68 protein-coding genes, 1 rRNA gene and 1 other RNA gene (1 of these 70 cut by a window edge) are annotated in these 55,360 nt (G+C 45.0%); 8 read left to right on the plus strand and 62 right to left on the minus strand.

Going from position 1 to position 55,360, the window contains the following annotated elements; all coding sequences use genetic code 11:
- The 10 genes from AC27IJ_RS19195 to tadA form a co-directional block, all read right to left on the minus strand.
- Window positions 1-93, minus strand: a 16S ribosomal RNA gene (locus AC27IJ_RS19195); the annotation flags it as partial.
- Window positions 94-625: 532 nt separating this feature from the next.
- The gene (locus tag AC27IJ_RS19200) at window positions 626-1,360 is read right to left on the minus strand and encodes a CvpA family protein (protein ID WP_312445632.1); all 735 of its coding nucleotides are present in this window, start codon (window positions 1,358-1,360) and stop codon (window positions 626-628) included.
- 76 nt (window positions 1,361-1,436) lie between these two features.
- Complete coding sequence (locus AC27IJ_RS19205; RefSeq protein WP_312445631.1) at window positions 1,437-2,270, minus strand: Cof-type HAD-IIB family hydrolase; 834 nt, start codon at window positions 2,268-2,270, stop codon at window positions 1,437-1,439.
- A 15-nt stretch (window positions 2,271-2,285) separates the two neighbouring features.
- Window positions 2,286-4,601 (minus strand): tetratricopeptide repeat protein, encoded by a 2,316-nt coding sequence (locus AC27IJ_RS19210; protein ID WP_487150308.1) that lies wholly within the window; start codon window positions 4,599-4,601, stop codon window positions 2,286-2,288.
- A gap of 110 nt (window positions 4,602-4,711) precedes the next feature.
- A complete protein-coding gene (recR, locus tag AC27IJ_RS19215; protein WP_487150310.1) occupies window positions 4,712-5,308 on the minus strand; it encodes a recombination mediator RecR in 597 nt (198 codons plus the stop codon).
- Window positions 5,309-5,394: 86 nt separating this feature from the next.
- A complete protein-coding gene (locus tag AC27IJ_RS19220; protein ID WP_312445626.1) occupies window positions 5,395-5,748 on the minus strand; it encodes a YbaB/EbfC family nucleoid-associated protein in 354 nt (117 codons plus the stop codon).
- A 32-nt stretch (window positions 5,749-5,780) separates the two neighbouring features.
- A complete protein-coding gene (gene dnaX / locus AC27IJ_RS19225) occupies window positions 5,781-7,376 on the minus strand; it encodes a DNA polymerase III subunit gamma/tau (protein ID WP_487150312.1) in 1,596 nt (531 codons plus the stop codon).
- 13 nt (window positions 7,377-7,389) lie between these two features.
- On the minus strand, window positions 7,390-8,469 hold the full coding sequence (locus tag AC27IJ_RS19230) for a 6-phosphofructokinase (protein WP_312445623.1): 1,080 nt from the start codon (window positions 8,467-8,469) through the stop codon (window positions 7,390-7,392).
- A 216-nt stretch (window positions 8,470-8,685) separates the two neighbouring features.
- Window positions 8,686-8,947, minus strand: an RNA gene (gene ffs / locus AC27IJ_RS19235) — signal recognition particle sRNA large type.
- A gap of 60 nt (window positions 8,948-9,007) precedes the next feature.
- A complete protein-coding gene (gene tadA, locus AC27IJ_RS19240; RefSeq protein WP_313257576.1) occupies window positions 9,008-9,502 on the minus strand; it encodes a tRNA adenosine(34) deaminase TadA in 495 nt (164 codons plus the stop codon).
- A gap of 219 nt (window positions 9,503-9,721) precedes the next feature.
- On the opposite strand from tadA, the gene AC27IJ_RS19245 reads away from it, so the two are divergent.
- On the plus strand, window positions 9,722-10,417 hold the full coding sequence (locus tag AC27IJ_RS19245) for an anaerobic ribonucleoside-triphosphate reductase activating protein (RefSeq protein WP_312445619.1): 696 nt from the start codon (window positions 9,722-9,724) through the stop codon (window positions 10,415-10,417).
- 27 nt (window positions 10,418-10,444) lie between these two features.
- Here AC27IJ_RS19245 and AC27IJ_RS19250 read toward each other — a convergent pair whose 3' ends face one another.
- Window positions 10,445-12,112 carry a DUF6128 domain-containing protein gene (locus tag AC27IJ_RS19250; RefSeq protein ID WP_487150315.1) on the minus strand — a complete coding sequence of 556 codons (1,668 nt, stop codon included), beginning with the start codon at window positions 12,110-12,112 and terminating at the stop codon, window positions 10,445-10,447.
- Between the two features lie 117 nt (window positions 12,113-12,229).
- Between AC27IJ_RS19250 and nagB the strand changes: the two genes are divergently transcribed.
- From nagB to AC27IJ_RS19270, 4 genes are all read left to right on the plus strand, one after another.
- Window positions 12,230-12,964, plus strand: a complete 735-nt coding sequence (gene nagB / locus AC27IJ_RS19255; protein WP_312445618.1) for a glucosamine-6-phosphate deaminase — start codon at window positions 12,230-12,232, stop codon at window positions 12,962-12,964.
- A gap of 265 nt (window positions 12,965-13,229) precedes the next feature.
- Window positions 13,230-13,634, plus strand: a complete 405-nt coding sequence (locus AC27IJ_RS19260; RefSeq protein WP_312445616.1) for a bacteriohemerythrin — start codon at window positions 13,230-13,232, stop codon at window positions 13,632-13,634.
- A gap of 92 nt (window positions 13,635-13,726) precedes the next feature.
- Entirely contained in the window at window positions 13,727-14,146 is a 420-nt protein-coding gene (locus tag AC27IJ_RS19265; protein WP_487150318.1) for an HIT family protein, read from the plus strand.
- Between the two features lie 35 nt (window positions 14,147-14,181).
- Window positions 14,182-14,733, plus strand: coding sequence for a TIGR01440 family protein (locus tag AC27IJ_RS19270; RefSeq protein ID WP_312445612.1), 552 nt, complete (start codon window positions 14,182-14,184; stop codon window positions 14,731-14,733).
- Window positions 14,734-14,896: 163 nt separating this feature from the next.
- Here AC27IJ_RS19270 and AC27IJ_RS19275 read toward each other — a convergent pair whose 3' ends face one another.
- Together AC27IJ_RS19275 and AC27IJ_RS19280 are read right to left on the minus strand one after the other, a co-directional pair.
- Window positions 14,897-16,570: a peptide ABC transporter substrate-binding protein gene (locus AC27IJ_RS19275; RefSeq protein WP_487150320.1), complete on the minus strand. Its 1,674-nt coding sequence runs from the start codon at window positions 16,568-16,570 to the stop codon at window positions 14,897-14,899.
- 205 nt (window positions 16,571-16,775) lie between these two features.
- A complete protein-coding gene (locus AC27IJ_RS19280) occupies window positions 16,776-18,503 on the minus strand; it encodes an oleate hydratase (RefSeq protein ID WP_312445608.1) in 1,728 nt (575 codons plus the stop codon).
- Window positions 18,504-18,716: 213 nt separating this feature from the next.
- On the opposite strand from AC27IJ_RS19280, the gene AC27IJ_RS19285 reads away from it, so the two are divergent.
- Window positions 18,717-18,950, plus strand: a complete 234-nt coding sequence (locus AC27IJ_RS19285) for a hypothetical protein (protein WP_312445606.1) — start codon at window positions 18,717-18,719, stop codon at window positions 18,948-18,950.
- Here the strand turns inward: AC27IJ_RS19285 and dhaS are convergent.
- Together dhaS and rsmA are read right to left on the minus strand one after the other, a co-directional pair.
- Window positions 18,947-19,510, minus strand: coding sequence for a dihydroxyacetone kinase transcriptional activator DhaS (gene dhaS / locus AC27IJ_RS19290; RefSeq protein WP_312445605.1), 564 nt, complete (start codon window positions 19,508-19,510; stop codon window positions 18,947-18,949). The two genes, AC27IJ_RS19285 and dhaS, sit on opposite strands and share 4 nt — an antisense overlap.
- 13 nt (window positions 19,511-19,523) lie before the next feature.
- Window positions 19,524-20,399 (minus strand): 16S rRNA (adenine(1518)-N(6)/adenine(1519)-N(6))-dimethyltransferase RsmA, encoded by an 876-nt coding sequence (gene rsmA / locus AC27IJ_RS19295; protein WP_487150323.1) that lies wholly within the window; start codon window positions 20,397-20,399, stop codon window positions 19,524-19,526.
- Between the two features lie 176 nt (window positions 20,400-20,575).
- Between rsmA and AC27IJ_RS19300 the strand changes: the two genes are divergently transcribed.
- Window positions 20,576-20,758 carry a hypothetical protein gene (locus tag AC27IJ_RS19300; RefSeq protein ID WP_487150325.1) on the plus strand — a complete coding sequence of 61 codons (183 nt, stop codon included), beginning with the start codon at window positions 20,576-20,578 and terminating at the stop codon, window positions 20,756-20,758.
- Window positions 20,759-20,766: 8 nt separating this feature from the next.
- The gene (locus AC27IJ_RS19305) at window positions 20,767-21,078 is read left to right on the plus strand and encodes a hypothetical protein (RefSeq protein ID WP_487150327.1); all 312 of its coding nucleotides are present in this window, start codon (window positions 20,767-20,769) and stop codon (window positions 21,076-21,078) included.
- Window positions 21,079-21,158: 80 nt separating this feature from the next.
- On the opposite strand, the gene AC27IJ_RS19310 is transcribed toward AC27IJ_RS19305, so the two are convergent.
- The 47 genes from AC27IJ_RS19310 to AC27IJ_RS19540 all read right to left on the minus strand — a co-directional run.
- Window positions 21,159-22,112, minus strand: a complete 954-nt coding sequence (locus AC27IJ_RS19310) for a hypothetical protein (RefSeq protein WP_487150329.1) — start codon at window positions 22,110-22,112, stop codon at window positions 21,159-21,161.
- Between the two features lie 139 nt (window positions 22,113-22,251).
- Entirely contained in the window at window positions 22,252-23,028 is a 777-nt protein-coding gene (locus AC27IJ_RS19315; protein ID WP_487150331.1) for an N-acetylmuramoyl-L-alanine amidase, read from the minus strand.
- Between the two features lie 85 nt (window positions 23,029-23,113).
- Window positions 23,114-23,533, minus strand: a complete 420-nt coding sequence (locus AC27IJ_RS19320) for a phage holin family protein (RefSeq protein WP_487150333.1) — start codon at window positions 23,531-23,533, stop codon at window positions 23,114-23,116.
- Between the two features lie 7 nt (window positions 23,534-23,540).
- Window positions 23,541-23,681 (minus strand): XkdX family protein, encoded by a 141-nt coding sequence (locus tag AC27IJ_RS19325; RefSeq protein WP_487150335.1) that lies wholly within the window; start codon window positions 23,679-23,681, stop codon window positions 23,541-23,543.
- A gap of 4 nt (window positions 23,682-23,685) precedes the next feature.
- Window positions 23,686-24,141, minus strand: coding sequence for a hypothetical protein (locus tag AC27IJ_RS19330; protein ID WP_487150337.1), 456 nt, complete (start codon window positions 24,139-24,141; stop codon window positions 23,686-23,688).
- Between the two features lie 12 nt (window positions 24,142-24,153).
- Window positions 24,154-25,743, minus strand: coding sequence for a DUF1565 domain-containing protein (locus tag AC27IJ_RS19335; RefSeq protein WP_487150339.1), 1,590 nt, complete (start codon window positions 25,741-25,743; stop codon window positions 24,154-24,156).
- A gap of 9 nt (window positions 25,744-25,752) precedes the next feature.
- Window positions 25,753-26,274: a putative phage tail protein gene (locus AC27IJ_RS19340; protein WP_487150342.1), complete on the minus strand. Its 522-nt coding sequence runs from the start codon at window positions 26,272-26,274 to the stop codon at window positions 25,753-25,755.
- Window positions 26,267-27,412: a baseplate J/gp47 family protein gene (locus tag AC27IJ_RS19345; protein WP_487150343.1), complete on the minus strand. Its 1,146-nt coding sequence runs from the start codon at window positions 27,410-27,412 to the stop codon at window positions 26,267-26,269. Before AC27IJ_RS19345 ends, AC27IJ_RS19340 begins: the two co-directional genes overlap by 8 nt.
- Window positions 27,409-27,813 carry a DUF2634 domain-containing protein gene (locus AC27IJ_RS19350; RefSeq protein WP_487150345.1) on the minus strand — a complete coding sequence of 135 codons (405 nt, stop codon included), beginning with the start codon at window positions 27,811-27,813 and terminating at the stop codon, window positions 27,409-27,411. The genes AC27IJ_RS19345 and AC27IJ_RS19350 overlap by 4 nt, the downstream gene beginning before the upstream one ends.
- 8 nt (window positions 27,814-27,821) lie before the next feature.
- Window positions 27,822-28,115 (minus strand): DUF2577 family protein, encoded by a 294-nt coding sequence (locus AC27IJ_RS19355; RefSeq protein ID WP_487150347.1) that lies wholly within the window; start codon window positions 28,113-28,115, stop codon window positions 27,822-27,824.
- Window positions 28,116-28,126: 11 nt separating this feature from the next.
- A complete protein-coding gene (locus tag AC27IJ_RS19360; protein ID WP_487150348.1) occupies window positions 28,127-29,104 on the minus strand; it encodes an XkdQ/YqbQ family protein in 978 nt (325 codons plus the stop codon).
- Window positions 29,101-29,826 (minus strand): hypothetical protein, encoded by a 726-nt coding sequence (locus AC27IJ_RS19365; RefSeq protein ID WP_487150350.1) that lies wholly within the window; start codon window positions 29,824-29,826, stop codon window positions 29,101-29,103. The genes AC27IJ_RS19360 and AC27IJ_RS19365 overlap by 4 nt, the downstream gene beginning before the upstream one ends.
- A gap of 8 nt (window positions 29,827-29,834) precedes the next feature.
- Complete coding sequence (locus AC27IJ_RS19370) at window positions 29,835-31,928, minus strand: tape measure protein (RefSeq protein ID WP_487150352.1); 2,094 nt, start codon at window positions 31,926-31,928, stop codon at window positions 29,835-29,837.
- A gap of 159 nt (window positions 31,929-32,087) precedes the next feature.
- Window positions 32,088-32,504, minus strand: a complete 417-nt coding sequence (locus AC27IJ_RS19375) for a phage tail assembly chaperone (RefSeq protein WP_487150354.1) — start codon at window positions 32,502-32,504, stop codon at window positions 32,088-32,090.
- A gap of 9 nt (window positions 32,505-32,513) precedes the next feature.
- Window positions 32,514-32,984, minus strand: a complete 471-nt coding sequence (locus tag AC27IJ_RS19380) for a phage tail tube protein (protein ID WP_487150356.1) — start codon at window positions 32,982-32,984, stop codon at window positions 32,514-32,516.
- Window positions 32,985-32,998: 14 nt separating this feature from the next.
- Window positions 32,999-34,336, minus strand: coding sequence for a phage tail sheath family protein (locus AC27IJ_RS19385; protein WP_487150358.1), 1,338 nt, complete (start codon window positions 34,334-34,336; stop codon window positions 32,999-33,001).
- Complete coding sequence (locus AC27IJ_RS19390) at window positions 34,337-34,504, minus strand: hypothetical protein (protein ID WP_487150360.1); 168 nt, start codon at window positions 34,502-34,504, stop codon at window positions 34,337-34,339.
- A complete protein-coding gene (locus AC27IJ_RS19395; protein WP_487150362.1) occupies window positions 34,494-34,940 on the minus strand; it encodes a phage tail terminator family protein in 447 nt (148 codons plus the stop codon). Before AC27IJ_RS19395 ends, AC27IJ_RS19390 begins: the two co-directional genes overlap by 11 nt.
- Window positions 34,937-35,434 carry an HK97 gp10 family phage protein gene (locus tag AC27IJ_RS19400; RefSeq protein ID WP_487150364.1) on the minus strand — a complete coding sequence of 166 codons (498 nt, stop codon included), beginning with the start codon at window positions 35,432-35,434 and terminating at the stop codon, window positions 34,937-34,939. The genes AC27IJ_RS19395 and AC27IJ_RS19400 overlap by 4 nt, the downstream gene beginning before the upstream one ends.
- 13 nt (window positions 35,435-35,447) lie before the next feature.
- Window positions 35,448-35,846, minus strand: coding sequence for a hypothetical protein (locus tag AC27IJ_RS19405; RefSeq protein ID WP_487150366.1), 399 nt, complete (start codon window positions 35,844-35,846; stop codon window positions 35,448-35,450).
- Window positions 35,836-36,348 carry a DUF4054 domain-containing protein gene (locus AC27IJ_RS19410; protein ID WP_487150368.1) on the minus strand — a complete coding sequence of 171 codons (513 nt, stop codon included), beginning with the start codon at window positions 36,346-36,348 and terminating at the stop codon, window positions 35,836-35,838. Before AC27IJ_RS19410 ends, AC27IJ_RS19405 begins: the two co-directional genes overlap by 11 nt.
- Window positions 36,349-36,360: 12 nt before the next feature.
- Window positions 36,361-36,594, minus strand: a complete 234-nt coding sequence (locus AC27IJ_RS19415) for a hypothetical protein (protein WP_487150370.1) — start codon at window positions 36,592-36,594, stop codon at window positions 36,361-36,363.
- A gap of 11 nt (window positions 36,595-36,605) precedes the next feature.
- A complete protein-coding gene (locus tag AC27IJ_RS19420; RefSeq protein WP_487150372.1) occupies window positions 36,606-37,646 on the minus strand; it encodes a DUF2184 domain-containing protein in 1,041 nt (346 codons plus the stop codon).
- A gap of 15 nt (window positions 37,647-37,661) precedes the next feature.
- Window positions 37,662-38,171: a structural cement protein Gp24 gene (locus AC27IJ_RS19425; protein WP_487150374.1), complete on the minus strand. Its 510-nt coding sequence runs from the start codon at window positions 38,169-38,171 to the stop codon at window positions 37,662-37,664.
- Window positions 38,171-39,364 (minus strand): DUF2213 domain-containing protein, encoded by a 1,194-nt coding sequence (locus AC27IJ_RS19430; RefSeq protein ID WP_487150376.1) that lies wholly within the window; start codon window positions 39,362-39,364, stop codon window positions 38,171-38,173. The genes AC27IJ_RS19425 and AC27IJ_RS19430 overlap by 1 nt, the downstream gene beginning before the upstream one ends.
- Before the next feature lie 76 nt (window positions 39,365-39,440).
- Complete coding sequence (locus AC27IJ_RS19435) at window positions 39,441-39,689, minus strand: hypothetical protein (RefSeq protein WP_487150378.1); 249 nt, start codon at window positions 39,687-39,689, stop codon at window positions 39,441-39,443.
- Complete coding sequence (locus tag AC27IJ_RS19440) at window positions 39,686-41,365, minus strand: phage minor capsid protein (protein ID WP_487150380.1); 1,680 nt, start codon at window positions 41,363-41,365, stop codon at window positions 39,686-39,688. Before AC27IJ_RS19440 ends, AC27IJ_RS19435 begins: the two co-directional genes overlap by 4 nt.
- Window positions 41,365-42,801, minus strand: a complete 1,437-nt coding sequence (locus tag AC27IJ_RS19445) for a phage portal protein (RefSeq protein ID WP_487150382.1) — start codon at window positions 42,799-42,801, stop codon at window positions 41,365-41,367. The genes AC27IJ_RS19440 and AC27IJ_RS19445 overlap by 1 nt, the downstream gene beginning before the upstream one ends.
- Window positions 42,802-42,943: 142 nt before the next feature.
- A complete protein-coding gene (locus AC27IJ_RS19450) occupies window positions 42,944-44,302 on the minus strand; it encodes a PBSX family phage terminase large subunit (protein ID WP_487150384.1) in 1,359 nt (452 codons plus the stop codon).
- The gene (locus AC27IJ_RS19455) at window positions 44,274-44,762 is read right to left on the minus strand and encodes a hypothetical protein (RefSeq protein ID WP_487150386.1); all 489 of its coding nucleotides are present in this window, start codon (window positions 44,760-44,762) and stop codon (window positions 44,274-44,276) included. Before AC27IJ_RS19455 ends, AC27IJ_RS19450 begins: the two co-directional genes overlap by 29 nt.
- 47 nt (window positions 44,763-44,809) lie before the next feature.
- Window positions 44,810-45,046, minus strand: a complete 237-nt coding sequence (locus AC27IJ_RS19460; protein ID WP_487150388.1) for a hypothetical protein — start codon at window positions 45,044-45,046, stop codon at window positions 44,810-44,812.
- 326 nt (window positions 45,047-45,372) lie between these two features.
- A complete protein-coding gene (locus tag AC27IJ_RS19465; protein ID WP_487150390.1) occupies window positions 45,373-45,963 on the minus strand; it encodes a phage tail protein in 591 nt (196 codons plus the stop codon).
- Window positions 45,964-46,060: 97 nt separating this feature from the next.
- Window positions 46,061-46,468, minus strand: coding sequence for a hypothetical protein (locus AC27IJ_RS19470; protein ID WP_487150392.1), 408 nt, complete (start codon window positions 46,466-46,468; stop codon window positions 46,061-46,063).
- Window positions 46,469-46,768: 300 nt separating this feature from the next.
- A complete protein-coding gene (locus AC27IJ_RS19475) occupies window positions 46,769-47,266 on the minus strand; it encodes a helix-turn-helix domain-containing protein (protein ID WP_487150394.1) in 498 nt (165 codons plus the stop codon).
- 4 nt (window positions 47,267-47,270) lie between these two features.
- Window positions 47,271-47,738 carry a hypothetical protein gene (locus AC27IJ_RS19480; protein WP_487150396.1) on the minus strand — a complete coding sequence of 156 codons (468 nt, stop codon included), beginning with the start codon at window positions 47,736-47,738 and terminating at the stop codon, window positions 47,271-47,273.
- On the minus strand, window positions 47,728-47,931 hold the full coding sequence (locus tag AC27IJ_RS19485) for a hypothetical protein (RefSeq protein ID WP_487150397.1): 204 nt from the start codon (window positions 47,929-47,931) through the stop codon (window positions 47,728-47,730). Before AC27IJ_RS19485 ends, AC27IJ_RS19480 begins: the two co-directional genes overlap by 11 nt.
- 23 nt (window positions 47,932-47,954) lie before the next feature.
- Complete coding sequence (locus tag AC27IJ_RS19490) at window positions 47,955-48,200, minus strand: hypothetical protein (RefSeq protein ID WP_487150399.1); 246 nt, start codon at window positions 48,198-48,200, stop codon at window positions 47,955-47,957.
- 42 nt (window positions 48,201-48,242) lie between these two features.
- On the minus strand, window positions 48,243-48,608 hold the full coding sequence (locus AC27IJ_RS19495) for a hypothetical protein (RefSeq protein WP_487150401.1): 366 nt from the start codon (window positions 48,606-48,608) through the stop codon (window positions 48,243-48,245).
- A gap of 299 nt (window positions 48,609-48,907) precedes the next feature.
- Window positions 48,908-49,255, minus strand: a complete 348-nt coding sequence (locus AC27IJ_RS19500; RefSeq protein ID WP_313152805.1) for a beta barrel domain-containing protein — start codon at window positions 49,253-49,255, stop codon at window positions 48,908-48,910.
- 27 nt (window positions 49,256-49,282) lie between these two features.
- Entirely contained in the window at window positions 49,283-50,128 is an 846-nt protein-coding gene (locus tag AC27IJ_RS19505) for a DNA adenine methylase (RefSeq protein ID WP_487150403.1), read from the minus strand.
- A gap of 4 nt (window positions 50,129-50,132) precedes the next feature.
- Window positions 50,133-50,345 (minus strand): hypothetical protein, encoded by a 213-nt coding sequence (locus tag AC27IJ_RS19510; protein WP_487150405.1) that lies wholly within the window; start codon window positions 50,343-50,345, stop codon window positions 50,133-50,135.
- A 10-nt stretch (window positions 50,346-50,355) separates the two neighbouring features.
- Window positions 50,356-50,565 carry a hypothetical protein gene (locus AC27IJ_RS19515; protein WP_487150407.1) on the minus strand — a complete coding sequence of 70 codons (210 nt, stop codon included), beginning with the start codon at window positions 50,563-50,565 and terminating at the stop codon, window positions 50,356-50,358.
- On the minus strand, window positions 50,562-50,771 hold the full coding sequence (locus AC27IJ_RS19520) for a hypothetical protein (RefSeq protein ID WP_487150409.1): 210 nt from the start codon (window positions 50,769-50,771) through the stop codon (window positions 50,562-50,564). The genes AC27IJ_RS19515 and AC27IJ_RS19520 overlap by 4 nt, the downstream gene beginning before the upstream one ends.
- The gene (locus AC27IJ_RS19525) at window positions 50,768-51,166 is read right to left on the minus strand and encodes a RusA family crossover junction endodeoxyribonuclease (protein WP_487150607.1); all 399 of its coding nucleotides are present in this window, start codon (window positions 51,164-51,166) and stop codon (window positions 50,768-50,770) included. Before AC27IJ_RS19525 ends, AC27IJ_RS19520 begins: the two co-directional genes overlap by 4 nt.
- On the minus strand, window positions 51,156-51,377 hold the full coding sequence (locus AC27IJ_RS19530; RefSeq protein ID WP_487150411.1) for a YozE family protein: 222 nt from the start codon (window positions 51,375-51,377) through the stop codon (window positions 51,156-51,158). Before AC27IJ_RS19530 ends, AC27IJ_RS19525 begins: the two co-directional genes overlap by 11 nt.
- Window positions 51,378-51,665: 288 nt before the next feature.
- Complete coding sequence (locus AC27IJ_RS19535; protein WP_487150413.1) at window positions 51,666-53,903, minus strand: AAA family ATPase; 2,238 nt, start codon at window positions 53,901-53,903, stop codon at window positions 51,666-51,668.
- Between the two features lie 13 nt (window positions 53,904-53,916).
- A protein-coding gene (locus AC27IJ_RS19540) for a DEAD/DEAH box helicase (RefSeq protein WP_487150415.1) crosses the window boundary here: on the minus strand, window positions 53,917-55,360 show its 3' portion. 140 nt of this gene lie beyond the right edge of the window; 1,444 of the gene's 1,584 nt are visible here — the last part of the coding sequence; the start codon falls outside the window, past its right edge; the stop codon is at window positions 53,917-53,919.

The raw sequence follows: 55,360 nt of genomic DNA on the forward strand, positions 1-55,360 counted from the left end.
TCCGAAAACTTCATTTGAATCGCTTCGCTCGACTTGCATGTGTTAAGCACGCCGCCAGCGTTCATCCTGAGCCAGGATCGAACTCTCAAATTAAATGGTGTTCAATCCGGGGTCAAAATCAACTAACTAGCTAATTTATTTCCCGTTTTACTTGTTGTTTGGTTCGTATACAATTGCTTGTATTCGTTCTGAAATTTTCTCATTCAAAGCCATCAAACATGACTTGTTTTATTAGAATTTTCAGGGTTTTACATACTGTTCAATCTTCTGTTTTCAAAGTGCTTTTTGCGTTGCTGTCTTCTGCATCGGCAACTCACTAATCATATCATGTGGCTGCTTTTTTGTCAACAACTTTTTTATTATTTTTCAATCTGTTTTAATTGATTGCCCTTGCGGTCTCTCTCGCGCTGGGTCTTTAATATAACATGTCCGTATGAGATTGTCAAGGTAATTTGTACCATTTGTTCGAACAATTTTTTCAGTGTTTCTGTTCCTACTATATATAAGCATTCGTCCTCATTTTTTCTATATTTTGTGGTTGAAAAGCAAATCTGCAAGCAAAGGCAGTTGTTCCTTTGCTTGCAGATTTGTTTTAATTGAATATATGATAGATACAACTCCCGTCTTATAGGAAGCTGCGCAGTACCCCTAGAACCATTAGATTCAGGAAGTTATGGGTGTATATAAAAGACAGCCATTTACTCGCTTCGATCTGCCGGGACAGCATTAGGCCCCACTCGGTTCCAGAGAACGCAGTGACAAGCAGACAGGCAATCCACAGGAATACAAGTCCTTCCAAGCCTCCCAGCAGGGCGCCTGCTATTTTGTTGATTCCTGATATGATAGGCAGCCTGGCAATAATATCCAGCCATCTCATGACCAGCCTTGAGAACAGATAGATGGCGGCAAACAGCAGGACGAATCCTGCGGAATTAAGGATTACATCTGCCAGATAGCTTCCAACATAGTCTGAAAACGCCTGAACTCCCAGCATCTGATACACTTCACTGTTGTTATTTTCAACGAGTGCGTTCTTGATGTTTTGGGGCAGCTTAAGATTTTCAATAATCATACGCTGGGCAGAGGGAGCTTCCAAAGCTTCCCCGGAAGGATTTTCTTCCTGTTCCAAACCTATGGATTTTTTCATATTCTCTGAAATAGTCTGCTGAAGACCTGTATTTTCCTTTAAATACCCCGTTACCGAAGGTAAAGCGACCCGGACAATGGTCAAGGATAGAACCACCGCCAGCATTGATACGACCAACCTGATGAATCCTCTGTGATGGCCATAAAGGACCATACCCAAAAGATAAACCCCGGCTGCTACAGATAACCAGTTTTCCATATATAGCTTCGTCATAATTTATCTCCTAATGAATCAACTGGATATGAAAGCATATCCAGTTGATTCATAAAGGTTGAAGGAAATCTTTCTTTCAACCTTTTGCTCCGAATACCAAACGGTTAATAGCGGATGCCACTCCATTTTCATCATTAGTATCCGTTATATAATCAGCAGCCGCATGGAGCTCTTTGCTTCCATTTTTCATAGCCACTCCAATTCCTGCCTTTTGGATCATGGAAAAATCATTTTCTCCATCTCCAATTGCCATGGTCTGCTTTCCGCTGAGCCCTAAATGGGAGGCGAGCCTTAAGATCGCCTCTCCCTTTGTCGCTCCGAGCGCATTGATCTCTAAATTGTTAGGTATGGAGGAGGTGACCAGAATATCCCCTCTCTTCTCCAATTCAGCTCTTAGTCTGGCACGTTCTTCCATATCCGGGAAAAACAGGTTGATCTTCTCCACAGGCTTGTGGTTCTTCTCCACAAACTCTATGATATTGGGATGGACATCCCTGGTCAGGCGGACCATTTCCTGTAATTCGGCCGGTAGACAGTATTCTGATAAGTGTTCATAAAAGCGGGGTTCCGTTATCCCGCGCCTGTCTATGTAGGGATCGTACATAACATGATAGGAATCCACGAGGCGCAAAAGCTCCAGTGCTTGTTCCCGGGATAGCATCCGGGTATCAATGACCGTTCTTTCTTCCATGTCCTCGATGACCGCCCCATTGGTGGTAATTGCATAACGGATTCCTGAAATGCCTTTTACTTCTTCTGGTATTCCATGTACTGTCCGGCCGGTGCACGGAACAATCCATATTCCTTTTTGAACACATTGGATGAGTGCCTTACGATTGACATCAGAAAGTTTCTTTTTACTGTCTAACAGGGTTCCATCCAAATCAATTGCAATGAGTTTAATATCCACGTTTAATACTCCAATTTAATAAATGAAATGTTCTTCTTTTAAAACAAGAAGGCCGTCTTTATCATATTTCGTGGAAAACAAACCTTTAATCCGTTTTCCAAGGGAAGGCTTTTCTGCACGGTCAGCCGCTTCTTCTATCAGACTTTCTGCATTGGCCCTGTTGAGAGGTCGTCCATCTTCTTCCATGATCTCAATTCTTTCATACAGTGCCAGCATGCTTTTTCCGGTAATGCTGCAGTCAATCTCGTTGGCATAACGACAGGCATATTGGGCGAATTCGTCAATATCCATCTCTTCTCCCTGAAAGCCAGGACCTTCCTCGTCCCGGACAGACGGGCGGAATTCTTCACCCTCTTCACCCTCTTCATAGAAATCACTGTCTCCATATACACCATCTTCATAGACACTGTCCTTATAGGTGCCGTCTTCCTTATAATCGCCCTCCTGCCAGGAATCATATTCATAATTATATTCCTGATTACCATAATCTCTGTGGGGCTCTTCTTTTAATTCTTCCTCTTTAAATGCAGGGGCCAAGGGTTTATAAACAGGCTCCTTAACAACTCTAACCGGTCTTTCCTCCCGTACCGTTTCTCTCACAGAGAAAACCGGGGCTTCTTCTCCGCTTCCGATGCACTCAAATTTGCTTGCCAGTGCAGGATGCTCCCGGTGAAGGGTCTCCATTTGTTTTGGATTATCAATAAGAACCACGATCATTCCGCTTGTATCCTGGTCCATCAATTCATTTAATTCTTCCAACGCTACCCTGGTGAGATCCCCGGCTTCCTCAATGACAAGATCTTTTCCTGCCAGCCTGTCAGCGGATGCCAGTACTCCTCGCATGGATAGCTTGGAGCCGGTGATTTTTGCCACCGGATTCTTTACATTGTTTTCACTGTGAATCTGCTTTAAGGCTTCAACCGCCATTTGAAGTCCCTTTTCAGAAGTCCTTGCCTCTATCATTAAATGATTCTGAACCGGAATTTCTTCTGGCTCGTCTATCTCTTCTTCATACAGGTCTTCAAACTCCAGATTATCCTCATCTCCATAGCTCTGGAAGTTCTGGTTCCAGACCGGGACATCTTCCTCTCCTGAGGAAGGATTTAAAGCATCATAAGACTGCTCTTCATCTTCTGTTTCATAATAGGATTCATCCGTCTGGTCATAATCATTTTCTTCGTAGCCATAATCATCACCCGGCAAATCATCGGATTCATGAAAATTATCGTCTGTGACGGCGGATTGTCCTCTGGCCTCATCCAATTCTTCATATTCCGCTTCACCGTCATAATATCCATCAATATCGGTCTCTTCCATTCCAGGGCCTTCCGGTTCCTCTTCCTCAATAACAGGCTCCGAATGATACAAAAGAGATTCCTCTTCTACAGGCGCATTGATATCCAGGGGTCTTGGTATGGCAGTTAAAGGGCGGCCTACCCTCCGGATATCCTCCAGCACTCTCGTACGTTCCAGCCTGTGTTCTTCCAGCATAACGGGTTCTTCATAGGAGATTTTTGACATTTCTCTAGCCAATGTTTCCTGAACTGCAGCCTCCTGAAGCCTCGCTTCCAGATTGTCCTCCACAGGGTTCTCACTAAATGACATGACAGGTTCCTGGGGGGCCTCTTGCTCTTCTTCATAGTATTCTTCTTCCGGCACCGGATCTCCCTTTTTACCGGAGCTGTATTCCTGCTCAACTGCCCGCAGCTTGGCTTCGTATTTGTCCCGGTTCTCCACAAGATCCATCTGGTAATTGGTCAGCGGTGCATACCGTATTTTTAAATCCATGGCCTTGTCCACATATTTTCCAAGACCAAACATCAGCATGATCCGGTCGCAGGTTTCCACGCAGCGGTCAGGCATGCCTGCAAGGCTATATAGTTCAGCCAGCTCATACAGCCATTTCTCATCCAACTCCACGCTGGTATAGGATTCCAGGGAATGGATGAGCTGCTGGGCCGGCGCTCCTTTTGCTTTTAAAATCATAAAGCGAAGAAGCTGCTGTCTGGGATCATCAGAAGCCAGGTCGCCAAATTCCTTATAATAGGCCTCCGCCTCTTCGATATTTCCCTCCTTGATCGCCAGCTCTGCCAGCTTATAAAGAAGACGTTTTCCGATGGGGGCACGCTCGAAAGCCTGGAGAAGAATCTCCTTGGCTTCCTGGTAATCCTCATTTTTCTCATAAACCACGGCCACCATGGAAAGCAGATTGGTGTTGCGGACTCTCTTCCAGTCTATTGTGTCGGCTATTTTCATGGCCGTATCATAGTCGTTTTTGCCGACCAGTTTTTTAATCTGTTCAACCTTTATATTAAACTCGTACTTATCCATTATTTGTCTCCTAATGAATCAGGCGGATATGCTTGCCTGTCCCGTTGATTCATAAACTCAAGGCTGAAAGATGTATTTTCAACCTTATATCTCCTAACAAGGCAATTGAGCTACAGTTCGACCCGTCCTTCCAGGGCCCGTAACAATGTTACCTCATCTATGTACTCTAAGTCTCCTCCAACGGGAACTCCGCTGGCTATACGGGTAACCCTGATTCCTGTCGGCTTGATCAGCTTGCTGATGTACATGGCTGTCGTCTCTCCCTCAAGACTGGAATTGGTTGCAATGATCACCTCTTCCACATCCACCTGCAGTCTCTGCATCAGTTCCTTCAGTTTTATATCTCCAGGTCCAATTCCCAGCATAGGAGAGATAGCCCCATGCAGGACATGGTAAACGCCATCAAATTTTCCTGTCTTTTCATAAGCAGCCAAGTCCCTGGTGTCTTCCACTACCATAATTACCTTATGATTGCGTTTTTCGCTCTGACAGATGGGACATTTCTCCTGATCCGTCAGGGTAAAGCATTCCTTGCAGTAACGTACATTACGTTTTGCTTCTGTAATGGATAAAGCAAGACCTGCCACTTGTTCCTCCGGCATATTGATGATATGAAATGCCAGGCGCTGTGCAGATTTACTGCCAATGCCCGGAAGCCTGGACAGTTCTTCAATTAATCTGGTTATTTGACTGCTGTAGTAATTCATAATTTCTCTCCTAATGAATCAAGCGGATATGCTTTCATATCCAGTTAATTCACAAACTTAGTTGAAAGATGTTTTTCTTTCAATCTTTAGAACGGAAAGCCTCCGCCTAAACCGCCAAGGCCGCCGGTCAGCTTCGACATGGCGGAACTGCTGTCCTCTTCCATCTCGCGGAATGCTTCATTGGTAGCTGCCATAATCAAGTCCTCAAGCATCTCGATATCATCTGGATCCACAACTTCCTGGGATAATTTAACCGCAGTCACTTCCTTTTTTCCTGAAACAGTGACTGACACGGCTCCGCCGCCTGCTGCAGCTGTATATTCCTTTTCCTCCAGCGCCTTTGTTGTCTCTTCCATCTGACGCTGCATCTTCTGAGCCTGCTTCATTAAATTATTCATATTGCCAGGCATTGCGCCTGGAAAACCGCCACGTTTTGCCATGGTGTGTATCCTCCTGCTATATTTATGATTTTTTAATCTTCAATTGTTATATCCATTAAAATATTTTCTTTTAATTCTTCATCGCTGACATAAATGGTATCAATCCGTTCCCCTCCGCCCCGAAGCCTTGTCTTAAAGGCTATAGACTTCTGGTAATGGTTTTCCACATACCGTTCAATCTCTGCAACTGTTGCCTCCCTGCTTCCGATCATGTAGTTGCTCTGTTCGGAAAAGACTACGCAAAGACAGCTCTCTCCTGCAGGCTCTACAACTGTATCCCTGAAGCTGGCCCGGATAGGTCCTCCCTGTTCCCGAATGATCTTCCCCCATTCACTGCGGATCAGATTTAAATCCTCCAATTGGCCTTTGGGCAGAGCCACCCGCTCTGCTAGGGTTAATTCGTGGACAGGGGCATTACTGCCGTCATTACCTTCCGCCGCTTTTAAGCCTTCCGGGGAAGCAATTCCCACGATACCGCTTTCCAGCTGCTTTTCTATATTGCTGATACGCTGAAGTATGGAATCCAGATTCTGTTCCATCTGGGGGCGGGTCAGCTTGATCAGGGCAACCTCAATCAGGACCCGTTTCTGAAACGCATAGCGAAGCTGATTGGACAGATCCGAAAACACCCGGATATACCGCAAAAGCGTATCATTGTCCACACGTTTGCTGTCCTCTTTTAACAAGTTTTGGTTCTCTGTTGACATATCAAGCAGATTTTCTGCATTGTCCACGGATTTTAATATTAGAAGGTTTCTTAAATACCAGATATAATCAATAACAAACTGGCCCAACTCCCTTCCCTGGATCACCAACTCCTCAAGACAGGTAATACAGTCTTTTGTCCGGTTTTCCACGACTGCCCGGAACATTGTTCCAAATACGGTGATGTCTACGGCTCCCAAAACTTCCAGGACATTGTCGTAGGTGAGAAGCTCTCCGTAATGAAATGCAATACACTGGTCCAGCAGGCTTAAGGCATCACGCAGTGCGCCGTCAGCCGCCTTGGCGATATAAGTAAGGGCACGGTCTTCCACCTGGATATGTTCTGCTTCTGTCAGCTCTTTTAAATGCTCTACAATGGTTTCCACCGTAATGCGCTTAAAATCATACCGCTGGCACCGTGACAGGACCGTCACCGGAATCTTATGGACTTCTGTTGTCGCCAGAATAAATATAACATAGGATGGAGGTTCTTCCAACGTCTTTAACAGTGCATTAAATGCTCCTGTTGAAAGCATATGAACCTCATCGATGATATAAACCCGATACTTGCCTTCTGTGGGTGGATACTGAACTTCATCCCTAATCTCCCTGATATTCTCCACGCCATTATTTGACGCAGCGTCAATTTCAACCACGTTAAGGGATGCGCCTGCTGCGATGTTCTTACAGGTCTGGCATTCCCCGCAGGGACTTCCGTCCGCCGGGTGTTCGCAATTAACCGCTTTTGCAAAGATCTTGGCAATACTAGTCTTACCGGTTCCTCTTGTTCCGCAGAACAGATATGCATGCCCGATACGTTCCGATACTATCTGGTTTTTCAATGTTTGTACGATATGGTCCTGACCCTTTACATCCAAAAAGGAAGAAGGACGCCATTTCCGATACAATGCCGTATATGACATGCCTGTTGACTCCTTATTCGTCGCCGAAGCTAATGCCTATCATCTTGGCTTCCTTAACGATAGAGCTTTCCGGATCGACGGTTTTTAATTTTCCAGCTACATCGGCTAACGGAATCTTAACAATCTCATTGTTATTCACCGCTACCATATATCCGTATTCTTTGTTATTTATGAGCTTTGCTGCCTCAGCCCCAAGGCGGGTGGAAAGCACTCTGTCGTAGGGGCATGGATCGCCGCCTCTCTGCATATGGCCTGGTACGGTAACCCGCACTTCTTGTCCGGTGCGCTCCGTGATCTGGGCCCCGATCTCATATGCTACAGAAGGATAAACCACTCCGGTCTTCTTTTTTTCTTTTAATTCTTTTTTCGTCAGGCAGGCATCTTCCTTGGAAATTGCCCCTTCTGCCACAGCAAGAATGGAAAATTTCTTACCGTTTTGGGCCCTGCTTTTTAATGCCTTGACCACGATATCCAGATCGTAAGGTATCTCCGGCAACAGGATAATATCAGCCCCGCCAGCCAGCCCTGCATACAGGGTGAGCCAGCCGACCTTGTGACCCATGACTTCCACGATAAAGACTCGTCCATGGGAAGCTGCCGTCGTATGGATGCAATCAATGGCATTGGTAGCCACATTGATAGCGCTCTGGAAACCAAAGGTAACATCGGTCCCCCACAAATCATTGTCAATGGTCTTGGGAAGGGATACAACATTCAGCCCCTCTTCCTGAAGGAGATTAGCCGTTTTCTGGCTCCCATTGCCGCCTAATACCACCAGACATTCCAGTTTCAGCTTTCTATAGGTGTGTTTCATGGCTTCCACTTTATTAAGACCGTTCTCGTCAGGTGTCCGCATAAGTTTAAACGGCTGTCTGGATGTACCAAGGATTGTTCCGCCCTTTGTCAGAATTCCGGAAAAATCTTCCGGCTTCATTACACGGTACTCTCCATAAATCAGCCCTTTGTAACCGTCCTCAAATCCAACAATCTCAATATCGCCGGCCATCCGGTACAGTGCCTTTGCTACGCCGCGCATGGTGGCATTCAGGCTCTGGCAGTCGCCTCCGCTTGTCAGCATTCCAATTCTTATCATGAAAGCACACCTCTTTTTTTGATTAGATTTGTCATTGGGAAATAGGTAGTATTATACCCATTTTATAATTATAATACAAAGGGGAATGTGGGGCAAGGGAAAACTTTATTTCATAAGAAATGTAAGAAAATATTAAAAATGGTAATTGCTAATTGCAAAAGACACCGCAGAACAGTTTCCTGCTCTCCGGCGTCTGATAATTCTTTATATTTTAATCCGTGCGTCTCACTTTGAACCGCTATCACAGGCGTTACCCTGGCAGTTAACTCGGTCCAGGCACCCTCACGGCACACAGAAGGTTTCACTTAGTGCTGCTGCATTCCTGCCCTGACACAGTTCATGAAGATCTGTTGCGTAAGACCCAAACGTCATCGCCACTTACCAGGGGCAGCCCTACAATAGACAGCCCTGGGTGAGACATCACCCCTGCTAGAGCGGATTGCAGGTACAGGGCACCGCTATCTCCCCGGCTGCACGGAAACTTTATGACATGTATTGGTTTAATCGCACTTTAGTATACATGGAAACGGACGGGTTGTCAAGGAGTTGAGGAGGATTTATCATCCGGCTTCTTCTTGTTCCTTTCCCGCAGCTCTTTAAAAAAATCTTTCATCATTTGAGAACAATCTTCTCCCAGAACTCCTGTTTCTGTTTCAACCTGATGGTTAAAGCCCTCCTCGTGAAGCATATTAAGCACCGATCCCGCACAGCCTGCCTTTGCATTCATGCAGCCGATGACGACTCTGGGGATCCTTGCCTGGACAATGGCACCGGCGCACATGGGACAGGGTTCCAGGGTCACATACATGGTGCAGCCCTCAAGTCTCCAATCCCCTATTTTTCTGCAGGCCTTACGGATGGCGTTGATCTCCGCGTGGGATAAGACATTTTTATCAATGGTACGGCGGTTATATCCGCGGGCAATGATCTTATCTTCATAAACAATGATGCAGCCGATGGGGACCTCACCTATGGCGCCTGCCTTTTCTGCCTGTCTTATTGCTGCGCGCATATATTTCTCATCTGTTGTCATATTCGTTCCTCTTTGCTTAGCAATTTTATTGCCCGCTCTTTCCGGGCATATAGGGAAATCTCCATGGGTATTTCAATATTATCGCCCGTACTTTCCAGGCATATAGAAATACACGCAGGGATTGGTTTATATGCTTTTTAGGCATAAAAATATGCCCGCAGGATGTTTACGTGTGGTATACTGTTGTATTATAACACGAAACAAAGGAATGGTGAAGGTATGAAACTATGCGGTCTTCAAAAAACAACGCTTCTGGATTTTCCCGGCCACGTGGCAGCCACGGTCTTTCTCGGCGGCTGCAATTTTCGCTGCCCCTTCTGCCATAACAGCGAACTGATCGGCAGCGAGGCAAAGTCCATGTTCAGTGAAGAGGAGATTTTAAGTTTTTTAAAGAAACGAAAAGGAATTTTAGAAGGAGTCTGCATTACAGGGGGAGAACCCACCCTGGCTGAGGATCTGGAACCCTTTATCCGGAAAATACGGGATCTGGGGTATCTCATTAAACTGGATACCAACGGCTATCGGCCGGAGGTCTTAAAAAAGCTGGTTTTAAGTGGACTTTTGGACTATGTGGCAATGGATATTAAAGCCGGCAGGGAAAATTACCCAAAGGCGGCGGGAATAAGGGACCTAAAGATGAAGGACATTGAGGAAAGCGTTGCTTTTCTCCTTAACGGAACCGTCCCTTTTGAATTCCGCACAACAGCAGTAAAGGGGATCCACAGCCTTCGGGATTTTATAGATATCGGCGAATGGCTGACAGGTTGTCCCCATTATTATCTGCAAAACTATGTGGACTCGGACCAGGTCCTATGTCCCGGCTTCCAGTCATTTTCAAAGGAAGAGCTGGATAAATTCTTAAACATCTTAAAGCCCTTGATTCCCAATGCCATGCTTAGGGGCGTTGAGGATTAATCAGGGTATGCCGACAGGGGGCTTAAATTAGCCCCCTAATTTTACATCGGTATACCAGAATCCAAACCGGCCGTCTTCCATTGGCTGCTCCTTGGACAGCACGAAATTCGGAAAACCGAACATGGAAGCCATATATCGCTCGTTGCTGTAATAATGCCCTGGAATTCCCAGAAGGTAACGAGGCTGCCCGCTTGGGTTCAATAGTTTTGCAAGGATTAAGTAACGGTAATTGTAGTATCCATGCAGAAGGAAGCTGTTATTGCCATAGACCCAGGCATCTCTTGGAAGAATACCGATATCCTGGGGCTTGATGGTCAGAATTTCACAGCCATCCTCATAATCAAATGCAAGAATCCTTGTATGTTCACGTTTCAACTTCTCCCAGATCATATGATGGGTGTTATCTTCCTGGATTTCATTTTGGCGAAGGCGCTCTAATTCATCAGGATTTCCCAGCTCTGGCCGTACCTCCTGATTGTCCATGCTTTCTTTTATTACAGCATCTGCCCGGTAACAAATGGTTTCACCAATCCCATCCTGGGCGCTGAAGGGATAAGGCTCACTGAATACAGCTTCCCTCTCCTGGACATCCACTGCTTCTCCAGCCTCTTGCTCAACTTCCATCTCCTGCATTTCACTGGGTATGTCTTCCTGTCCGTCATTTTGCCAATATCCGGACACCTGCTCCACAGCTGACTGCATGGTACTATGTTGGACTTCCGGCTCCCAGGGTTGTATCGGCTCTCCATAATCCCCGGCTCTTAACTGCTCTGCGCCCGGCTCTTCCATGTACTGTAAGTCTTCCGCAGGTTCCTCCGTGTACACGCCGTCCTCATCTGGCTTCTCCGTGTACTGCAGGCCGTCTGCGTCTGGCTCCTCCGTGTACTGCAGGCCGTCTTCGACTGGCTCCTCTGTATACCGCAAGCTGTCTTCGTCCGACCTCTCCTCATCAGACGTGATCCATTCCTGTTCACGATCTTCTGATTCTGCATTTACCAATTCCTCGCCGTCATATTCGGCAAAATCCATATCCCCATCGGCTGGTACCTGGTCTTCCGTCTCCAGGTTCTCTACCTGCAGATCTTCCTCTTCCGGCAGTTCCTGTTCTTCGGCAGCCGAAACATCCTCTTCAACCGTCCGGTCATTGGAGGAAGCTTCAACCCTATCCTCTTCCTGTGAAATCTCTGCCTTGGAAGTCTCCCGGAGTTTATCAGGCTCCAGCGGGAATTCTTCCTCGATCTCACGTACCGCCCGTTTTATCTGTTCTTCTGAAATAACGGTCTGTTCCTTCTCCGAAACAACTTTAGCCGCACTCTCTAAATCGACTTCCGCCGCATGGGCAACAGCATCTTCCCAAATGGTCGTATAGGAACGCCATGTATTTTTCACATCATGGATGGTCAGTCCGTAGCACTGATCCACGTTAATTCCGGAGTGCTCTATATCACCTGCCGATACCACAGTCCTGAATTCGCCGGAACCCCCGCGTATAAAAATATTGCCAAGGAATATTTCCTGGTCTGCGGCTAATAAGTATACTCCAATATCATTGCCGCCCACATATATCCTTTTGACACTGACCGTAATCTTGCACTGGACCCCTCTCGTCTCTATCTTGGCAAATCCGATGTTTTTTCCTTTGACTGCGCCTTCATAGGCATAAATATATGAGATTAGTCTTCGATAATTAGGCATGCCATCACTCCTTTATAATTATTTTATGCAAAATGCCATTGCATCTATGACACAAAAATGCTATCCTTATGAAAAGAATGTATAAAATTTTTTTTCAACGTATGGAGGGATAGAGAAATGAAGCTTTATCGCGCGAAGGACTACAACGATATGAGCCGTAAGGCCGCTAATATTATATCTGCTCAGATAATTATGAAACCGAACTGCGTTCTGGGACTTGCTACCGGTTCCTCTCCCGTCGGCACCTATAAGCAGTTAATCGAGTGGTTCAACAAAGGGGATCTGGATTTTTCCCAGGTAAAGACTGCGAATCTGGACGAATACAAGGGACTTACCAGGGATAACGATCAAAGCTATTATTATTTTATGCGTGAAAATCTGTTCCGTCATGTAAACATTGACGAAGCAAATGCCAATATACCCGATGGAATGGAAGCTGATGCCACCAAAGAGGCTGCCCGCTATGAGGAAATCATTAAAGGACTTGGCGGTGTTGACTTACAGCTCTTAGGACTTGGGCACAACGGCCACATTGGCTTCAACGAGCCATCCGACATCTTCCCAAAAGATACACATATAGTGGACCTTCAGGAAAGCACCATCGAAGCCAACAAGCGTTTCTTCGCTTCGATTGAGGAAGTTCCGCGCCAGGCCTATACCATGGGAATCGGTACCATTATGAGAGCCAGAAAGATCCTGCTGATCATCAGCGGAGCTGATAAAGCGGACATCCTTCATGATGTAATCTGCGGACCGGTTACTTCCCGTGTTCCGGCATCTATTTTACAGCTTCATCCGGATGTTACCATTGTTGCAGACGAAGCGGCTCTTTCCAAGATGGAAAACATTTAAACCAAGCATTATAATCTTCTGATGCAAAATTATATGACAGTATCTGCCCGGCCGCTCCTGCGCCGGGCTTTTTTTTCCAATTCTAAGAGTGGACATTGCGATTGCGCAAAACCGTAGTTTCACCAGAAATTTTAAGGAATATGGAAACGTACCTGAAGTTTTTAAAGGGCATGTTTTCCTTTGGATGGCAGGGAAATTAACGGTTGGATTTTTTCTGGAAATAGTGTAGAATGAGTGTAAAACGTAAGATAAGGAGACGGTTAATATGGCATATACATTTACAAAAGATTTGGAAACCGGCAACCCGTTAATTGATTCCGAGCATCGCCAGCTGATTGATGCAGTCAATAACCTGCTTGCCGCCTGCTCTACAGGGAAAGGCCGCGCAGAATTGGCGAATACTACCAAATTTCTGCAGGACTATACTGCAAAGCATTTCGGCAATGAGGAAAAGCTCCAACTGCAGAATCAATATCCAGATTATGTAAACCACAAGCGTTACCATGAAGAATTCAAAAAAGTGGTCGCAGGAATCTGCGCGAAGCTGGAGAAGGAGGGCCCGTCCATCGCCCTGGTCGGTGAAGTCAACAGCGCCATAGCGGGCTGGCTGATCAACCACATCAAGAGAGAAGATGTCAAGGTCGCTGCTCATATTAAAAGCAGGTCTTAGTCTTCCAGAATAAAAATGCATCTCAAACCGATATTTTGACAAAACAGGCTGGGAAACAAAACAACGCTCCGGCAGAAGGAAGGAATACGATTATGAAATATCTAAATTGCGCATACTGTATGAAGGGTGAGCTTGTTGCAAAGTTCGGCTATCCCATTTGCGAAATGGAAACAGGATTTTTATATTTATTTAAAGAGCAGAGCAAAAAGGGCAGAGTTATCCTGGCTTATAAAGACCACGTCAGCGAACTGGTGGATATTGCGGAAGAGGAAAGAAATGCCTTTTTTGCTGATGTTGCCAGGGTTTCCAGGGCTGTCCATAAAGTATTTAACCCGGATAAGGTGAATTACGGCGCTTACGGCGATACCGGCTGCCACCTTCATATGCACATCGTTCCAAAATACAATGACGGGGACGAATGGGGCGGTACCTTTACCATGAATCCGGACAAGGTATATCTCACAGATAAAGAATATGAGGATATGGCGGCTGCCATACGAGCCGCATTATAAGAAAGAAATAATACTCATGAGGAGGATATCGGATCATGTTAGATGAAATCAGAACACAGGCTACAATGGCTGCAAAAGAGCTGCTGGAAGCGTCACATTTAAATGAAAAGGACTTAGTCGTTATCGGTTGCTCCTCCAGTGAGATATCCGATCACAGGATCGGTTCCCATTCCAGTGCGGAAATCGGACAAACTGTCTTTTCCGCCATTTATGAGGTTTTTAAAGAACAGGGAATTTATGTTGCAGCCCAGTGCTGCGAGCATTTAAACCGGGCTTTGATCCTGGAAAAAGAGGCAGCCATTCTATATGGCTACGAACCGGTCAATGTGGTGCCCCAGGTAAAAGCCGGCAGCTCCCTTGCCACTGCTGCATACCAGACCCTGCAACACCCGGTAGCGGTAGAATCCATCAGGGCCCATGCCGGAATTGACATCGGCGACACCTTGATCGGTATGCACTTAAAGGCCGTGGCCGTTCCGGTCCGTATTAAGACCAGGTACATCGGTGCTGCCCATGTGGTCACCGCCCGTACTAGACCGAAATATATTGGCGGAGTCCGCGCCTGCTATGACGATTCCTTGGGATAAACAAAACAGTGACCGCAGCATCAGGAATTTAGGCTGCAGCCTGCATAGCTATTTACACAGCGCAAAAAAAGCGCGCCTTGAGATTGCTTTTACAGCTAATCAAGTCGCGCTCTTTTACGCTTTTTATAAAGCTATTTTATGGCGGTTTCTTTGGTTCCGTTCATTATTCCATGGTAGCATGTGTAAAGAACCAGAAGCCGTATGGGGAGTGCCATGTACCCTTTAATTCAGGTTTCTGCAGGTAGAAATCGCTGGAGTATACAAGCGGTGCAACCGCTGCGTCTTCCATGATCATCTTTTCTGCTGCATGAAGCTTCTCATAATGCTCTGCCTTATCAGCCGTATCACGGGCCTGATTTAACAGACTGTCCACCTCGGGATTGGAATACTTTCCGTCGTTGTTTCCGCTCTCTGAGGTGAATAAGTTCAGCATATTGGAAGGATCGTCATAGTCATATACCCAGCCACCGCGGGCGATCTGGAAGTCACCGGCCCTACGGGTTGGTGCGAAGGTAGACCATTCAACAATCTTAATATCCATTCTAATGCCCAGCTCGCTCCATGCGCTCTGAAAATATTCTGCAATCGGTTTATTGTAACCGGCTTCGTTGGTCATATATTCGATCACCGGGAAGCCTTTTCCGTTTGGATAGCCTGCTTCTGCCAGGAGTTCTTTTGCCTTATTAAGATCTTCTTCATAATTGTTTACGTTAAAGTAATCACCGCCGTTGTTCTTTCTGGTGACTTCTTCAAAGGAAGAACCGCCTTCCACATCAGAAATACCAGGGCCTACAAAGTTGGTAGCCGGTATAACAGTTCCTGCCATTACGGTACTGGCGATGTACTCACGGTCAACTGCAAGGGTTAATGCACGGCGTACCAGCGCATTGTCAAAGGGTGCCTTTGTAACGTTGTAAATCGTATAGGAAGTAGCCATACGGGGTTCCAGGTGATAATCCGGCTTGCCCTGAAGGCTTGGGATCTCATCAGTAGGAACATCCTTGATCATGGAAACTTCACCAGTCTGATAAGCGCTGTAAGCCGCATTGGAATCTTCCATAAGAACAAATTTTAAGGTGTTTAAGGTTATAGTATCTGCATCCCAATAATTTTCATTTTTAGCAAAGGAAATATGGGAACCTGGTACCCATTCGATCATCTTTAATGGTCCGTTGGAAATATAGGTATCAGGAGTTAAGGACCACTGGTCACCCTTTGCCTCAACGACATCCTTTTTCACAGGAGCCATGCTGGCATGGGTACAAATTTTATCAAAATAAACGCAGGGAGAAGCAAGCTCCACTACAAAGGTTTTCGCATCAGATGCGGTTACGGCCAGGGCATCAACGTTTCCTGCTGCTGCATCCTGATATCCTTTTACCATAGAAAGCATGTCTGCTGCATAAGGAGCTGCTGTCGCAGGATCTGCCAGACGCTTCCAGGAATATACAAAATCTTCTGCGGTAAGCTCAGATCCGTCACTCCATTTCAAACCATCACGTAAATGGAACGTATAGGTAAGTCCGTCATCACTCACATCATAGGTCTCTGCCTGACCGGGAATAATATTATTATCCTTATCAAAGGTTAAAAGTGTCTCAAATGCGTGCAGGATCATATTAGCTGCATCAATTGACGAATTTAAGGCCGGGTCAATAGTCTCCGGATCAGGACCGATCTGTACTGCCAGATCAAGACCTCCGGCTTCGGTATTTCCTGCTGCTTCTGTTTTCTGTGTTCCGTTGCCAGCTGTACCGGATTTGCCGGAACCGCCGCATGCTGTCAGGATCATCCCTGAAGCAAGGACTGCCGCTAATACAAGCGCCATTTTCTTCATATCTGTTCCTCCATATCTGCTTTATTCTTGCGTCCGTCCTTGACAGACAACGCAGGATCTAGCATACCACAGAAACAAGGTTCTTGCAACGAGGAAATTTCTGACATCCCTTCATTCTGCGCAGTGTTATCATGGTAAATCAGTAAAGGGCCGGACATTTCCAGGTATGGAAATGTCTGGCCCACAAAGACATTTTTATATTTTATCAGCGGTATGAGGTCTGCACTGCCTTCATTAAAACCTTTGGTTCCTTCACATAGGGGGTGACCGGACAAATCTTTTTATTTGCTCCCATCAGCGTGTAAACAGCGATTCTGGCGGCCCGGACTGAATATTCCTCGGTAAATACCATGTCGTCCGGAATCTCCACAAACTGGCTTACCATAGCGAAATTGGTAGAGCCTGCAGGAACCACCTTCGGGCGGTCTGTCATTTTGCGGGGCTGGAACTGGGCATCAACATAAGGCATCATGCAGGGAATGACATTGACCACATCTGCCAGGATCTCATCCTTACGGTTTTCCATATGAAGATGATGGAGAAGTTCAATAAGCATTTCTTCTCCTGTACAATCCTTCATCGGTTTCTTTATGAAGTCTCCTTCGCGGTCTGTATAAAGCCCATATCCCCAGAAGATCGTCTGGTCCATAGGCTGATTGATAAAGTGAGGCTGAGCAGCCACAACTATGCTCATCAGCCAGTTGGAATCCTTAAAGGTCATAAGGGCTCCGCTTCCAGGTACATTGCCGGAGTAGTCTTCTATCATTTTAAGAAGCTTGTTTCCGCGGCTTGTTACGGTAAAGCTTTCCCAATTGGTCTCATGAACGTCGCCGAAGAACGGATAAGGATTTCCAAGGCTAGGCTTCTTTGCAGATACTTTGGTCCATAATTCCCCGGATATTGGCCTTAAAACAGGCTCCGGAGCGGGAGTATGCAGATCTCCCAGGGTCGCACTGTCAGTCATACAGGCATTTGTCATGATGCAGATTTCGCCATCTTGAAGCTCGATCTGCCTGTCTATGCCGTTATCCTTTAAATAAAGCACTTTAGCTGTAATTCCTTCTCCGTCTGCAAAATCTATATCAGTAACCGTACAGTTTTCCGCAAAGATAACTCCCTGTTTTCTTAAATAGTTTTCCAGAGGGCGGATGACACTGTCATACTGGTTTAATGGTGTTCTTGTTACCCCTTCCAAAGTTTCGATCCTGGAAAATTCCAGAATCATCCGGCGCATGTAGCGGCGGAATTCAAAAAGGCTGCTCCATTTCTGGAATGCAAAAGTGGTCTGCCACATATACCAGAAATTCGTTGTAAAGAAATGAGGCATGTCAGCGAACCATTCTTCAATGGTCATATCATCCAGCTTTTCTTCCGGAGTATTCATAAGCTTTAACATGGCCATGCGCTCCTGCTGTGTAAATCCCATGCTCTTCACATCAAGGATGGTACCATTCTTGTCCACAAGTCTTGCCTTTGCATGGGTGGGATGGGCATGGTCAAAGCTTAAGATCTCTTCAGCCACGCTCCGGGCTGGGTTATTTAAAGAAGGGATGGAACGAAACAGTTCCCAGAAGTTTTCGTATGTCTCTTCATTGAGCATACGTCCGCCCCGGCATACAAAGCCCTTTTCCGGTGTTCCGATGCCATCGTTGCTTCCTCCAAGAATATGCATTCCTTCAAATATTGTAATCTGGTCTCCCGGCATGTTGCAGTCGCGTATGAGATAAGCCGCTCCTGCCATGCTCCCCAGACCGCCGCCTACAAAATATGCTTTTCCCGGAGCCTGGCCGTTTTCCTGATGCATCATGTTTTCTTCATTCTTTAAATCCATCTGTTTCTTTGAATAATCATAGGCTTTTTTTGCAGCTACTCCTGCTGCAGTTGCCGCAGCTCCCCATGCAAGCACTTTTCCGAAATTATTTTTTCCTCTCATATGCAACGCTCCATTCTTTCTATGAATTGTGATAACTGATACGCTTATATTATCATACTTCATTTTATCCGTCACCATACATGGTTTTTCAGTTGTATAAAAAAACGACATCAGGGAAATGATGTCGTAAAACCAGACAATTCTTCGATTTTGTCTATAGAAGATTTTTTTACCTTATTTTAATATAAATATAATGAAAAAGGAGGACTTTTTATGTCGGCCACTATACACAAACACATCCGGGAGTCCGTCCTGAAAACGGCGCTGCTCCACCAGTTAAGAAACGGGCAGAAATCACCGGAGCGGACAGCCCGGAACTTAGAAGAGCTGCTGGAAAAATTCAGTCCAATATCTGCAGAGCTCTTTTCTTATTCTGATCTGGTTGCGCTCATTAAAAGCTGTTCTAAGGAAGAATGCCTGGATATCATCATGCATAAGCTTTCTTAAAGCTCCGCCTGGCTCCGGAGATAACCGGCACGCTCCGTAGCCCTGGCCAGGCTTTTTAAGCGATCCGCCACAAGCCGCGGTTCCGTCTTCATTCCCTTCTCCACCCAGTCAACGATAATCCCGCAGATGCCATATGAATAAAATTCTGCATCAAAATCCTTCTCCTCCATGGTAAGTTTCTTCTTTTCATCCAGCTTTATAATCGCTTCGGAAAACAAGGCTTTTGCCATCTCGAACAGATAACTCTCAAAGGTATGTTCCTGTTCTTTCATGGTATTGATATAAAAGGCTTTTTCCTCTTTCATGTTCTGAAGCAGTTCATAGATCTTCTGGTCCCAGTTCTCAAGAGTAATGTCTTCTGCTATTTTTGCAAAATTCTCATTGTAATAGATCCAGCTTAAAAGTTCATATTTATCCTGAAAATGATAATAGAAGGTCTGCCGGTTTAATCCCCATACGGATGTAATATTGGATATGGATATCTTATCAAAGGGTTTTTCTCTGCATACCTGTTTTAAGGCTTCCGCTATTGCGCGTTTTGTAATCAGCGAATCCGACATAATCCCTCCTGCTCTATGAACTTTTCATTCCTGTAAAATAGTTGCTGAGGGAAGCAAACTGCTTTAAAGTCAATGCCTCTCCCCGCACGGATGCCCCAAGCCCAAGGCTTTCAACCGCCTCTGCGATCTGTTCCTTTGTAAAGGGAACCTCCGGTGAATTGTTTAATCCGTTTTGAAGCGTCTTTCTTCTCTGGTTAAAGGAAGCGCGGATCAGCCGGAACATAAGTCCCGTATCCTCTGCCTTTACAGGCGGCTCTTTGTAGCGGGTCAGCCGGATCACCGCAGACCCCACATTTGGACGGGGCATAAAGCAGTTAGGCGGGACGTTTGCCACAATATAGGGCTTTGAATAATACTGGACCGCCAGGGAAAGAGCGCCGTAATCCTTGGAGCCAGGCCCTACCTGCATACGGTCTGCCACTTCCTTCTGGACCATGACCGTAATATTGTCTATTGGCACCATGTTTTCAAAAAGGCCCATAATAATTGGGGTCGTGATGTAATACGGCAGATTTGCCACTACCTTGATGGGACGTCCGCCGTTATACTGCTCAGCTATCTGATTGATGTCAACCTTAAGAATATCATTATGGATAACGGTCACATTCTCATAGTCTGCCAGGGTTTCATTGAGAATGGGAATCAAGTTGGAGTCGATTTCCACTGCTACCACATGTCTGGCGTTTTCAGCCAGGTACTGTGTCATCGTGCCGATCCCCGGCCCGATTTCCAGAACGCAGTCTTCCTTTGTTACGCCTGCTGAGGCTATGATTTTATCTAATACATGAGTGTCTATTAAAAAATTCTGTCCAAATTTCTTCTGGAATGCGAATTCGTATTTCCGAATGATCTCAATCGTTTTTTGGGGATTTCCTAATTTACTTTGCATATAGTATTTTCCAATCATTTTTTATTAATTTATGGTATCTTATTATGATCTAAAAGTCAATGATTTATAGACAGGCCCAGAATGCTAGGCCTTTTATAAGATTATACCATATAATTCCTTTTGACTTCTCGAACGTAAGTTCGTATAATCTTCTTAAAGGTGAGGTGATATAAACTATGACAGGAACGTGTGGACTTGCACCAGATATAAATAAATGTCCTAACTACAATGCAGATACGGAAAGTTGTGCTGTCAATAATGATGTATGCGGTTTTTTTAGGGAAATAGGCGAGGAAAACGAAGAAAAAGCGGAATACAAAAGAGAACCACGATGGTACGAACAGTTTTATAATAGGTAGAAATCTATATGGGAGTTTTCGGAATCGGGACAAATGTAAAAAGAATTGATAGTGGTATTATAAGAGGCAAGACATACCCAATTGCTTGCATGGCTTGGTATGCTCCTGATCGCCCACCGTGTCCACTGATTTTTAAATTTGAGGGCGAGGACGGCATTTTACAGACTATAACTGGTGTTAAAATAAACTGTACTGACTATAAATGTTATTACGGTGAGCAGGTTAATGAGTATAAATGTGACGCAGTTCTTGGTGGCATACGGTATGGATTTAAGCTAATTTTTTATATAATGGATAATAGATGGGTTATGATAGTTTAATGAAATACGGCGGGCCCGGAATACATCGGATACCCGCCTGTATTTTCCTCAAAAAGCCCCGGTTTCCCAGGGCCATTCCATTACTTATTGTATTCGTTTACTTCAAAGTTAGAAATTTGTTCATACGCAAGGTAATCTTTTCGACTCGTGAATGAAGCTTTGTTATAATCTTTTTCAATCATATAGGCTGGGCCTGAAGCCGCTTTGCTGTTATACCATGTGATAAAGTCGTTGATTTCATCCATGGTCATTTCGTACTCCTTCCGCTCGCCGGTCACCATGGTAATGACAAGTAGAGCCCGATTTCCTGTAATTTGTACTGGAGCTATTTCTTTTATGGTAAAACCTGTATAAGTCACCATTTCCTGTGAAAAGTTATAAAAACCAAATTTTCCAGATTGAAATGTCTTATCTGTAATAGTTATATCGTCTATTACTTTAGTTCCCTCTTTTACAACAATATTAATTTCTCCTTTATCTGTATATGTAAGTGCAAAATGATAAAGAGTTTTATGAGCGTAAGCAATATTATTATGGTATAATAGTTTTATTTTATTTTCACTACCTGATGTCGACCATAGGTCAGCTTCATTAACTGCAGAATCTGTATTTACTACTTTAACACTCATTCCTTGTTTACCGCTATCTCCAAAAATATTGTCATACCCACCTGCCTGTTTCCAGTCAAACAAATAATAATGGCCTACATCTTTATAACCAAAAACAAAACCTATAAAATCGTCATCATCTAATGTATCGACACTGAAAGATCCCTCTATTTTCGTATTTATGCAATCTACATCGCTTATAAATGCTGTAGCTTTAGAATGAAGAGTTTGTGTCACAGAAGTTTTTTTGTCATCTAGTTTCCAATTAGGATCTACAGGACCTTGACGGTCCTTTGCTAAAATAACACTGCTCCAATTAGATAAATCCATCGGCTTAGCTTCGGTCGCAAAACAATTCATATTGGTTGCTAATGATACCAAAAAAAACACAGCTGTAAAACAAAATAATTTCTTTAAGTTTTTCATATTTTTCCTCCAAGTAAATTTTATATAATTATATAATCATTGTTAATTAATTTAAAGACTTATAATGTCTATCTAATAGTATTAAAATTAAAGGTTTCACTCTTTAGTTATTTAATTAATCCTCTCAATTCAGTTTATATTAAAGTGTTGAAAATTCTCCTATGCACTGCACACCAGCCAGATCTGATACATACAACGCACATTCCAACGGATGCCCCGCTCTCGGCTCAAAGTAGTAATCTTTCCCATCGATTACTTGCCAACTTGTTACAGCATATCCGTCCTTATTGAAATAGTACTTATGGCCATTGATGGTCTGCCAGCAGGACTTATAATATGTACTCTTAGTATCAGCATACCACCAACCATTCTTATCATGATTCCATCCTAGAGTATATTCGGCAGGAGCTGCAAGAGCAGCCTTAAAACCGTCCCAGGTATGCTGAGTGTGATTCCATACATAAGGATTTGGACAAATCTTCCCCGTTACATCATGATGACGGATCACCCGGTCCACAGGTATGTTATATTTCGCCATCAACTCCTTGGTCAACGCAATCGCTGCCTTTACCGTAGCGTCCTCAAAATACCAGTCCCGGCTTGTGTCTGCCAGATTTCCACTGCTATTTCTTACACACATTTCAATACCAATACTGTTCTGATTCCTGCATTCCGGGTGAACGTATGATTTTGCCCCACTATGCCATGCAATGTTCTGATCTTCAACGGACTGCCAGACCTCTCCGTCAAACCCAACATAATAATGGGCGCTGGCCCCAATGTATTGGGAGGCGTAATATTTGCAGTTTGCTTCTGCTCCCCCAAGAGCTCCTACATAGTGGATTACAATGTACCTAATGCGATCCGCAGTGCCGGTATTATAATTATAAGGTGTAAGTAATTTCTTGATCTGCATATTTCCTCCAATCGAAAAGGCCCAGGATCACCCGGGCCCGAAAAGTTGTGATATTACAACCGTCCTGCAGATTTCACAGGGCGGATTATTCTGTTACTTCTGCCTTTTTCTTTAATATGTCAATGGCTTTGATCAGCACCGCAGGGAGCGGCAGGCCCATAAGCCCGGCATTCTCCACGATGGAGATCAACTCGTTTGCCATGAATCCAATAATCACCATGTCCCGTATGTAATTAGTCCCGATGGCCAGATCCAGACGGTAGGCGATCAGGACAAACAGGAGGGTCATTCCTTTGCGGCACAATCCCTTAAAGCCAGCTTTTGATTCCAGAGCCCCGGTTTCTGTTTTGGTACTCCTCTTGAAGATTCCGGCCACCGCTAATCCTGAAAGAAAATCAATGACCATAAAAAGGACCAGAGTACCGATCCCGGTATCCCAGCCCCCAAATAATGATGCTATGAAGCTGCCTACCACCCCCGCAGCTGTACATAATGTATTTTTCATATTTCCCTCACGCTTTCTTATATTCATTCCCGGTGATATCCAGGTATTCTTTTTCGGTGATCCAACGTTCCACAGCATTCCATACCATTCCCTCTGACCACAAACCTGCTTTGTAAAAATCTTTGACCTTATCATAATTTTTGCTCATTGTGTTATACCTCCTCTACGTCAATACCGGACATCATGGAAAGATACGCTACCTGGGCATTTAAGCCGACAATCTGTTTACTTTGTCTATTTATTTCGTCCTGCATTGTTGGCAGCCTGTACTCAACAACCAGTACTGAACCCAAGACCTCAACGTTACCATACACCGGTTTACCATCATCGTCAGTTCCGATTTGTTTCTCCTCAATGCCCACTGGAAATCCCGACTGTGGCTTGATTTTACCAGTATAGATCAGGTTATCTTTTCTCCATTCCTCCTGACCTTCCCTATCATATTTGACAATGGTATTGCTAGAGGATAAAGCCTTGTGTATAGTGTCAATCGTATTTGATCCGATGATGATCGACACTGTTCCTGTATCACTTGCACGATCTAAGCTACAACTACCTGCTGCAATGTCCATAGTTGTTTCACCTACTTTAATACTCTCCTGTTTCATAATAATTCCTCCTTATTGTGTTGTCATATAAGTTGCATTAAAAAGGGTTTCTGTCCCTGCTGAAATATTGGTCCTTAAATAAAGGTGGATACGACCAGTAGAATCGAGCCAACAATTTTCCACGGAACCTTGTGGACCGAAAGTTATTATCACATTGACACCAACAGGCGGTGGGAATCCACTTATGACATAATCGGTACCTGTACTTAGATTTGCAGATACTGCCACTCTACACAGGATAGTCACTATTGCTGCTCCATTACGGTTCCCATGTCTTACATACCCACCAGTCAAGGTGCCCCAAGTACAGGATAAACCAGATGTACCCATGTCCCATATCTGAGTGCCGTTATCGTTGAATGTACGACCACCGTTACTCCAAATTTCATTTGAAACCGTCCCTGCTGGTTGGTTACCAATCTTACTCACTATCGACCCATACGATGGTGTTATCCCATAAGCGTTAGTTGATCCTGGTGCCCAACTCTCGGAAGATATTCTGCTATTAACCACATTTATTGCAGAATATTTATTTGCTATCTTGCAACTGGAAGCACCACCACCGGATTCTCCGAAGTATATACCATTGTTCGAAGATAATGCCGTTGCTTGGCAATATCTAAATAATACATTATGACTTCCCCACGTAATAAACGCTGTCATAGTAGCTGTGGTGGCAGTAAAGCCATTCACCTGTACATACGATCCACAATACTTAACAAATACCAATCGTACCTTACATGTATCCGCCAAGGTATCCTTCGATGAACTAAGTAACTGAAGTTCTCCACCATGGAAGGATAGAATATTTACATCTTCATCATATGTACCTGCTGCTACCTGTATAATCGCTATATGTCCGTTTAAATCCTTCGGTAGTATGTCGACTGCCCTTTGTATAGTTTTGTATGGCTTCGCAGATGTTCCATCGCCCGTTGTATCTGATCCGGTTGTTGCCACATAATAGGTCACATCGGCTTCAAGAGGTTTGATGTTTTTCAGGAACGTTAGTACTTTGCCTAAAAACCGCTTAATAGTCTCCCCTACAGATGGAATGGGAAACTTTGTTTCGAATAGTTCCACTCTCTCCACTACGGTTTCTGAAATATCGCCGCCAGTAGCATCCACCCTCTCCAGCACGTCCTCGATCGTGGCAACTCCTGAAGGGTGCACCGTGATTTGAATATATGCCGTATCCTGAACTACAGACTGGACATTGTAAATATAGGCTGTAGAAGCAACTCCATTATACTGAGGCATTTCATCTGGTACCAAAGCGGTTACAATGCAAAACAGGACCTCCTGGGCCCCGTCCATTGCATATAAACCGATATTCTGTATGTAATACGTGGCTTGTATTTCCTCGTTACTGAAAAGTGTTCTTGTCTGGATTAAATCGTTACTTAATACTTTTGTTTCAGGAGATTCCATGATCTGCTTAACACCCTGCATATCAGTTAATGCCTTAAAATCCGTATTATCCGGATACTTATAGTTAGAGGTCTTGGCCTTTGTAATACTTAACTGAATCTCTCCGGCTACGGCCCTGGCAGTCAGGTTTTCACCCGCAGCCGTTATAATTGCTTTATTATACTGTCCCATTATACCTCCTTAGATTGTTGTTATCTTTGTGCCGCTTATAGTAGTTCCGATGTAAAGACCACCTTTAATATATTTTTTCGCTTCCTGACTTGCAATGATCTGGATATGAGCGGGTATGATATCCCACAGAAGATCATACAGAAGGTTAACGGCACCATATCGGTCAGAAGTGACCTTGACGGTCAATAGACAGGTTTTACTATTTACAGATAAGGTATACCCATCGGGCCCATAGAGCTCTGCCAGGCGGTTCCTGAGAAACCCAATTGTAAACGGCACAACAGTATTATATCTTTGCAGGATCCTGCTTTTTCGGTATTCCAGCGTCTCCCCATACTGATAAGCAATACCAAATCGTTTCTCATAAAGAAGGATTGTATTTTCGTCCGCGGTCTGGATAAAACAATTATTTCTTACCGATCGAATGCTTTCCTCTACCGCCTCCAGCTCCACCTCTTCCGCTTCCAACAGCTTGTTAAACTCCAAAATATTTTTAAACCATTCCGGGAGAAGCATTTTTAAATTAACCATTTATCGTCACCGTTCCTAAAACTGGCACTTGCTGCACAGTAGAAGTCTCTACGCATACCACATCCGATGCGGATCCGTTTATAGTTACGTCAGTTACATTCACAATTTCAGGAATGGTAAGAATCGCATATATAATCCTGGACACATACACGGTCACGGCATATTCTATTTTTTGACTTTTTAGCATGGCTCCCCAGGACTGCCGGACCGAAGCCAGGTATTCTTCCATCTTCTCTTCGATCTGGCTTTTGTAGGTGAGCTCTCCGCTTTGGATACTGGACAGAAATTGAACGGTAAGGGAAATATCAAGTTTCAATTCTTCACCGGTCCCGATTGTCACCGCTGCCCCGATCGGCGCCAGCCCGTATCCATTGGGTGAAGATTCTGTTTCATCATCTTCCGGGGGGCAAATTGTATTTTGTACCAGATCAATAAGAGTACTTCCCGCAGGTTTATAGTTCCCGTCGAGGATGCTGCACAAAACAGTCCCTCCTCCCTGCCAAGTAGGATATATCTGCACGGCTCCCACGCCCTCAATAGCAAGAATTGCATTTCTATAAGAAGCAATATTACCGCCAAAAGTTGCAATGTCAAACGTTGCAAAGTACCGTTCTCTCAGGGAGGAATCCGTTTCCTCCTCCGTGCCTCCGGAAAGTAACTTGGTAAGCTGTGCGGATGTAAGCCCTGTCACATAATCAACAGCGACCAGCTGGCCGGAATAATTATTTCCGATCTCTCCCGCAGTTTCACATTCCATCTTGTAGCCGTAGCCTGCTTCCGTCTGGTCAATAAATTCCAACACCTTATATGTCAGATATCCGCTGCCGGTTAGAGCTGAGAAACGGGAACCAATGGGAACCTGGATATTAAAAATACCTTTTTTTACTGCCCGGGCAGCTGCTTTCCTTTCAAGGCCACGCTCGGCCACCAACATATTGAGCCAAGCCCCTCCAGCAGTTTCAGCAAAGGCATTCTTCTGGACAGAATCTAAGTCCAGATATAACCCTTCCAGATGCCAGCTCTCAGGGCCAAGAGCGGTCTGAATCATGGACCCCTCTCTTTTATCTATTGTATCGGGCACCCGATTTAATTGAGCTGCCAGTATATTTGCATAAGTCTTGTTACTAAAATCAATCAAATTTCCACCTCCCCAGGGACAGTACCATACACGGTTTTAATTTCAAAAGTACATTTCAGCGTCCCCAGCTCTATGGTATCAAATACAAAATTATTCACTGAAAGGAACCGCTTATCAGCAGAAAAAGCCTCTTGAATACGCCTTTTTAACATACTGGCCACGTATTCCGGAGACTTTCCAATTAGTTTTTTTAATTCCCTGCCAAAATTAGAAGTATAAATCTGATTCTGATATCTTTCCACGCTCAGTATAACCTCTGCGGCCTGCTTCATTGCCTCCAGGCCACCGCCTACCTTACTAATAGTACCAGTACTTTTATCCACCAGATAGGTTTCTGTGGGATACTCCTTACTCTCATTTTCATAAACAGCCGTGCTTGCTGATTCTGGTAATGTTGCCATCGTATCACCTACACTTTCGACATTACAATATAGTTCTGGCCAGCATTGGCTTTCAATACCAGCACCTTATCTCCAGGCTTTATGCCTGGGTTGACAATAACCGATTCGCCTTGCACAGTTACGGCACGGTACCGTAAGTTATCTGTCAGTACGGCCACAGGTTCCGTTATAATCAACTGTGTAGCCTGGATCCTTAGAGTCAGAGGAGAAACCGACACTACGGTAGCATAACCGGTATCCAATAGGTCCATAGCTTTTACAGTATCGTAAATGATGGACTTTAGCCTTTCTATTAATTCCATGACAAGCCTCCTTAAGTATTTATGATCTTCGCCTCGATGCTCATTGTATGCTCTCCGTCTGAAAAGGTGTGTTTTACTTTGTCCAGAACCAAACGATACCCGACAGCTAGCTCCGGAATATCCTTGATTTTAAATGTAACCATCGCTCCCGCCTTAATACCCGGTACCCCACCAACGCCATCTACAGATATGGTTTTAAGCACCCGATCATAATACGCTGCCATAATATTTCCCTGTTGGTTAATCTGCGCCTCGTTCAAGTTCTCATCTACCTTCTCATACTTTTGCAGAAGCCCCCATTTTTTAATAGTAGAACTGTCTTTAAATATATAGGTATCTTCTTGCCCGGTTTCCTTATTTGGGCGGACGAGTTTCACTAGGTTGTAAGTATCTGAGTCAATATCCGATTTATAGGAATAATCCGTTATGATGCTTCCGTTGCCAATAAGGATATCAGATGTCATATTCTTAGCTTCTTTGAGAGACAGCTTTCCAAAATCATCGTAGAAAACAAAGATTTTACCGGTATTATATTGAGTTACTTGTAAGCCATATTCGATGATATCTAGGCATTCTGTATTTTCCTTGGTGAGAGTAGGTATGATGTATCCTGTGTCCTCTAAAGTTCCCACCTGCAGCTGCATATCGGTAGCAATCTGCTGGATTATCTCCCCCAGCTTCTTTCCAACAAAGCTATAACTGGATTTTGCTTTTAAATAACGGAGCTGATCATAAGCCGTAACAGAAACAACGCCCCACCGGTCCTGCTCTGTAATAAACACAAAGCCATGGAAAATTTCTTTCCCATCAACATAAAACTGAACCTTTGCGCCTTCCGTAAGATTGATCGGTTTTTGCTGCAGAAAAGAAAATGTCAGTTTTCCCGCACTTCCGTTTCTATTTGTGGTATAAGTGACTTTCTGGGTAATGGGAGCATAATCATACATTGTATTAGACTCAGCATTATAAATCAGAAGTTTGTGGCTCATCCAATCACCTGCAGCTGATCTGCCTTAATCCAACCGCGGCTCCCACCTATCAATATTGGATAGGGCCTAGAAGCGTCTGGAATAATCCTTGAAACTGTTGTTGTTAAGTTGTTGGCCGTACCGGTAGGCTTATCTCCGTAACTGCTGCTGAAATAGGTGCCGTTTGCAATGACTGAGGCCCCCACACGCAATTCAGGCGCTGCTGATAGTGGTCTTGGCTGTTCTTCAACCTGAACGGCTCCGGTTGTAGACGCTTCTGGTTGCGGAAGCACAACTTTGATCGGAGCATAATCCCGATATTCTTTAAACTTTATTTTGTAATATACATCACCAGCTTCCCCACCTTTTTCCGTAGTCTCAAAGTTATCTATCACCGCACTGATATTTGTATCATACATATGACTACCCCTGGCATCGTACCGGCTTATCACAAGGTCACATATTTCCTCGTTGTCCCGGGCCTCCAATATTGCCTCCACATAATCCCCGGGTTCTATCCAGTCATGTCCATAAATAAGCGGATCGTCTTCGTCTCCCGGGAAATAAGATTCCCAGGATACCTCCATCAAAGAAGGCAGCCTGGGAACAACAATTTCTCCTATATCTAATATGTTATAGGTTTTATGATCGGCGGGATATGAAACAGTGTACTCTTTAGGATTGACAGGAAACTCTATAGTATTTCCACCTATATCGGCAAAAAATTTATACTTATTTCTCATAAATCCTCCTATCCTATAGCAACATTGCTGCTGGAAGCATGTTGCGCGCCCAATATATCGCTTAAAGTTTTGAACATCGCATCGGTATTATCGGGCCCGGCACCACCATAGTTATTTTGATTTACGGTCGCATTAGTCTGTGGTACTGTAAGATTTACCAAGGCTACATACTGCCGTTCTGACAAATCCCGAAGGAGCTTAATATTTTCATCGGCAATATTTACATCCTCTTCTATTTTTCCAACCTTGCCTACCTTGCCTACTTCATCTAATTTTCCCGCTCCTACTGCGCCTCCTACTCCACCCATTTTTCCAGTAAGGCTATCAAGGCTAAAGCTCATGTTATCCATCCTTTTACCCAAATTAGCCCCTATATTTCCACCAGCTGCTGCGGTACCTTTTACATCAAGGGTGCTCATTCTTTTTATCTTGATTGCATTCTCTCCAAAATTTTCGTCTACCCATGATCCCACTTTATCCCGGAATCCGAAAACAGCAGACGAAAAATTGCTTCCAAGTAGCGCGTCAATAGCACCAGCTACTGTTTCTACGATACCAAGAATCGTATCAAAAACATCTGCAAAGAACCTGGCGGTTGCGCCCAATGGGTCATTCCATACATTTGCAAAAAATTCAGCAAAGGAAGCTATAACATTCCAAAGAGTTGCAAAAATATTATAACCAACCGCATAAATCATTCCGAAGACCTGACCGACCCAACCGCCTACCTCTTCCATGCCAAAGCCAAACTTCTGAGCGGCAATCAACGCACTTGCCAGTAACACAACAAACAATATAATCGGCCAGTTTGCAACAGCCCAAGCTGCTGCTGTTGCTAGTGCGCCTCCCACATTTGCCAAAGCTGTTGCTATGGCTTGTGCCTTTGCAATTCCAAGACCTATCCCAATAGCCGCAAGTACTGGCAAAATGAGGTCCAGATTATTAATCACAAAACCCGCCCCGTTGGCCAATACATCAATAACGCCTCCCGCTACATCGGCCAAAATATCAAGGGAGCCAATAATGCCCTCTATCGCCTTTTGCCCGGTGACGCTGTTTAAAAACTCATTCATTTTAGCGAGAACTCCATCAAGGGCGTAGACTCCAGCATTTTTTATCAAGTTCCATGAGTCTGCCCAGGTCATTGGTATACTCTCAAACTGTTCGTTAATCTTATCCGTTGCGCTTAGCATGGCATTTTTTACAATATCCGCTGTAATCTCGCCGTCTGCTGCTAAGCCCCTGATCTCACCTATAGGTTTACCCAGGTAGTCAGCAATAGTCTGTATCACGTTGGGGGCAGCCTCGAAAACAGCATTCAATTCCTCACCGCGCAGAACGCCGGATCCCAACGCCTGGGTAAGCTGCAGGGAGGCGGATGCAATCTCCTGCTGACTGGCTCCCGCTATTTTAAACTGCTTATTAAGGTTTTCAGCAAATGCCAGGACTTCATCACTTCCTGAAAAGGCATCGCCAGCCCTTTGCCCCAGCTTCGCTACAACATCCGCAGTAGCGAGGTAGCTTGTTCTAGTTCTTTGGGCCGATAAATATATCTTTTCTTGGAGCTGTTCCGTTTCTTGAAGGCTATTATTCATGGCTTCATTTCCTTGCCCGCTTGCGTCAGCTGCTGGAGACTGAAACCCTTTATTCATAAGGTTTAATCTGGCGGTTGTCTGCGTCATTTCATCAGATAGGCCAAACAACTCCTTACCCATAGTAAATCCCGCTGCAACTGCCACAACACGTTTTACAGTTGATAACAGCTTGCCCGCTGAATCATTGGTATCTTTTACTTTTTTATTATGATTATCCTGTTCCCTGGCAGCTCTTGAGGTATTATTGGCAATTTTGATCAGCTGCGCCTCCAAGCGATCAAATCCAGAGGAGGAGATTTCATTAGCAGAATCCCCGATCTGCCTCATATTTGCTATGACTGCGCCGGTGGCTCCACCAATGGACCGACGCATAGTAATTTCCGTTCTTGTGACTGACTGGTCAATACGCTGCATCTGATTTACAGCAGAATTTCCAAGGTCGAGGAACCTGGAAAAAGATGCGCTGAACTGGTCACTTAGTATAAATTCTTCTCTTATCTCTCCCATAGTTCCTCCTTTACTTCTTGGGTCGGTTACTAATTTCTTTTACTGCCATCTGGTACATTAATATTTTTTCGTTTTGGGGTAGGTCTGCGACTTCCCCGGGGAAGCGACCGTGATTGACAAACACATAGTAAGCCAGTTGCACATCCATGTCTCCCCCGTTTAGAAGTTTTTTGCTTCTTCTATTTTCTCCTTAGGATCCACCATACCATTTAATCCCATAATTGCCTCAGACAAGCGGCTATATTCTCCAATGCTCAGCATCTGGGATGGAACCTCTAACGGATCCTCTGTACCGTAATATTTACAAATTTCCTGATTGTTAAAGTCTGGCTCCTGTACGCAGGCAAGGACCAGTCTCTTGGTATACAGGAGGTTATCCAGTCCCTCAACAGGTTTGCCATTTACATTCGACATTTTCCTGCTCATACGTGCCAGCTTCTCGTTTTCCTTCTGAGTTATGGCCTTAATTACAAATGGTGCCGGGTTGCCCTCATCATCTTTAAACCGATCGGAAATGATAACTTCCTTTGTTACTCCTGTTACCGGTGGCTGTAAAAATGCTTTTAGTGCACTCATAAAATTCTCCTATTCTCCCAGCTGTGCCGGGGCTCCGAAAGCGTTTAAAATTTCCACGTTGGTGAAGCTGAACGAAACATCCATGCTCAGGTAATCCGCACTATCATCCAATATAGCAATGGGAAGCTTACTAAGTTTGACGTTATAAAGGGCAACAGTCTGAGCCCCCACCGTCGTTCCCTTGTCGTCATTTGTTATCTGAATAGTAAAATAGGGCAGTCTACCTGTTTTTAAATAAGTCTTTAACATATTAAGGAACTCTGGCGTACCATAATAAATTGTGAAGCTACCAGTCAAAGTTACACCCTTTGTTTTTTTCTGCACCAGATTGGTGCCTACTACATTAAAATCCGCTTCCTGAAACTCGGCGTCGGCCTGCATCTTCTTTAAGCCGAACATTTCCACGTTTCGGCCATCAATCACAGCAAAGGCTCGGCCTGCCTTACCGTTTAAGGCGTCTTGCTCTAATAAAAATGACATACTCTACCTCCTTCTTAATCTGTAAGGGTTGCCGTGATGTAAATCTTTTCAACAGCTGCCACCGGCTGAATCGCAAGGGTTATTACAACAGCATTGATCGCTTCACCTGCTTCCACAACCACATCATCTGCCACAAAGTTCTGAATACCTCCGTTTGCCTGGATCTCGTTTAAGTAACCCACGATCCAAGCCTTAAGTAAATCCCGGCCTGCGGCATTGTTCTGGATTTTACCTATGTAATTCTGCGAAAAGTTCTTATAAACGTCATTAGCAACGGTATCCATGGTACGGATCACCTGATTCAGGCCAAATGCTTCGCCCTTATCTGGTGTGTAAGTGGTCAATGTATTGATATCCGATACCACTTTTACACTGCCAAACTCTTCGAAAAATACAATCTGACCTTTGTTCAGAGCTTCATCAACTTCCGATGCGGTCAGACGAGGGGACACATTCACAGCGTCCGGATACTGTGCAAATACCAGGGACTCACTGTAATTCACCCCGGCCTCTGCTCCGCCAACCCACCAGGTTGTCTGCTGGGGAGTAAGTGTGGTTCCGTCTGACAATTCAACTCCGTTTCTCACGGAAATTACGGCGTCAGAATTGCTCTCAACACCCGTCATGACGGCCTGACACTTCTTACCCAGATTATCCCGCAACCTCTTAATAAAAGCCACATAAGCGGCCTGAACGGTGTTGTCGGCTCCATCGTAAATAAGGATATTAAAAGTATAAGGCTCTAACGCTGTCAGGAACGTAGAATACGTGGCACTGCTTACCGTTCCATCTTTTCCTCCAGTTAAGGAAGTTCCCGCGCTGGCCGCTAAAACTCCAGTTCCTGAAAATACTACCCAGTCATTGCTCTGCAAGTCTACTACGGCCTTTCCGGTCTGAGTATGTTTTACGGCTCCATCAACAACGGTCTGCACTGTGAAGCCTCCTTCATTGTCCGGATCCGCAATAACAGTAACAGAAATATCATTACCCCTAACACCATTGTACTTTGCAGTGACTATAAGCGACTCAATGGTTGCGGCTGCCTTTGCTGCGCCTGCAGTACCCGGACGGTATAACATGACCTTCACCGGCCCCCTTGTGTGTCCGGATCCTTTAAAAATCTCTCTCAAAAACAGAGCCTTATTACTGGTAGAATCATAGCCGATGTATGGGGTAAAATCATCACCGATATTAATCGTCATGAGCTCCCCTTCCGGGCCCCAGGACAACGGCTCACAGATAGCAACAATACCACGATCCCCTACACTGACGGCCTGTGCCATGCTTGATTTTACATTGATATACACGCCCGGCTGCTTTTTGTTTTGACTGGTCCATGTTCCTCCGGCCATCTATTTTCCCTCCTTAAAAAACTTATTTAAAATTTCTTTTGCTTCTTCCACGGTATACTCCGGATCAGGGAGCAGCGCCCTGGCAAAATCCTGCTGATAACTTGAAAAAGCTTTACTCTTAAGCAGGGATTCTGTCTTATACTTAACTGGTGTCTTTTTATTTGGCATCCTGTTTTATACCTCCTTTATAGGTTTCTACTGATTCAATCGGTGGCGTGTTATCCGGATAGGAAACGATGGCTTTAACTTTAAACTGGTAATGCAGCTCCCAGTCATCAATCTTCCATTCCCGGTCAAAGGTCCGCAGCTTACCGTCCATATACGGAATAAATTCAAGGGCATAGTCCAGCTTATCAGCGACAGACACCAGCTGATCGTGCGCATCTGGATCATTTCTTTCAACGAGGTAGACAATATCTATTCCGATATTCCGCATGAAGCGGCGCCCTACCCGGTTTTCTGTCTCAGTCGGCATGAAGAATATAAAAAAGCAAGGGATCTCTGTCCCCTGCTGATTTGGATTACTGTATACCTGGATATCCGGATAATTCTCATTCAAAGCTCCAGCTATGGAGTCTGTTAAACTTTCAAGTGTAAATGTCATTTAAAATTCTCCTTTGTCCGCTTATCAAGATCCTGTTTTACAACATTTTTATACCGCCTCACTGCCGCCTGCTTCATATACTTTCCTTTCACGTAAGGCGTCTTAGTTCCCACCGTAATACCGCCAAGACTGGGATCTACTTTTTCAAGCATACCCCCATTTACCACCAGTCCAGGTACAAAGTGCTCATCCATTCGGTGACCGTCATTTACATAGGAAGAATACCCCATGTTATTAGCAAGAGTGGTGCGGGCGCTTCCTCCGGTCATAACTGGCTTTGTAACGCTATCCAGCTCCCATGCCTGGGCCATGTCTCCTGATCGGGTACCGGTTCCGGATATAGCGGATCCATTTGGCGGTGTTAATTCCGTAGCCCGTTCTACTGCTGCGATCGTGGCCCCTTCCATAACCTCTGCCATGATCTTAGGTACGTTCTGCCCCTGCTTCCGGAGCTGTTCCATGCGCTTCCTGGTTGCCTGACCAAAGGTTGACAAATCAATCCCTCCCCTACTTAATTACTTCGTCCATCAACAGGACGGCTTCTTGATGCTCTAATCCGGAAAGCACTCCGCCAACCGGATCATAATAAGGCTGCGGGAGTCCGGCAAAGTACCGTTCAGGCTCCCGGTTGCTTCCCAAGAGCCCACCCCTTACAATCATAAGCATATCCCCCGCCTTTAAGTCCACGGTCACATCACAGGCCACCTTATCCGTGGCAGTAGCCGTGGCTGCTGTCTCTTTCCATGAAGGACCATTTCTTTTCGTACTGTAAACCCGGCATGGAATGCCCTTGTAAAGTTCTTCCCGTTTCTTTTTGTCAATGTTGCCGACTTTATAACTTACATTTCGGGAAATGCTCATAGAATCCGTATACCAGTTTTCAAAGATCGGATTGTCAAATAACATACATTCCCCCCATTCCAATCATGCGGGCCATGGTCACAAGCTGCTGACCGTACTGGGTAGCGTTCCAAGCTCCCCATTTGGCACTTGCTTCTGTTATGGCCTCATTGTCATAGCTGATTGTCGTATCTCCCATGGTAGCCTCTTTTACAAGACCAGTCTGCTGACCGGTTGCGGCTGCTCTGGCCGGAGTGGCGGATCCGTCAGAATAGGTCTTTAAGTATAGCGCCGAGAAGTGGGCCACATAAAGCCCGGCTGCGTATCTCCATATTTCGCCGTACCGGCTGTGCAAAATACTTGCATTAGCGTTGTTAATGAATACCTGCAGCATGGGATCAGGAACCAGACTTATGATCTGGTTCTCTTCTTCCTCTCCCTGGCTGTTCTGCTTTTTTGTGAACTGAGGAAAATCAGTCAGGAACATTTCCTTCGTATAGGTTCCAAGCTCACCCGGTTGCGGCATGTTGGCCGCTGCGGACATTAAACCATTAAACTGCTCAGACATGCCGTGTCCTCCTTATTCTTCCCGCTTGTCGGCGGCATCCGCCTTTACCTCAGCTTCCGCATCTGCCTGCTCCAATGCTTTGTCCTTCTTAGCTTTAGGAGTGGCAATGGACCCGTCTTTAATGGCGGCAAGCACCAACCAGTGCTTAGCCACCCAAGCCGGGATCTCTCCAATATAATCACGAGGGATAAGAAACTTCTTCTCTCCCTCGCAAATCTCAAAGTTCTTTTTACTGTTTATAAACATAATAGCCCTCCTTAAATTCCGTCAACGTAGCGCATGATGTTATCATAAAACAACTGCACTTCTGATAAGTTAGCCAGGTATGCGGTATCATAGCAGACATTTGCTGCATTCGGCTGCGTCATGGCCCTGTTAAGTGGTGCCAGTTCGTCCATAGCCATAAAACGCTCTGTATTAATGTAAACAGCCATTCGATCAGTACCGCCGACACCAGCCCCCTTACACCATGAAGTTGCTCCGATGTAAAGATCGACTCCATTTTGTTTTGAAACATTGTTTTCCATAAGGAATGTAAGAATCGTTTTCTCTGCCAGCTCGGAAACTCTGGTTGTTGCAAGATAATTAAACTGTTCATATGGCATCAGGATATGATTTGGAATTGCGCTCCGATCATTCTCTGATGCGTTCCAAACTGCAAGAATGGCATCATTAATATCCTGTAAAATCTGGTTAGGAGTTTTACTTCTAAATGCCGTTGAATTACCGGTGCCCGTAGAAGCTGCGTTTGCAACTGTTACATTCGGGTTATTGATAGTACCGGTAGAACCATACTTTTTAATTCCAACATATCCATTAGCATCTAAATGCTTATCATAGGTCATTCTGACGCCATCTCTTAAAATACTATCATAGCTACGCCCAGTCATGTTTCCACGTTGCATATCTACAAAACCAACCCGGCACCCTACACTAAAAATGTGAGTTTTAAAAAGCTCCTTGTCAAAATTGGCCTGAACCATTGGAATGCCATTTGCTCCGCCTGCATGAACCGGACCGTCCTCGCTACCTCCAGCAACTCCATATTCCACATTCATGGCAGAAACATATTCAGCCCAACCACCACCAACGCGGATAGGAATATCACGACTGTATGTAAAACTGGTAAGTGGCTGTCGAATCATATTATCTCTTTTTTCAAGTTCCGACTGCAGGAAGGCTCCGCCGCTCGCAATTGCGGCCGCGTCCATTGCCTGGTATCTTTGGGGAGCCGCAGCTCCGGTTGATGGGGCTGACACCACGCCTGCATCAAATGTTCCCATGTTCTTATATTTCATATTGAATTGTCCTCCTTATGCTCTGTTGCAGGATAAAATCCTGATTTCTGCTACGCCGTTGGCGTCCTTCTCTCCGCGCCATTCGCAGTTTGTTAAAGCCACTGTTTTTCCTGTATCCGCTAAAGCTTCAAAACCTCCAACAATACCCGTTGGAATGGCTTCATTAGCCACTGTTCGGACATACACTTTTCCACCCAGTTTCGGGCTACCTACATTGCAAAGCACATTAATACATCCGCGCTTAAAAGTACTGGTTGCCTCTCCTGGCTCATACTGTCCTGCGGACTGGGATAAGTACGATGTGGCTGACTTAAACTCCCTGGAAGCCACACCTACAAAGTCAGTAGCGGTATTGCTGGCCCCAAAGGCTACAACATTGCTATTGCTATCATAGACCAGAGGTGTACCAAACTTTACAGCATCGGCGTCACCAAGCGAGTGAGTATCAATAATCATATCCGGCTGCCTGGAATAATCTCCGGCGTATCCGTGTGTCATGCTCTTTCCAATAACCTGTCCTCTCATTATTTCTTACCTCCATTCTTGTGTGGGTTCATTGAATCATAGGCCGCCTGACAAGCGTCCAAATCAATACCTGGTTGCTTATCTGTCAGTCTGGCTGCATTCTTCTGGGTAGCAGCCGCGATCTTTGCGATATCGCTTACGGTACTTCCATCTGACAAGCAGGCGATCAGTGAATCCGTAACAGCCTTTTTGTCGGCTGAATCTTTGATTCCTGCGATCACAGGGCGAAGCTGTTTGATTACTTCTGCCATGACAGCCTTATCCGCTGTGCCGGTAGCCTTGTCAAGTTCCTCCGCAGGAATCACCCTTGCCTCCGCACTGGGAGCCGGTTCCTCATTTTCACCAGTAAGTGACTTAATTAAGCCGTCCAGCGGATCCTGATCAACTTCCGGCTCCTTCTTTGCAGACAGTAATTCCATGAGTTTATCCAATTTTGCATCCAGGCTGGAAAAGTCCTTTACCTCCTCTTTTTTCCCTTCTTCCTTTGCAGGAGGGGCTGCGGGCTTTGTCTCTTTTGATTCTTCCCCCAGGGCTTCTGCAGCATCGGCGGCCATGGACTCCAGTTCCTCTGGAGAGGCATCTTTGGCCGCCTGGGCAAATAACTTAAACAATGAACTCTTTTTCATAATATCTTTCCTTTCTGGCCGGTCGGCCTCTATCTTTTTTACTGAATCTAAAATCGCAGCATTCTTCCCGGCCCTGCCCCGAGTTACTACGGCCACATGGTTTCCCCGAATATCGTGCTGCGAATAGGTTCCATCTCCATTATCAGAGTAGCTGCACTCATATCCGCAGCTGATCTCCCTCTTACCTTCCTGTACCTCTCGGATCAGGGTTTCATCCTGAACATGTAAATCAGCTACCATGTGACCCTCCCACGGCCCCTCACCTTTCCTTACGTTCTGAGCGTGGCCCTTTGCGTAAAGGCTGTATGTTTCTGGCGTCAGAAGCTCTGGCGGGTGTTCGTTGGTTACTGGCTTCCCCTCAAAGCTGGAAAGAGCCGCCTCGGAAAACACTTCTTCCGGAGCACGTAATACTTTAACCATTTTGGAGGAACTTCCGTCTACTCCTAGCTCACTTTCCAGGTAGTCCATACTCCCGGTCCGGGCAATGGGAACATTCCGGCAAATTAAAAAGCCCTCTCCAGTCTCAATCTGGTTAGGGCTTATGGTATATCCATAATATGCAAGCATTCCATTTCCTTTCTGTTGTGATATCACAACTTTTTAGGGTACAAAAATACCACCAGCCTTTTCTGACTGATGGTATCTACAAATTTGCTATAAACTTTTCCGCTACTTTCTGGCTGATTTCTTCCACAAGTTCCATGGTGTTTGAATTGCCAATCTTATATGGTGAATTAGCTGGCTCTGAATCATCATATCCCATGACCCTATCCATCAAGATATTATCATTATCCACAACCCAGCCTTTGCCAGGCTTATACAAATAGGGGACATACTCTTCTTCCTTCCCCAACAGATCCAAATCCTTGATGCGATAATAAGTCACACTCATTTATTTTTCACCTCTTCGATATTTGCTGGTATCTCCATGCCTCGTGACTGCTCCATCATCTTTCTTCTAAGTGCAATAGCTTCAGGAGAAGAAGAGTTTAACAACCTCCAGGCTTCATAATCCTTATGCATTCGATCCTTCACTCCATAGCTTTCAGGTGTGTGGAATTGAACTTCAAACTTTTGGAACTTCTGGCTCTCCGGAGCTCTGAATGTACAGTTAATGCCATTATATGGATTTCCTTTGTTCAGCCAATGATTCTTAACTTCTACAATCTCATATCCTTTTTCCTTAAGAGCTTTCGAAATACTTTTATATGAATCTGCAAGTGATAATGCATTATCCTGATAGGTATACCGTATTACATCATCAGTGGAACTAATGGTTTCTTTTATCCTTTGAGGATCAAGACTATGCCCGCTTTTTGTTCCCACTTTTCGCAGGAAGGAATCTTTTGCTTTTAACCGGTAATCCAGGCCCACCATAGCCACGCCGGTATCGTTGGATATCTTCCTCAGATCGGCGGTGATAACCGGTTCCTTAAGGATTATCTTATTATAAGCATTGGTCTTACGGTACAGCGCCTGAGCACTCTTCCAGTCCTCACCATCATTATACTTTAATTCCCGGAACTTTTCAAAGCTTTTCGGTACATCATTTCCAAGTATCGCCCGGTACCGCTCATGCTGCTTATAATCACTAAGCAAACTTTGCCGGTTGCTGATCTTTTCCTTGTAAGCCGCGATCTGTTTCTTACTTCGGGGATCCTCTGTGACAGGGTTTTTGCTGAAACTTGAAAAGTCCTTATCCTTCTGGATCTGTGCCTCGCTCTTACCGATGGTAGTGTACTTGACCAGGGCATGAAGACAGTTCGGGTGGATATTTAAGTAAGTATTGCTTAAGTCATTGCCACCGTTGGGATCAATCTTTCCAAAAGCAGAAGCAAGGGGTGGGTAATCCGGGTTTGTGCCGGACCGGCTGTAAACCCTTCCTTCAAGAGGTGCACATATCGGACAGGTGCTGCCGATCTTAACAATACGGTATAGATCATGATCCCGATCGGCTGTTAATATGGCGGATACTTCGGCCTGTCTGGCTGTTGACCTGGTGGCCATGTTGCAGTAATCCTGTAGACCCCAATTGCGTCCGGCTTTATCGGTAAAGGCTGTTATATTCTCAGACCGCAACTCCCGGGCCATACTGGCCGCTGCTTTGCCTGAGCCGTACCCTGCGGCCCTTGCCTCTGCTACTGATTTCAGGGCGGTTTCTCTCACCTTGCCCGCTTCTCGCCTACCGATCTGAAAGGAGTCTTCTATATTTTTCTGTGCTGTGATAGAAGCCTCTACAATATCACCCAGCAAGTTATTAGATAGCTGCTGCACAATTCCCAGCTGAGAAGCGGTAAGCCCGGCAGCGTTCTTGTAACCATTTACCGCCGCTTCCGATTTGTAGAAGATCTTTTCGATCATGGCCGGAACATAACCCCAGCTCTCGTCTACCATCTCCTGTAGGATCTTCTGGGTACGATTTAAGGATGCCACTTCTGCATAATCAACATACCCTTGATCGCGCTTCCGGTTTATCTCTGCGATCAGGCGCTGCTCTGTTTTCAAAAATAGCATTCTGAGATAAGCCGTTTCATCCTTACTGCCAGGAGGGCGTATCATCTGCGGCATTACTCGTCACCCTCCTCGAATGTCCTCGGAAGCGTGATCCCTGCCAGGGGATCCTGCATTGCCTTGTAATCTGAATAAGTCTTTCCCTCTGCTTTATTTATGGAATCGTCGGAGATCGTGCTATACATACCGGTTTCGTTTGAAAGTGCCTTAAGCTCTTTCTGGGCGGTAGCGGCGTCGATCAGATCGCTTTGATATACCGTCACGATGGACTGCGTCTTCTTCTCTGCAATGTCAGCGATCTCGCTGGAATCCGGCGTCTGCAATGGTGGAAAGTCAATGTCCAGATCATCAGGAACAGCTCCCCAGGCTGACAACAGTATAACCGGTAGTATCTTTTCAAGTAATAACCGGAACTGGTTTTCTCTCAGGCCGTCAATATAATCATAGTAATTATTCATGTCACTTTCCCCGGTAGAATTCATACCGGCAGGCGAACGTCCGAACAGTTTTGTCACCGGCGTTCTGGCAGCTCCTGCAACGTCCATCATCACCCGGTCGTACACATCGGGAAGTCCTGTGAAAGTATACTGGGTGTTATGCATAACATCACCCTTGTTTACCAAACGGGTTCCGAAATTGCTTTCCAATACGCTCTGAGCCTGCATTGTCTGCCAGAATCGGCGCTGGGCCTCTGCATTATTAACTGCAAGCATTTGATCCATGGAATCCGTTTCCATGTAGTTCATATTGGCCCGAAACGTAAGCGCTGCAATGTTGGAAGAAACATTGTCCCGTTTTACCACCTCACTGTATATGGCCTCAATCTCCGATTCTCCCCAGTACTGCTCTGCTATCCTCTCATTGTAGGGGAGCTCCCTTCCTGTAAACCGTATCACCCGGCTATGATGTACCGTGGACACCAGGGCCCCGCTTTCCTCGTCTCGTATCGTGTAATAGGCCGGGAGTCCAAAGTCAGGATCAGACGGATCTGTGACGATCCCCATTTCCGGGTAGATACCGCTCCACCTATCAAGGATCTGCAACCCTAGAAATGTTCCAGGAAGGATCAATCCGTAATCCAATGGTTGTGATAGATCGTCCTGGCCTTTTACCATGATGATCGCTGCAGCTCCTCCATAAAGCCTACCCCAGTACATTCCTTCAAGGATTGACTTTCTCAAATGTACCTTTCTTTCAAGGCGTTGCAGGGCATCAATTCGCTCCGGTGCCACGTTGCTCTTTACTGTGTACCACTTTCGGATCATATCCTCCGGAATGGTCGATATGATGTTCTGGATAATCCAGTTATCACGGTACAGACTGGTAAGCAGCTGATAATTCTGCGTCATGCGGGTAAGCGGGTACTGTGTGGCCTGTAAAAGATCCTGCGTTCCATAGCCCAACCGTGCGATCGGGTTTGAAAATGCATCGTTTACCTGTATTCTATTTTCTGCCCGCTCTCTCTGCGGACGGTTTCGTTTTGGTCTTGCCATAAGTCCTCCTATGATTTCACTGCCATTGCCATAACTAGCACCAGGGTGCACCAGAATACCACTCCACAGATATCTTTCTTTTTCCACTAGTACCACGCTGCTATCATATCAACGAACATTGCAACTAAGCACAAATAATTTATCATTGAACATTCCTCCTCCATTTTGGCAGCTTGGTCATGCAAAAATAACGCAGAGCATCCGGGCCATGATCCAGCTGCTTGACTGGCTTCTCGTCTCCGTGCTGCGCTGCCTTATCGTCCCACACATAGGACCGTAACTCCGTAATCAATCCTGCACAGCGTTCATGTACCTTGATCTTTCCAGACTGAAACAGAGCTGCAACCACTCGGATTCCATCAAGTACTTCATTGTCTGCAGGCTTAACAATGTAGCCCCGGCCTTTCAGTTCTGCAATAAAGCTGGCCGCCGATGGATCCGCTACAATTTCACACTGCAGATCCGGATTATCACCCATGAAGGCCGCCATATCATCACCGTACTGGCTGTCTGTCTTCTGGCCTTCCTTCTGGCCTTCCTTCTCCGCCCGGCTGTCCCACCGGTATTCACGGTCTACCCAGATAATATCTCCAGCATCGTAAATATCCAGGAATACACACGGGTTTGTGGTTCCGTAGTCCAGGGCAATCGTACGGGTGGACAGATACTCCAATCCTTTGGGCCGTGTCTCATCGTTATAGATGTTGGCCGACTTAGTAAACATGGTATAGATAAGTCCTTCGGCAACCGCCCACAAGCCCTTGATATATCGCAAAAAAAAGACACCGGCATACATGCTGCGGTATCTCTTCTTGATTTCTTCGTCTAGGGATAGATTGTCATCCATGGTAAAGTGAAGGTACAATATGTTCTTGACTTCCTTGTTTGAATCTCTTAACTCTTCGGCTTTCTTCTTCCCAAGGTATCCGATGGATTTATTGATCCAGTTAACTTTAAACCAATGCATGGGGCCTGCGGGGTTGCAGTTAAACCAGAATTTTGATCCTTTGACAGAACAGCGCCCGGTTGCCTGATTAACAAAGGATTCCGGCATCAATGCAACTTCATCAAGGAATACCCCGGCTGCCGTAAGACCCTGGACCAACTCCTGGGATCCTTCATCTTTTCCACCAAATATATGGAAATAGTTGGTGACGTTTCCCCTCGTCACTTCCAGCATGTTAGGCGTCTCACCGGATATATGATAGACATGCTTATACCCTCGGCTGCTTAACATGGACCTTAATGTTGTAAGTACGTTACGCTGGAAGGAACTAATTGTTTTACCCGCCATGATGAAATCCTGTCCATTAAATGAACTCATAGCCCACATGACGTAAGACAGGGACATAGACACTGTTTTACCGGATCTGATCGCACCATCTGCGATAATACCATCCATATCCTTAACTGCGGAATTCTTCGTCCACCAGTTCAATACCATTCTTTGCTTGCGGGAAAAGGGTTGAAACTTAAATATCGGTCTCTTCTTCCTCTTCATCCTCATTATCTTCCCAATCCTCCCAATCCGTTGCAGCTGATCCGTTTAACGCATCTAAGAAACCATCGTCCTCCACTTCTCCTTCATCATCAAAGCCCATCTTAGCTTTGGACGCTGCCATTCGCAGGTTCTGTTCTTCCTGATCTGCATCTGTCTTTTCAGATTGGCCGGAATACTTCGCAATGGCTTCATAGGCTTTTACGTTACCCTTGGCAGCCTCTTTGATCATGGCGGCATTAATCAGCGATTCCAGGGTGCTATCAAGGCCCAGGGCTTCTAGGAACGGGGACCATTCAGGACTATATATTTCAGCAGTGAGAAGGGCATTCAGCGTCTTGCGGAAGTCTGCCTTTTTCCTCCTGACTTCACCAGAAGCTTTTCCACCCGCTGATTGAATTCTCCTCTGTTCAACCTCTGTTCGTTTATTAAACGGAATTAAGTTTTCATGTCCACGAGCCAACCACCTCACCTTCCAATCTGGCTGTTTATATATGTTAACCCCATAGTTTAAGATTGTATATTTTTTATTACCCCTAAACCGCCAAGCAATGATAATATTGAACCTAGAAATCTAAATTTTATAATTGACTGTTCCAAGTAAATCAAATATACATTCGTATCCATACTGCCGCCATTAATTTGCATAATGCTTGACATATTAATAGTACCCAGCTTGATACTGCCAAGTAATATTACTATACCGATAACGAAAACTGTTCCAAACCGTACTATTATATTTTTCATAAATTCCTCCTATTTTTTCTTCCATCATATCATCGACCAGTATAAAAGAAAACACCCATCGACCAAAAATCGACAGGCGTTTTCAAAAAGGAGAAAATCAGGAATCAATCGGAACACCCAGACTTGAACTGGGATTTCCCTAAAAGTAGGGCGTTCTGCCACTAAACTATGTTCCAACGCTGATTTTTGTTTAGCTTTTAAACAGATGCTCAAAGAAACCAGGAAACAAAGAACTGTATCAATCAGCTGCCAAGCTGTTACACCTGGCAGCCGTCAAAGTTAAGCCATTACTGTAATGTCTTGCTTGGTACACTATCAGTAATGCTTTATTCGTATTTAATACAATAAAGAACTGCTGTGTTGGTTGGGCGAGACGTATATGTACCTACACCTCCAGTATCATTTCCAATAGCACTTTGACCATAGTTTCTCCAGTTGACTCCCAAACGATAACTATCTACTTCGGTCTGTGTTTCTGTAGTATTCGAATCAACTGACCTACTTTGAAGTAAACGGGTGGAGCCTCCGTATGCCATTAGGCCTAAATGATTTGTTGCTTTCTGATGTGTACCTATATCACCTGAAAGTTTTTCTGTTTTATCTCCATGATATCCTCTTAAAAATTCGTTTCTTAAATCAGGTACGGCAAAGGTTGTAGTTCCGTCACCTCCAAAAAAATTATAAGTACCAAATTGATCTCTAATGAATTGTGAAAACTCTTTGTAATCAGCAATATTATAAATAGTTCCGTCGCATATGAAGTAATGCTCGGGAGCACTTGTTCCCATATATGAAATTACGGTTCCAACTGGTGTGCTATCATTGCCATTACCATTGCTATTACTATTACCATTGCTATTACCATTACTACAACACCCACAGTTAATTGTAATACAACTCTTTTTATCTTCGCACATATAATTTACCTCGCTTTTGTTTTTTTAATAGCCTTCTTTTCAAAATCCATACAAATATTGCAGCCATCATGCTTACAGCCGACAGCCGCAGGGGGCATTACTGTTTTGTGTATTCGATAATTACATAGGCTGTAACTCCTGAGAAAAGCCCATCATTGTTAAGGAAATGGTAAAAGATGTTGCCATTATTATTGTGATAAAACAAGTTCACTGCGCCAAACAAACCATTGGTTCGGTTATAGGACGTTTGTAACATGATCTGTGAATTACCAACTCCATCCACCAAATTTCCGTACAGATTGACCACCTTATCAATCTTGAGATCAGAAACATTTGCAAAGACAATACCATTGCCACTATCGTTAGCGAGTTTTCCCTGAATAACCTTCCGGTAAACCGGCTTCCCATCCACCCAAGTGCCAATCTCAACCTCATCAAAGGAATAAACTTCTTTAGAATTACCATCACATTCTGCAAGTTGAATGCAATATTTTTTATCTGTCATAAATAAATCCTCACTTTCATTTGTTTTCATTGTTACACATATTAACCGGTATCGTATGTTTCGTTAATACAATCATGATATAACTATAATAATGCTCCAAATGTAAAACGTCAAACTTTTTTCGAACATATGTTCTAATATTGTTTGCGATTAGCTGTTAAATCAATACGGCCCCTGAGTTGTTGCGCTCAGAAGCCGTTAAAGGGGGATTACCAAATTTATACAATTTTGGATATTACTATTATAACTCTGCTATATTGACTTTACAATGACAGCATTCTGACACACATTGTCAAGCCCTCAATCAAGTATGATAGCATCTGCGCCAAACAGGTAAACACTTAAAATATTCGTAAGTTCCGAAACCCAACGCCATACGGTCCTGTCTGCACAATTCAATTCTTCTGCAATATCCTCTGGAGACATACCCTCCAGATAGAAGCATCTAAAAGCCTTATACTTTTCAGGAGCCCCTTTTCTGACCATCTCCTCTTCCAGAAGCTTCAAGCATTTATCAATATGCGCAATCATGACGATACTCCGAAGCTTGCTTTTTATGATGCTGTTTATGTAGATATCCTCTGCCGACAGCTCCTCCAGTTCTTCCCCATCGTCCACATCTGACAGCTCCGACACACCCTCATGGACGCTCTGACAAATCCGGTTATAGTTTTCCATCAGCTTCTTGGCGTTTTGAAATATCTTTACCCGCTTATTTTTCTTCTGGGACTTTTCAAATTCCTTCACGGCCTCAAGCGCCGCTGTTTTTGCTAATTGCTCTGCTGTCTCTTTATTCATCCTATCACCTCCCTGATGCCAACATCTTCTTTTTCATCCTGTTCTTCTTCTGCCTTAATAACTCCGTATATGTCATGGTCACTGACCTCTTTGGTTCTTTCTGGCTGACCATCTCCACGATATGAGGGTATTTCTTCACTACGGTTACCTTTTCTGATGTAATCCGTGTTCCCCTGACAAAGTCCCTGCGGAAACTCTCATAGACAAATCGGGCCCCGATCTTCAAAGACTTCTTAAATTTCTCCAGATCCCGTGCCGTAATATCTGGATCCTCCTGGCTGGTTTCAGTTTCCTTAGATACGCCTGTCCCCACTGTCTTAAAAGTATACCTGCCACCGTAGGCTCTCGCCTCACGGGCATAATCCCTTATGGCCTGCCGGGGGATGGACAGTGCTTCTTCCCACTCCTTGGTGGTACGTTCCCCTAGCAGTTTTCCATCTTCATACACTGCATACAAATTTTCAAATGCCATGATCCATCTCCCCTTTCTTCATCGGCGACTCCCGTAGCCCCCGATCCGAACACAAACTCGTATATGTATAAGCCAGATTTGTTGCTGAGAAGGTCATGGCAGGCTGCGCTTTTACTGCTATAGCAGCCTCTGCCGTGGTGATCCTCTGCGCTTGTACATACTGATTCCGGCGCTCTTTTGATGATTTTCTCAATCTACACCCTCCTCATGAAAATATCAGTTTTCCCGAATAAGCTCACATACTACATTGCCATATTGATCAGTTACACAATATATCCCATCTGAATAAGCAAGTACATATTCGGTATTGTCACTTGCACTCTCACTCCACTGCCCTGTATTTTCAGTAGGTTGCATATCAATTAAATTGCATAGCATATTTGCCTTTTCAACCGGAATGCTACCAGTAAATGCCTGTGCTGCTACTTGCTGTTTGAATTTATCTGCATCGATTAATCTCATAGAGTCCCTTTCTCCTGGTATTACAGGAAATGTCAGTTTTCCTTACTTACAATATTTATACTTTTCGGCTGAATATCTCTTATCCCGCGCTATCTGACACACACCATACCGTTTTGCAGTAATTCCACAGCAAGTGCATTTATAAGTGTCATATATTTGTCCGGCTCTACGTATGGTTACAAGGTTTTGTTTCTCCCATGAGTGTTCCTTTCTACTCTCTCCGTTTTCCACCAAAACAGTAACGTCGAGTAATTCTCTTGGGCTTTCCTTGGGTCGCAATGTTGCATTGAAATTATTTATAAGATTTTCAGCATATGCCTTTTCTGATACTGAGTTGTCAATTTCGTAAGTCTCCTCAATAACTTGCCCGCTCTCAATAATCTTGGTCTGCATTTTAATTTTTTTCATATTTACCCTTTCTCCCGGTACTCCGGGAAATACTAATTTTGTAAACAATCTTAATGATTGGCCTACTATCTTTTTAAAATTTGTTATAATATAATTGTATTAAAGAAAATTTCAGGAGGCCTCCCATGTTCAGTTTTTTAGCATTGATTGTTCCAATACTTGAAATATTTAAGTATGTTGTATATGTCATGGTTTTCCTATGTTGCATAAAGTATCTAAAAGAATAATATCCTCTCTCCCTCCGGCCCTGGCACTGCCAATCAGGCCGGAAAGTTATGTAATGCCGAACAATTACTTAATCAATCACCAAGAATCTCCTTCACTTTTCGCAACTGCTCCAAAGTATAATTCCTGCATTTGATCCATGTTATATTGCTGATCCATTTTGAAAGCTTACTTTGTTCAATGTAATTATTTGCATCTGTTATTGAAGCACAAAGGTAAGTTATTTCGCCATAATCAGTATTTTGAACCAATCCGAAACAAAACCTTTCTTCATGCTCATATCTGTATCCATTATCAATGGTCACATATTTGCGTCCCACTGCTTTTACCGTTGATTCTCTGATCTCTGGTTCACAGTTCCTACCTTCATACATATTGAGGATAAAAACTTTTTGACCTACATCAAATTCTTTCACTATCACTTTTTCTTTCCTCCATTAAATCCGGGTTTACGTAGCAGGCATCAACGTCGATGCTCCTGCTTCCTGGCCTGCCTCTGACTCCAGCCTCATCTGCTCCACCAGCTCAAAATTCATCCACAAGGTTTCTACCCTCCGCAGGTTATTCTGCGCCCTGGCCGGCATCTGTAACTTATACCAGTCTTTCAAATACCGTTCATACAGCTCACAGTCATATCCGGAAAGCATGATCTTGGCCCGGCTGTGAATACTTATATCCAACATTTCCTCATGACCCTGATCAGACATTTCGTGCCGGTACTGCTTCCGACCTCGTGTGGACCATACATAGGGCGGATCCAGGTAGATCAGGACATTCTCATGGTCAAAGGCTCTGATCAGCTCCAGCGCTGGTCTGTTCTCTATCTGCACACCTTTCAGCCTAACGGCTATTTCTGCCAGTGCTTCCGGAAGCTGATTCCAATACCGGACAGCATAGGCAGCTTCTCTGCCGTAAATATCTTTCTTCCACCCGCATTTCTCCGTCAGCCTGAATCCGTGGCTCTGCATGGATCTTACTGCAAAGTATCCGGCCTGCTCCACTGGGGACTTAGGCACGCTTGTAAAGGTATCCTCATAGACCTGCCTGGAATACGGCGTATATGTAAGCCAGCTCTGCAACTCTTGACAGCTTTCCGGATTCTGTATCACCCGGAAGAAATTCACCACATCACCGTCAAGATCATTTACCGTCTCAATCCTGGAAGGGGACTTTGCGAAAAAGACAGCCCCTCCACCAAAGTAAGGTTCCAGATAACTGTGGTGCTCTGGCATATTCCCGATGATCCAGGATGTGATCCGTTTCTTGCTACCAGGATAATGTAATAATGATTTCATTTGCTTAATCCTCACATGCTTCTAGCTCTTCGATCTTCTGCGCCAGATTCATTGACTGAAAATCCTTTTTAGGATACTGCTGATATGTATTTTCACAGCATCTACCCTTCACATACAGGTTGTGGTAATGCAGGGCTAGCCCTAACGGAATATCTCTGTGTTTCCCTGTTAATGTGATCTTGCTTTTATCACTATAAACAATTTTAATCTTCCACATAATTTTCTCCTTATCTTTCCGGCATCTCAAATTCACTTTTTCCAAATGACCTTGCTGAATAAATCTCCGCCATAACTTCTGCAGCTCTCTGCATACTGTCATACCGCCCCAGTTCTTCATGCTTTCTACGATCTGAATCCGGTGTACACTTTACTACGGTTCCTGAGAATTCCACTTCATGAGTGAAATGTTCATTTCCTTGCTGATCTATAATTTTCATTCTCGCCTCCACATTCTCTGTCCTAACTCCGCTATCATTTCCGCCACCAGCTGCTCCATGAAGGGATACTTCTTCATCAGGACTACCGCCCAGGTATTCATGCGTTCCCACTCATCTGAATGCCTTGGAAGGATCTTCCCCCGGTAATTGAGCCAGAACTTGTTATACACCTCTTCAAAGGCTTTCTGTACTTCCTTATCCGTCATAGGCTCTCCACCTTTACATAGATCCCGGGGAGGTCCGCCCAGTACTTTTCAATCACTTCCGACGCCACCTGCGCATCATCCTTCCAGAAGTGCAGCTCCGTCATAACGTCCTTAAGAAGCTTTACCAGATTGTCTGTATCAGGCTTGCTGGTCTTATACTCCCCGTTCTTATGTTTGCCAGTAACAGGGAAGCACCACCACGTTGTCAACCTCACCGGACCGGTGAACCTTTTCTCCGGGACGTGCTGCCCCAGGTGCGCCTGTAGCTTCGCCCTAGCCGCTTTCAGTTCGTCAGGCTCATAAAAGACCGGCTTACCATTTACAACATGTACCTGCTTCTCCTGGTGCGTCACGGTGGGAACCTTCTTCATAGCCATAAAAAAATCAGTCACCATGAAATACCTCACTCTCATATTTTTTATGAGCTGCATTAAATGCCCCCACTAGCCGTGAATCAGCGTTTTTATTTTTTAAATATCTTCTGACAGTTTTTTTCTTCTTGGCTCTCTTGGGAGAATCGGCATTGCTTTCAAAAAGTAACACTAACTTTTGAAATTGATTATTCTCTTTGCTATATCTTTTTGATAACCATTTGTAAAACGTCACTACATCACAACCCCTTTTTGTTAATTTTTTATCATAGTCTTATTTTTTGTAGTTTTGAAATTCGCCCTGTCATGGGAAGGGGAAGGGAGGGGACGGGTGTCAACTTAGACCCGTCCTTTCCTACCCCATGACCACGTGTAACGGGGGAAAATGTTATATTATAATATAGAGACTTCCCCGCACTCCGGGGATTCCTGATTTTAAGACTTCCCCGCACTTTTACCACACTAACGGGGAAGTCTGTTTTTAAGTGTTCCCCGTGTTTTACCGCTTTACGGGGATTCCTGATCATTCAGGCTTTCCCGTATCTTGCTTTTCATCACTTTTCTGAATAAGACCATCTTCAATTATGTAACCGCCATGCTCTTTTACCCTGTCTCGAACTGTTCTTTCCGAAACTCCAAGGTATTCTGCTACATCATTTACGGACGGTTTCTCTCCAAAATTGCTCCCCTCGATTGCTTCTTCCAGAGCTGCTTTTCGGTCTATTTTTCGGCTTTTGGCGTTCTTTTTGTTCTTTGCGCTTCCCCTTTGCCAGGGCGCTTGCTCCGCATCTGGCTGAATATCTCCCAATACTCCGGACTGATCCAGGGTGTGCAGCGGATAATCAAACCATAAGTTCACTGGGTCAAACTTAGAAAACTCCCTGAGAGTACCCTCAATGCGCCATGCGGTCATGCTTTTTATCTTGGCCTTAGCTGCTTCGATATTACGTTCCAAGGCTGCCATTTGCCACTTGTCCAGCTTCTCTTTGCAGTAATTGATCATCTGGAAGCTACTGCATAAATCGTCCTGGGATAGATCATCTTCCCATTTAAAATGCGCATCAAGGTACTGCCTGCAGGCGTCACATACTGCCTTATTTTCCTGTTGCTTCATCAGTTCTTCGGTTGTTTCCAGTTCAATAAGATCAATAAGCGCATCCGGGTCCCTGGCGAATACACCGGATCCGCTGGCCCGGTCCATGGACTTTTTCCCGCCCTGGCTTCCCTTGCTGTGATGATGGCAGTAAATTACCGCGACGCCCAACTCCGTACATACCTTATCAAACTGATTGCAGAAATTGGACATTTGATCAGCGCTGTTCTCGTCACCAGTGATAACCTTATAAATCGGGTCAATGATAATAGCTATGTAATTCTTCTTCGCAGCCCTGCGGATTAGCATGGGGGCTAGCTTGTCCATAGGACGGGACTTTCCTCTTAAGTTCCAGATTTCAATATTTTTAAGGTTCTTCGGCTCCCAACCAAGCGCCTGATACACATCTTTGAAACGATGGAGGCAACTGGCCCGGTCAAGTTCCAAGTTCACATACATTACTTTTCCTTGCGAACAGGCCCAGTTAAGCCACTTCTTCCCCTCTGCTATGGCAATGCACATTTCTATCTGTAGAAAGGACTTTCCTGCCTTAGACGGTCCCGCAATCAGCATCTTATGTCCCTGACGGAGCATACCATCAATAAGAATCGGCGCCAGATCAGGAAGATTGTCCCACACATCGTCTAAGCTTTCGGGGTCTGGTAGATCATCATTAATGGACTCAATCCATTCTTTCCACTCCGTCCAGCTTTCTTTTCCGATATTGGTATCAACGATAAACTGTTTCTGACTGCCCCGTATGACGCCGGGCATTCTGGACAACCTGGAAGGGTTCCGGTTCTGCTGATCAATGGCAAGTCCATTTTTCTTGCAGATATCATAGAGATAATCCACCCGTTTCCGGTACTCTTCGTAGTCCGCGGCGTCAATTCTTACAATGGCGTGAAGGCTCTTTCCGCCGCTGTGTACCAGACACGCAACTGGTAACTCCAGTTCCCGGATAATGGCGTGCTGCTTTTCAATCTCCATGGAATCCGATTCTACTAGGGCATATTTAAAGTCAGTTACATTCTCGTTTTTAGCCCCTTTTCCGTCCATGGGATTAAATCGGATCCAGGCCCCGCCCTCCGGGTCATAGTCTCCCAGCACACTGCCTATATCCCCATTGCACTGTGACAAGAGTTCAACAAGCTGTCCTGCGGTTCGTCCACAAGCTCCTTTGTCTGCAGGTACCCATTTGTTTTCATCTTCCTTTTTCCAGCTCTTTACAACATAGCCAACGTTTTCACTGGCTTCAAAAAGAGTTTCTAGGTATTTAATAATCTCCCTGGCTGGATCCCATTGCTTCGGTTCAATAACTTCGCGACCCTCCACCCAGTTTTTATCAACAACAACTCCTTCAACGGAAATAGTATCGTTCCAGTCAAGGGCTGTGCCGGGATCATAGGGAGGTGTCCACCCCTGGTCCCTAGCATATTGAACAATGGTTCCACCTGTCACCGGAGTACCGGCCCCGTGGAAGCCCTGCCATTTCTTCTCACATTCTCCTGCGTGATAGCGCCGGTCATTCATGCTCCAACGGTCCCACACATCAACGGAATACCCTTCATGCTGCAGCGCCATACCAACATTGATCCAATCCTGATAATTAAGCTCTGACGGGTCTATATGATTTAGGACCTCCATGAGGTCGTATGTACTATCCATGTTTCAAGTCTCCTTATTCCGGTATATATTCCTGCGGTATCACACCAGAAGGTGCTCCCCGCCAGCCTGCCGCTGCTATGCGGTCAATCATGTTCTTAGCTGAATCAAAGTTCCAAGTCCCCACATGCTGGAATCCGTATTTCTCCAGACAGCGGATCTGCTTTGGCGTGCTTAAGTTTTCTTCCTGCCGCCTATGTAAACGATCCAGGATGAGGCTGGCCTTTCCGGCATTGTCTATCTGATCAGGGAGGATCCCCCGCTTTTCAAGCTCTCTTTTCTGGTTATCTGATGGTGGCGCCATTTCCCAACCAAAGGCCGGGACATATCCAGATAAGTCCTCCGCCTGAATACTCATTTCAAATTGCAGAGGATCCACCAGCTTTTTCTTACGGTTTCGCATTTCCTTTAGCTGCTTTGCAAGAGCTTCCTCTCTTTGAGCGACAACATCTTCCGCCGCCTGCTTTTCAGCCTCTTCGATATCCACAGGACAGCCAGCTTTTTCTATGTTCTCGGTCATTTTCCGGGCCACTTCCTCATCCTGACAGATCAGACTCGCAGGATGGCAAAGCTCATGACGTTCGGTGTGCCATAGAAAATCCAACAGCAGTAAGTGCTCCTTCCCAGGGAATAACCGGGTGCCGCGCCCGACCATCTGGCTGTAAAGGCTGCGGACCTTTGTAGGCCGAAGTACTACGATACAGTCAACACTAGGACAGTCCCAGCCTTCGGTGAGTAGCATGGAATTGCATAGGACGTTATAATCTCCCCGATCATAAGCCGCCAGGACCTCCGCCCGGTCCTTGCTGTCGCCGTTTACCTCGGCAGCCCTAAATCCCTTTTCATTTAAGATATCCCGGAACTTCTGGCTTGTCTTCACCAGAGGAAGGAACACAACCGTTTTCCGCTCCTTACAGTACTTTTCCATTTCATCGGCAATCTGATACAGGTATGGATCCAGGGCTGTTGCCAGATCCCCGGATTTAAAGTCCCCGGACTGCATACCCACCGCTGATAAATCAAGCTGCAGGGGAAGGGTCAGGGCTTTGATTGGAGATAGAAACCCAGCCTTAATTGCTTTGGGAAGCGTGTATTCATAGGCCAGACTGTCAAAACATTCGCCCAGGTTTCTCATGTCGCCCCGGTCCGGCGTTGCTGTTACGCCTAGGATGTTAGCGCCTTTAAAATAATCTAAAATCTTTTGGTAACTGTCAGATAAGCAATGATGTGCTTCGTCGATAATGATGGTATCGAAATAATCCACCGGGAATTGTTTTAGTCTCTTTTCTCTCATTAGGCTCTGAACGGATCCAACTACAACCCGGAACCAACTCCCTAAGCAGGTTTCCTCTGCCTTTTCGGTAGCACACCCAAGGCCCGTGGCTTTTCCGATCTTATCGGCAGCCTGATCCAAAAGCTCTCCACGGTGAGCCATAATGAGCACTCGGTTCCCCCGGCGC

It is taken from the genome of Lacrimispora sp. YZC11 (assembly GCF_057543815.1).

Coding starts and splice junctions, on each gene's coding strand:
- AC27IJ_RS19200 (WP_312445632.1), bottom strand. CDS start 1,360: ATGACGAAGCTATATATGGAAAACTGGTTATCTGTAGCAGCCGGGGTT.
- AC27IJ_RS19210 (WP_487150308.1), bottom strand. CDS start 4,601: ATGGATAAGTACGAGTTTAATATAAAGGTTGAACAGATTAAAAAACTG.
- recR (WP_487150310.1), bottom strand. CDS start 5,308: ATGAATTACTACAGCAGTCAAATAACCAGATTAATTGAAGAACTGTCC.
- AC27IJ_RS19220 (WP_312445626.1), bottom strand. CDS start 5,748: ATGGCAAAACGTGGCGGTTTTCCAGGCGCAATGCCTGGCAATATGAAT.
- dnaX (WP_487150312.1), bottom strand. CDS start 7,376: ATGTCATATACGGCATTGTATCGGAAATGGCGTCCTTCTTCCTTTTTG.
- AC27IJ_RS19230 (WP_312445623.1), bottom strand. CDS start 8,469: ATGATAAGAATTGGAATGCTGACAAGCGGAGGCGACTGCCAGAGCCTG.
- tadA (WP_313257576.1), bottom strand. CDS start 9,502: ATGACAACAGATGAGAAATATATGCGCGCAGCAATAAGACAGGCAGAA.
- AC27IJ_RS19245 (WP_312445619.1), top strand. CDS start 9,722: ATGAAACTATGCGGTCTTCAAAAAACAACGCTTCTGGATTTTCCCGGC.
- AC27IJ_RS19250 (WP_487150315.1), bottom strand. CDS start 12,112: ATGCCTAATTATCGAAGACTAATCTCATATATTTATGCCTATGAAGGC.
- nagB (WP_312445618.1), top strand. CDS start 12,230: ATGAAGCTTTATCGCGCGAAGGACTACAACGATATGAGCCGTAAGGCC.
- AC27IJ_RS19260 (WP_312445616.1), top strand. CDS start 13,230: ATGGCATATACATTTACAAAAGATTTGGAAACCGGCAACCCGTTAATT.
- AC27IJ_RS19265 (WP_487150318.1), top strand. CDS start 13,727: ATGAAATATCTAAATTGCGCATACTGTATGAAGGGTGAGCTTGTTGCA.
- AC27IJ_RS19270 (WP_312445612.1), top strand. CDS start 14,182: ATGTTAGATGAAATCAGAACACAGGCTACAATGGCTGCAAAAGAGCTG.
- AC27IJ_RS19275 (WP_487150320.1), bottom strand. CDS start 16,570: ATGAAGAAAATGGCGCTTGTATTAGCGGCAGTCCTTGCTTCAGGGATG.
- AC27IJ_RS19280 (WP_312445608.1), bottom strand. CDS start 18,503: ATGAGAGGAAAAAATAATTTCGGAAAAGTGCTTGCATGGGGAGCTGCG.
- AC27IJ_RS19285 (WP_312445606.1), top strand. CDS start 18,717: ATGTCGGCCACTATACACAAACACATCCGGGAGTCCGTCCTGAAAACG.
- dhaS (WP_312445605.1), bottom strand. CDS start 19,510: ATGTCGGATTCGCTGATTACAAAACGCGCAATAGCGGAAGCCTTAAAA.
- rsmA (WP_487150323.1), bottom strand. CDS start 20,399: ATGCAAAGTAAATTAGGAAATCCCCAAAAAACGATTGAGATCATTCGG.
- AC27IJ_RS19300 (WP_487150325.1), top strand. CDS start 20,576: ATGACAGGAACGTGTGGACTTGCACCAGATATAAATAAATGTCCTAAC.
- AC27IJ_RS19305 (WP_487150327.1), top strand. CDS start 20,767: ATGGGAGTTTTCGGAATCGGGACAAATGTAAAAAGAATTGATAGTGGT.
- AC27IJ_RS19310 (WP_487150329.1), bottom strand. CDS start 22,112: ATGAAAAACTTAAAGAAATTATTTTGTTTTACAGCTGTGTTTTTTTTG.
- AC27IJ_RS19315 (WP_487150331.1), bottom strand. CDS start 23,028: ATGCAGATCAAGAAATTACTTACACCTTATAATTATAATACCGGCACT.
- AC27IJ_RS19320 (WP_487150333.1), bottom strand. CDS start 23,533: ATGAAAAATACATTATGTACAGCTGCGGGGGTGGTAGGCAGCTTCATA.
- AC27IJ_RS19325 (WP_487150335.1), bottom strand. CDS start 23,681: ATGAGCAAAAATTATGATAAGGTCAAAGATTTTTACAAAGCAGGTTTG.
- AC27IJ_RS19330 (WP_487150337.1), bottom strand. CDS start 24,141: ATGAAACAGGAGAGTATTAAAGTAGGTGAAACAACTATGGACATTGCA.
- AC27IJ_RS19335 (WP_487150339.1), bottom strand. CDS start 25,743: ATGGGACAGTATAATAAAGCAATTATAACGGCTGCGGGTGAAAACCTG.
- AC27IJ_RS19340 (WP_487150342.1), bottom strand. CDS start 26,274: ATGGTTAATTTAAAAATGCTTCTCCCGGAATGGTTTAAAAATATTTTG.
- AC27IJ_RS19350 (WP_487150345.1), bottom strand. CDS start 27,813: ATGGCAACATTACCAGAATCAGCAAGCACGGCTGTTTATGAAAATGAG.
- AC27IJ_RS19355 (WP_487150347.1), bottom strand. CDS start 28,115: ATGGAATTAATAGAAAGGCTAAAGTCCATCATTTACGATACTGTAAAA.
- AC27IJ_RS19360 (WP_487150348.1), bottom strand. CDS start 29,104: ATGAGCCACAAACTTCTGATTTATAATGCTGAGTCTAATACAATGTAT.
- AC27IJ_RS19365 (WP_487150350.1), bottom strand. CDS start 29,826: ATGAGAAATAAGTATAAATTTTTTGCCGATATAGGTGGAAATACTATA.
- AC27IJ_RS19370 (WP_487150352.1), bottom strand. CDS start 31,928: ATGGGAGAGATAAGAGAAGAATTTATACTAAGTGACCAGTTCAGCGCA.
- AC27IJ_RS19375 (WP_487150354.1), bottom strand. CDS start 32,504: ATGAGTGCACTAAAAGCATTTTTACAGCCACCGGTAACAGGAGTAACA.
- AC27IJ_RS19380 (WP_487150356.1), bottom strand. CDS start 32,984: ATGTCATTTTTATTAGAGCAAGACGCCTTAAACGGTAAGGCAGGCCGA.
- AC27IJ_RS19385 (WP_487150358.1), bottom strand. CDS start 34,336: ATGGCCGGAGGAACATGGACCAGTCAAAACAAAAAGCAGCCGGGCGTG.
- AC27IJ_RS19390 (WP_487150360.1), bottom strand. CDS start 34,504: ATGCCAAATAAAAAGACACCAGTTAAGTATAAGACAGAATCCCTGCTT.
- AC27IJ_RS19395 (WP_487150362.1), bottom strand. CDS start 34,940: ATGACATTTACACTTGAAAGTTTAACAGACTCCATAGCTGGAGCTTTG.
- AC27IJ_RS19405 (WP_487150366.1), bottom strand. CDS start 35,846: ATGTTATTTGACAATCCGATCTTTGAAAACTGGTATACGGATTCTATG.
- AC27IJ_RS19410 (WP_487150368.1), bottom strand. CDS start 36,348: ATGTCTGAGCAGTTTAATGGTTTAATGTCCGCAGCGGCCAACATGCCG.
- AC27IJ_RS19415 (WP_487150370.1), bottom strand. CDS start 36,594: ATGTTTATAAACAGTAAAAAGAACTTTGAGATTTGCGAGGGAGAGAAG.
- AC27IJ_RS19420 (WP_487150372.1), bottom strand. CDS start 37,646: ATGAAATATAAGAACATGGGAACATTTGATGCAGGCGTGGTGTCAGCC.
- AC27IJ_RS19425 (WP_487150374.1), bottom strand. CDS start 38,171: ATGAGAGGACAGGTTATTGGAAAGAGCATGACACACGGATACGCCGGA.
- AC27IJ_RS19430 (WP_487150376.1), bottom strand. CDS start 39,364: ATGCTTGCATATTATGGATATACCATAAGCCCTAACCAGATTGAGACT.
- AC27IJ_RS19435 (WP_487150378.1), bottom strand. CDS start 39,689: ATGAGTGTGACTTATTATCGCATCAAGGATTTGGATCTGTTGGGGAAG.
- AC27IJ_RS19440 (WP_487150380.1), bottom strand. CDS start 41,365: ATGCCGCAGATGATACGCCCTCCTGGCAGTAAGGATGAAACGGCTTAT.
- AC27IJ_RS19445 (WP_487150382.1), bottom strand. CDS start 42,801: ATGGCAAGACCAAAACGAAACCGTCCGCAGAGAGAGCGGGCAGAAAAT.
- AC27IJ_RS19450 (WP_487150384.1), bottom strand. CDS start 44,302: ATGAAGAGGAAGAAGAGACCGATATTTAAGTTTCAACCCTTTTCCCGC.
- AC27IJ_RS19460 (WP_487150388.1), bottom strand. CDS start 45,046: ATGAAAAATATAATAGTACGGTTTGGAACAGTTTTCGTTATCGGTATA.
- AC27IJ_RS19465 (WP_487150390.1), bottom strand. CDS start 45,963: ATGTGCGAAGATAAAAAGAGTTGTATTACAATTAACTGTGGGTGTTGT.
- AC27IJ_RS19470 (WP_487150392.1), bottom strand. CDS start 46,468: ATGACAGATAAAAAATATTGCATTCAACTTGCAGAATGTGATGGTAAT.
- AC27IJ_RS19475 (WP_487150394.1), bottom strand. CDS start 47,266: ATGAATAAAGAGACAGCAGAGCAATTAGCAAAAACAGCGGCGCTTGAG.
- AC27IJ_RS19480 (WP_487150396.1), bottom strand. CDS start 47,738: ATGGCATTTGAAAATTTGTATGCAGTGTATGAAGATGGAAAACTGCTA.
- AC27IJ_RS19490 (WP_487150399.1), bottom strand. CDS start 48,200: ATGAGATTAATCGATGCAGATAAATTCAAACAGCAAGTAGCAGCACAG.
- AC27IJ_RS19495 (WP_487150401.1), bottom strand. CDS start 48,608: ATGAAAAAAATTAAAATGCAGACCAAGATTATTGAGAGCGGGCAAGTT.
- AC27IJ_RS19505 (WP_487150403.1), bottom strand. CDS start 50,128: ATGAAATCATTATTACATTATCCTGGTAGCAAGAAACGGATCACATCC.
- AC27IJ_RS19510 (WP_487150405.1), bottom strand. CDS start 50,345: ATGTGGAAGATTAAAATTGTTTATAGTGATAAAAGCAAGATCACATTA.
- AC27IJ_RS19515 (WP_487150407.1), bottom strand. CDS start 50,565: ATGAAAATTATAGATCAGCAAGGAAATGAACATTTCACTCATGAAGTG.
- AC27IJ_RS19520 (WP_487150409.1), bottom strand. CDS start 50,771: ATGACGGATAAGGAAGTACAGAAAGCCTTTGAAGAGGTGTATAACAAG.
- AC27IJ_RS19525 (WP_487150607.1), bottom strand. CDS start 51,166: ATGGTGACTGATTTTTTTATGGCTATGAAGAAGGTTCCCACCGTGACG.
- AC27IJ_RS19535 (WP_487150413.1), bottom strand. CDS start 53,903: ATGGATAGTACATACGACCTCATGGAGGTCCTAAATCATATAGACCCG.